Source organism: Azoarcus sp. Soil_N_20, assembly GCF_057656155.1.
This window is the reverse complement of record NZ_JBDGKX010000021.1, coordinates 1-57,671: the sequence shown is the minus strand read 5'-3', so window position 1 is coordinate 57,671 and position 57,671 is coordinate 1. Positions and strand designations below refer to the sequence as shown.

Below are 57,671 nucleotides of genomic sequence, written 5' to 3'. Positions count from 1 at the left end.
TTGCTGTTGGCCACGGCCAGCACCCAGCGCTTGCCCACCATCTTGTATCCGGGGTACCAGCATGGACGCGCGTTGAAGATCTCGAGGTCGTCCTGGAGCTGGTCGGAGGACCCGATCGGATCCATCCACGCACCCCCGGAGAGGCGGCGTACGCGGCGTACGGCGGGGATGTAGGCCCACACGTCGTTCACCTTGATCGAGTCGTGCATCACGGTGAAGGTGCCCAGCCCCTTCATGTCGGAGGGCGCCTTGAAGTACAGCAGCTGGCGCCCGCGCTCGTTGCCGTCGCCCTCGACCATCTCGCCCGAGAGCCGGCCCTTCATCGCGTAGCGGGTGAATTCGGCCACCGGCTCGGCATGGACGCCCTTGGTGCCGTCGATCAGCACCTGGGTGAAGAAGGGGACGTAGGCGACATCGCCGGTGAGCTGGCCCAGATGCCAGTTCCAGATCACCTTCTCGGCGGCCTGCGGATCCTTCATGTCGATGTCGGGGAAGGGCTGACCGGCACCCCAGCCGTCGATCTGACAGGTCTCCGCGTTGATCCGGGTCTTGCCCGCATTGGCCTGCGACGCCTTGACCCACTTCGGGTCGAGCGCGATCTCCTTCGATTTCGCCAGCGGAATCTTCCAGCCGTTGTTACGGATGCGCCATTCCATGCGCTCGCTCAGCAGGCTGGCGATCGTGTGGCCTTCGAAGGTGTCGTTCCTGAGCTTGTCGATGTTGTCGGCCGACAGCACCGTGCCCTCGGGAACTTCGGCGGCGCGGGTGCCGAAGCTCGTCACCAGCAGTGCAAGGGTCAGCGCACCGAGCAGGGGTTTATGCAGTTTGATCATGGGATATTCTCCGTTCGAAGGGTCAGAACAAGTAGGTCAGGCTGGTGTAGAGCTGATCGCGCTTGTGGAAGTAGCCGAACAGGCTGGCGCTGTCGCAGGTGTTTGCGTTCGGCGCCTGGCACTTGTTGGCGTCGCGCCACTCGTCGTTCCAGAACTTGTCGTACTCGACTTTCCAGCGCCAGTTCTTGGCCAGCTCCACGGTGACCGAGGGCACGGCAAAGCCGCCGCCATAGCTCAGATCGGTGCCGACCACCAGTTCGGGCCGGATGCGGCCGTTGTCGTAGCTCATGCTGAAGATGCCGGTGAGCAGGAAGGAGTGCTCCTTGGTCCTGGCGCCCCAGCCCACCGAATTGAGCAGGCGGTCGTCGCTGTCGTAGTTCTGGATCCACTTGTCGAACAGCTGGGCGGAGAAGAACATCGGCTTTTCGGTGCCGAGCAGCGACTGGGTGAGCGCGATGTTCTTGTCCATGCGCAGCATCCAGGTGATCACGTCCTTGCGCTCGAAACCGTCGAAGCCGGGGGCCACGACCTGCGACGCGAGCGAACCCGGGATCGCGGAGAAGTTGTACGGCGCATCCTTGACGTAGGCCACCTCGGTGCTGAATACCGCATCGGCCCACCCGGCATAGCCGCTGGCGGTCATGCCGAAGACGTCGACGATGGGGTAGATGATGTTGCCGAACAGGCCGGTGGTGTCGGCGCGGCCCTGGGTTTCGACCGAGCTGAAGCCGGGTATGCCGTTGAACTTGCTGGTGCCGTTCATGATCGGCGTGGGCCAGAAGGTCTTCAGGTAGGACAGCGAGTAGTTGATGTCGCCGGCCATGCCGCTCCAGCGCAGGCCGCCGGTCACGTCGCGGTGATCGCCTTCGTCGTTCTCGTAGTCGTAGGGGTCGATGTTGCGGAAATCGACACCCGCATAGGGCTGGCTCGACCAGCGCCCGCCGTAGACCTCGAGTTCGGTACCGATATCGCTCTTGCGGTCCCAGCCCGGGCGAATGAACATCTCCAGGCCGCCATCGTACTCGGGCACGTCGACGTTGAGCTTGACCATGATGTTGGTCTTGCGCAGCTCCTCGTTGGCGGGCTCGAGAAAGGAGCGCCAGGTGTAGTCGAAGCCGTGCACGAGGTCGTTGGCGGCGAAGAAGTCGGTTTCGCCCCAGGCGATCTGCTGCTTGCCGAAACGCACGCGGGTGCGCTCGCCGAGCGGGAAGTCGATGTACAACTCGCGGACCACGTCGCTGATATCGTTGCGGTTGTACAGATCCATGATGTCGCCGTCGCGATAGTTGTGCGCGCCCTGTTTCTCGAGCTGGCGCAGGAACGGCGTCTGCACTTCGCCCACGGCGCGCAACTTGGCCACCACCGACACGTTCTCGGTGGCCTGCCAGTCGAGGTTGAGGCGGGCGGTGGTGCGCGCCATCGACAGCTTGCCGCGGTCGTTGTCGTCCGGCGTGTCTTTCCAGTCCATCGTGTTCCACGACAGCTCCTGGCGCAGGTAGCCGTCGACCTTGAGGGCGTCGTCGGCCGCATGCAGCGGTGCGCCGATTGCCGCCAGTGCAACGGCCAGACTGAGCTTCTTCAAACAGGCGCGCGCGCCGGCGCCCTGCATCCCGTTCTTGTTCATGGGTTCTCCCTTGAGGTGGATCGAAGAGGTGCTGCGTGGTAAAGAAATCGGGGTCGGAGGGCGGCGAGCGTCATGCGCCCCGGGCCGCGGGGCGCAGCGCCGCGAGCACCGGCTGCTCGCGCTTGCCGAAGATGAACGCGGGACGGAACACGTAGATCACCGAGGGCATCACGAACAGTGCCGACATTGCCGACACGCCGAGCCAGATCGCCATCAGCAGGCCCATCTCGGCCTGGAAGCGCAGCGACGAGGCCCACCACAGCAGGGTGCTGAAGATCAGCACGCTGGCGGTCACCACCACGCCCATGCCGGCCGAGTGCAGCGCCTCGTGGATGGCGTGCTCGGGGGTGCTGCCGGCGGCGATCTCTTCCTTGATCCGGTCGGCGATGTAGAAGGCGTAGTCCACGCCGAGGCCGATCCCGAGCGCGGCCACCGGCACCGTGTTGATGTTCATGCCGATGCCCTTCCAGGCCATGAAGCTGAAGGTGAGGGTGTTGGAGATGATCACCGGCACCATGAACAGCATGCCGGCCACGGTGGAGCGATAGACCACGGTGCAGATCACCACCAGCACCAGCAGAGCGAGTGCCACCGCCTCGATCTGGCTCGACAGGATGACCTCGTTGACCGCGGCCATCACCCCGATCAGCCCTCCGGCGAGTTGCCACTGGCCCTGGGCGAGCGGGTTCTGCTCGATGAATTCCTTGATCCGGGCCACCGCGGTGCGGATCGTTTCACCCTGGCGATCGCGGAACATCATGGTGACCGCACCGTTGGCGTACTCGTGGTCGGCGAAGCGGTCGATGTCGCCCGGTTCCGAGACCGTGTCGAGGATCGCCATCAGGCTGCCATTGACGGTCTGGCTGTCGCCCAACTCGAGATAGCGCGGGTTGCCCTCGCGCAGCGTGCTGTTGACAACCGGCAACACGTCGGCGATCGACACCGACCCGCCCACTTCGGGCTGGGCCTCGATGAAGCGCTGGAAGCGGTTCATCGACTGCAGGATGTCGTTGGTCTTGACCAGGCCTTCCTTGCCGTCTTCGCCGAGGACGATGAACATCCGGTCCACGCCCTGGAAACGGGCATTGATCGCGGCCGAATCCTGGTTGTAGGTGGACTCCGGCCACAGGATCGGCGACCCCGGATTGGCGTCGCCGATTTTCAGGTTGAATGCATACAGGCCCGAGACCACCATCACCACCACGCTGCAGCCGATCACGGCGAAGCGGAAGCGTGAGGTCGCCATCCACACGCCGAGATCGAGCACCTTGCGCAGCAGCGGGGCGAGGTCGACGGGGTGCACCGTGCCGTGAGGGCGGCGGATGTACGACAGCAGCACCGGGGTCAGGATGACCGCGCTCACGGTCAGCGTCGACACCCACACCACCGACAGCACGGTGAGCTTCTGCAGCATCGGGATCGGGCTGAGGGCGACCACCGCCATGCAGGCCGCATCGGCGACCACGCCCAACATGCCCGGACGGAACAGATCGGCGAGCGCCACCTTGGCGGCATGGCGGGCGCATCCTGGCCCGGCGGCAGTGGTTTCGAGTTCGTCGTCGAAGCGGTTGACGATCTGCACCGAGTGCGACACCGCGCGCGAGGTGATCAGCATCGCCACCACGATCACCAGCGGCTCGAAGTGGATGCCGAGCAGGCGACAGATGCCGAGTGCCCAGATCGCGCTGACCACGCCCGCCAGCAGGGGCAGCAACACCCCGCGCCAGGTCCGCAGCAGCACGAACAGCATCACCAGGGTCACCCCGAGCGCGGCCGCGACCAGGTTGACCGTTTCCGGCACGTAGTGATTGACCCAGCCGTACAGGATCGGGTCGCCCACCACGCGGATGTTCACGGTGCCGTCGTCGACCGTGGCCACCAGGGCGCGGATCTCGGCGAACACCTTGGCGTAATCCACTTCGCGGTCGATGAAGTCGACGGTGATCAGCGTGGCCTGGAGGTCCTTGGACACGTACGGGCCATAGACCAGCGGATTGCGCAGCACCGATTCCTTGAGCGCGGCGCGCTCCTCGGCGTTGGTCGGCAGGTTCGGCCACATCAGCGGCCGGGTCTCGATGCCGTCGGTCGAGGCGAGCACTTCCTTGAGCTTCTTGGACGCGAGCGAGGTGATCTGGTACGGGTTGACCGCAGACACTTCGCGCAGCCCCAGGGTCACGGCCCGCACTTTCTCCAGCACCGCGGGTTCGAAGATCTCGCCCTCGCGGACCTCGAACATGATCGTGACCATGTTCGAGCCGCCGAAGGTGTCCTTGAACTTCTCGTGGGTCTTCACGTATTCGTGGCGCGAGGGCAGCATGTCCTCGAAAACCGTGCGCACTTCGATGTGCAGGGCGAACCAGCTAAGGACCAGGGTGAGCAGCGCAAGGCAGCCCACGACCCAGCCCCGCCGGCGTATGCAGAACTCGGCAATTCGTTCGATCATGGTGTTCTCTCTGGAGGAAGGGATGGGGTCTGACGCCCCGGTGTCAGTTGCCGACCGGCATCCAGCGGCTGCCGTCCCAGCGGCCGACATTGGCACCGGCGAACCAGGTCAGCTCCCCGGCCGGGACCACCCGGGTGTGCCACGACAGATCGCGTTCATCGAGCCGCCCGGTCTCCCATGCGTCCGCCGCGGCATTGGCGCGGACCCAGCGGCCCAGCGCGCCGGCACCGATCCAGCGCTGGCCGGCGGTGTCCCAGGCGATGTCGAAGAGGTGGTCATGGGCGCCGAGCTCGGCCGTGCGCCAGCTCGCGCCGCCGTCCTCGGTCACCAGCACCACGCCCTCCAGGCCGACCGCCACGCCATGCACCTCGTCGCGGAAAGCCACCGCCATCAGCGAACTCGGTACCGGGGCCTCGCTCTCGCGCCAGCTCGCGCCGCCGTCGTCGCTCGCGAGCACCCGGCCGAATTCGCCGACCACGCGGATGCGGTCGCCGCCCAGCAGGGCGACGTCGTTCCAGGCGACGTCTTCCTCGGGGCGCAGGCGGGTCCAGCTGCGGCCGTGGTCGCGGGTGAGCAGCAGCGCACCCATCTCGCCGGTTGCCACCGCCACGCCGCCGGGCGCAACGCGTACCCGGTTCAGCTTGTTGGCGACCTCCGAGCGCGGCACGTCGGCCGCCGCCATCCAGCTCCGACCGCCGTCCGCGGTATGCAGGATCGCGCCGTCGTTACCCACCGCGACCGCGTGGGTGGCGTCCCACACCGCGAGATCCTGCAGGGTGCGCTCGGAAGGGGTCGGCAGGCGCTCGACCTTGCCGTCAGCGTTCAGCGCGACGATCTTGCCGCTCGATCCGGCGAGCCAGACCTGGCCGTCGGGGCCGAGGGCCAGCCCGTAGTAGTGATCGCGGCGCTCCACCACCGGCGGCTGCACCGTGGCGCCGACCGGCTCGGGCTTGATGAACAGGCCGGCCCACAACAGCCCGCCGATGATCAGCCACGGCAGGATCATCACCGGCGCGCGGGCGAGCGAGAACGAGGTACTTTTGCCGCCGGTGCGTGGCGGTGCGGCAGGCGAAAGCCCGGGCAAAGGGCTGGCGATGCTGTCTGGAAATCGGTCCATGGGAGGCGGGCTCTGTGGTGTTGATCTGGGCATGTCGTATGCACGGCATTTCATGTCCGTAAAGCTAGAGCCTCACCCGGTCGCGGACTATCCATCCAATGCAGTCCCTATCCCGTGCGTGCAGTTCAATCCCGCTTCGTGACTTTCTCCACCGAAAGGCATAGCCGGGAGGCCACCTGAAACGGCCGTTTTCCGGTGAAAGGGGCCGCGATGCGTCGGCAGGTCCTTTCCCGCGCGCTGCGTGCGGACAAGAAAATGCCCGAGCGCAGCGCGGTCGGGCATCGAGGGGGTGGTGCGGTACGGGAGTGGACCGGAGGGTCGGGAGTGGGGAGGTGATCCCGGGGGGCGACGAGCATGGTTCGCGGGCGGCGAGCAGCGCCCGCGCGATCAGGTGCTCACCGGAGCCTAGCCGCGGGCATCGACATAGACCCAAGCGGACCGCCCGGAGGCGAGATCTGCTGCGACCCGCTTGTAGTCCGAAACTTCATACCGGTCGGCGTTCGCAAGTTCTTCGTCGCTCACTTCGAACGCGGTCCCGGCAACCCTGTCGTCCGGACTGCCGGTGAATTTCACGATCGGATGATGGGTCTTCCCGCTGGTCCTGAGCACTTCGGGGTCCTCGATCCTCACCATCGACTGATGAAAACCGACAAGCTGATCCGGTGTGCCGACCAGCTCGCGTCCGAAGGTGGCGAGTTGCACATCGCGCTGCTGCAGGGTGCCGTAGGAGAAGAGGAGTTGGGTCATGGCCGTGGGGTGGATGTCGAAGAGGTTTTGAGCTGCCGGGCGCGGCGGTGTGCTTGCGTCGCAGTTTGACAGCCCATCGGCTTGTTTCCAAACTGGGGCTCAAGCACTAGCTGCGATCGGACCAGGCGCGTGTCGAAGTAATTGCGCCGCCTCGCGGGCGAGCCAAATGGCGCAATGGGTGTCCCATGGCCGTTGGCTGGTCCGGCTGATGCAGGTTTGGGGAGATCGACGATGAGCGGATGGCGGTTCGGGGTGGTGTCGGCGCTGGTGTTGGCGGCAGGGTTTGCGACCTTGTGGCGACCGGGCTCGTTCGACGAACGCCTGGTGCAACTCCAGGTGGAGCGCGTGTGGCCGCAGCAGGCGGCGGCGCTGTCCGAGGCGCCGGTCGAGCTGCGCGCGCTGCTGGTCGACTACGCCGACGACGCGGTGCTGCTCGCCAAGGCCCAGGTGGCGCTGATGCGTTATCCGGAAATGGCGCGCGAGGTATTGCTCGTGTTCGGCGACGAACCCGATTTTCGCGCGGTGCTGCGCGAGTATGGCGAAGGCGTGATCGCCCCGGTGTATTACTTCATGCACAACGAGGTACGCACCGTGGCGGTGCTGAAGCAGGCCGGAATGGTCGCCGACCGCCTGCGCGTGCTGGGCGGAGGTGCGGCCGAACCGTCCGCGGTCGAACTCACGCCCGCGGTCGAGCGCGGCTGGTACGCGATCGGCTTCGTCCGTACCGAGGGGCACGACTTCATCGGGCAGTTCGTGGTGCGCGACGACGGCGAGGCGGGCTGGCTGCAATCGGAACGCGTTCTGGAGGGGATCAACACCTTCTTCGCCGGCGGCATCCGGGGACTCGAAACGAAGCTGCGGCTGGATCAGCCGATCGGCATCGGTGATGTCGGGCAGGCGGGCATCGATGTCGCGATCGGCGTCGGGGTTTTCAAGTTGGTCAAGGCGGCCCGCAGCGGAAGTGCTGCCACGCGCCAGGCCGGGCTCGCCAAGCGTTCGGTGGCGCTCGCCCCGGTGCTGGTCAGGCAGAGCGCGGTGGCCACGCGCCTGCTTCGCATCGGTACGCCACTGGCCGCGGCGTATCTGATGATCCGCCACCCGAGTCTGATCAACGCCGGATTCGGATGGATCGCGGAACGCCTGGGCTGGCCGGCAGGCCTGGTGCAGTTCGGCGGCTGGGTCTTGCTGCTGCTGCCGGTCCTGATGCTCGCCAGCGCCTTGCTGCGCCCTCTCGGCACGGCGCTCGCCCTGCTCGGCAGCGCGGCCCACGCAGCGGCCGGACTGATCCACGGCGGACGCAATCGTCCGCCTGGATTCAATGGAATCCGACCCGATTGATTCGCAGGGGCTCGGGTGATCGGACGGTCACAAGGATCGTTGATCGTCCGAGGCCGCGGGCTGAGTCTTGTGGCGAAAGTGGAAGAAGATACGAGGCGCAGCGGCGATCCACAGCACCACGACAACCCAGACGCGCCCTTCGAGGATGTCGTAGTTCGAGCGCAATTCAGACCATGAATGGCCACCGACAAAGTGGAAGAACAGAAACTCGAAGGCCACGGTAAGCGCCGCCCATCCCAGGCCGATTGCGACGGCATGACGCGCAGAAGCCGGCGGATGGAAGCGCGTGAAGGCCCAGATCAGCAAACCGAGTGACAGCACGCTTGTGACTGTCGATAGTTGATGCGCGGCAAGTTCGCTCATGTGCTTGCCATAGGTGAATTCGCGCACGATGCCGTTCGCGACCGAAACGAGCAGCATGCCGATCCAGGCCAGAAGGTATTTGCCAGCGCCGAAGATGTCCATGATGGATGCTGAATCCAGCAATTCCCAATCGTGCCCTCAACCGCCGCTCAACGCCTGCACGATCGCGACCTGGTCGCTGCCGCGCTTCTCAAAAGATCGAACCTCCCGCAAACCCGGGGAGCCTCGAGCCGTGGTCTGAAAATCATCTAGCCGGCCTCCCGCCGCCGCGGTCGGTTCTGGACGGCACGCGAGACTGACGAAAAAATGCCGCAATCGGGGCAGGCGCAGCGCGCCTGTCAATGTGCCCTCATTGCCCGCAGTGGCCACGGTGCCGTCTTCGCCCAGTGCACGAATTCGTTCATCGGTATCGGCGGGCTGAGGAGGTAGCCCTGCGCTTCGTCGCAGCCGAGTGCCGCCAGGCGTTCGCAGGTCGCGGCGTTCTCCACGCCTTCGGCGGTCACCGTGAGGCCGAGGTTGTGCCCGAGTTCCAGGGTGGAGCGCACGATGGTGGCTGCGTCGCGGTCGTCCATCATTGGCATCACGAAGGACTTGTCGATCTTGATCGCATCGACCGGCAGCTTCTGCAGGTAAGCGAGCGAGGAGTAGCCGGTTCCGAAGTCGTCGATGAAGAGCCGGAAGCCGAGCGCATGCAGGTGTTTCAGCGTGTCTAGCGCGATCTGTGGCTCGGCCATGATGGTGCTTTCGGTGATCTCCAGCCCGATCCAGCTCGCATCCGCGCCCCAGGTCACCAGCGCGCTCTGGAGGTGGTCGACCAGCTTGGGGTCGGCGAGGTTGCGCGTCGACAGATTCACTGCGACCGGCACACGCATGCCGGCCTTCTGCCAGCTGTGGCACTGAGTCACCGCCGCGTCGACGATCCAGCGGGTGAGCGGGCCGATCAGACCGGTGCTCTCGATGTAGGGCACGAACTGGTTCGGCGCGATCAGGCCATAGGACGGATGCTGCCAGCGCACCAGTGCTTCCATCGCGACGATCTCGCGCGTCTTCAGGTCCAGCTTGGGCTGGCAGTAGAGCACCAGCTGGTTTTCCTCGATCGCCGAGCGCAGTTCGCCCATCAGCTGCAGGCGGCGTGGTTTGTACGAATCCTGCTCGGCGGCATAGAGCGCGTAGCCGTCGGCGGACTGGTGTGCGTGGCGCAGGGCGATCTCGGCGCAGCGCATCAGTGCGGCGGTGTCTTCGCCGTGGCCGGGGAAGACGGCAATGCCGAGGTTGGCGCCGACCTCCAGCGTGAAGTCGACCACATCGAAGGGGCGCTCGATGGCCTTGAGGAGGCGCACGGCAGCCTCGCGTGCCGCCTGGGCCCCGGCGCCAGGCAGCAGGACCGCAAAATGGCGGCCACCGAAGTGGGCGAGCAGGTCCGCATCGTTCAGCACGGCGTGGAAGCGCGGCCCGATCTGCAACAGCAGCAGATCGCCATTGGCCTGGCCCAGCGTGTAGGTGATCTCCTTGAACCGTTCGAGCGCGAGGATGAGCACCGACACCGGCTGGCGGTCGTGTTGTGCGCTCGCGATCGCTTCGCCGAGGCGCTTCTCGAAGTGGACGCGGTTGGGCAGGTCGGTGAGGGCGTCGAAATAGGCGAGGTGCCGCACCCTGTCTTCGGCGCGCTTGCGTTCCGTGATGTCCTCGATGATGGCGACCAGCATGCGCGGCGCGTCCGACGTGCCGGGGATGAGGGACACGCTGGCGTTCGCCCAGATGGTGCTGCCGTCCCTGCGCTGGTAACGCCGCAGCGCGTGGTACTCGCTGATCTCTCCGGCCACGAGTTGCGCCACCTGTGCGCGGATGGCCTCACCGTCCTCGGCACTCAGTTCCGTTGGCGCGCGGCCGCGGAGTTCGTCCTCGCTGAAGCCGAGGATGCGCTGCAACGCCGGGTTGGCCGCGAGAATGCGGCCGTCGGTGTCGATCAGTGCGATGCCGGCCGCCGAGTTCTCGTAGACCGCCCGCCAGCGCTGCTCGGATTCCTGCAAAGCATCGTGGCTGTGTTGCAACGCCTGGCGGTTGTCGATGAGTTGCTGCGTCAGTTGCGCGAGGTCTTCGCTGCGGCTGGCGAGCGCCTTCTGCAGTGCGTCGCGGGCGCGCTTCGTGGTCACCAGGTTGCGCACCCGGGCGCGCAGCTCGTGCGGCGAGAACGGCTTGGTGACGTAGTCCTGGACTGCCTCGACGAGCAGCTTCAGCCGCAGCGCCTCGTCGCCTTTGGCCGAGAGCACCAGCACCGGCAGTTGTGCCAGCGGCGCGCGGGCGCGCAGTTCAGCCACCAGCCCTTCGCCGTCCAGGCGCGGCATCATCAGGTCGGTGACGACCAAGTCGGGTGGGGCGGCGATGGCGCTTGCCAGGGCTTCGGCGCCATCGGCGGCGGTCACCACGCGGTAGTCCTCGCCCAGTACGTCCGCGATGAAGCGCCGCATCTCGGCATTGTCCTCGGCGACGAGCACCACCGGCCGGCCGGCCGCCGTCACCCGTCCGCTTGGGCTCGGTATGCCGCGTTCCAGTTCTTCGACCGCGGCGTCGATGGCGCCGACGTCTTCGTCCTGGCCGGTGTCCGCGTCCGCCGGCCGCACATAGGCATCCGCCGGCGCATACCGTGGCAGCTCGACCTGGAACAGCGCGCCGCCGGCGGGCGCGTCGGTGACGGTGATCGTGCCGCCGTGCAAGCCGACGAAATCGCGGGCGATCGCCAAGCCGAGCCCGGTACCGCCGAAGTCGCGCGCCGTACCGCCTTCGGCCTGGCGGAAGCGGTCGAAGATCGCGCCGCGCAGTTCCGCCCGTACTCCGGGGCCGCTGTCCTGCACGGCGAGCAGCACCCGGGCGGTGTCGACCACGGAGAGGGTGCAACTGATGCGGCCGCCGGCCGGTGTGAACTTGAAAGCGTTGGACAACAGATTTACCAACACCCGGTCGAACTTCTCCGGGTCGACGTCCGCCTCCAGTGTGTCGGGGGTCGACACCACGTAGGCCAGCGAGCGCTGCGGCGCCAGCGCGTCGAAGTGAGCGGCGACCGCCCGTACGGCGCGCGCAAGGTCGATCCGCGCATGATGCAGCGTCAGCTTGCCGGCATCGACCTTCTCGAGGTCGAGCAGGTCGTTCACATGCTTCAACAGCGTTGCCGCATTGCGGTGGATGACGAAGAGGTCATGGCGCTGGCGTTCGCTCAGCGGTTCGGCGCCGGCAAGCATCGATTCGGCCGGCCCGAGGATCAATGCCAGCGGTGTTCGCAACTCATGGCTGACGTTGGCGAAAAATTCCCGCTTCATCGCGTCCAGGCGCCGCACGGTGTCGAGCAACTGCTGCAGTTCCTCGTTCTTGCGTGAAATCTCGGCCTCGGCCCGCTTCATCTCGGTGATGTCGCGGCCTTCGGCGAGCAGGAAAACGATGCTGCCATGTCGGTCGTGGACCGGTAGCAGCGAGAAGTCGACGACGATGGTTTCCTCGCCGGCGGCGCGGCCGTAGTTCTCGACGTGGCAGCGCACGAACTCGCCGGTGGCGGCGCGGCGGACGGCGTCCTGCGCCACCCGCCGTGTTTCCCGCGAGACGGCCCACCAGCGGGTTTCCCAGAAGGGCCGGCCCCGCACGTCCGCCAGCCGCAGGCCAGCCCCCGCAAGCGCTGCCCGGTTGATCTCCAGCGTCATGCCCCGCGCATCGAGCAGACCGACGAACTGGTACATCTCGTCGAGCACGATGCGCGCGAGTTTCTCCGTTTGGCTCTGCGCATCGTCGGTTGCGGCGAGCGTCACGTCGCCGACCCGCAGCGTCGCCGCGTGCCCGAACAAGCGGCGGTCGAGGACCGCGGTGCCATGCGTCCGGCGGCTGTCGGCCTTCTTCTTTCCTGTCTCGGACTTCATGACCGAACCCCTTGGTGTACTCGACACGGCCACCGGATCGAACAGCCGCGATGCTGCTATGAGGTTAGTTCCATGAGGTACAGGCTGCAAAGTGTGGATCTTGCTGCTGGTCACAGCGCAGTCACGGACAGGCGTGGCCTATTCTTCCGGCGCATGGATCGAACCCCGCCGACCGGGGAAAGGCAGCGGATTCCCGGTGCTGAGGGTTCCAAGGTGTGGGGGAGTCTGGCACGGGACCATGGAAAGGCGCCGCGCACTGGCGGCCTGGCCGGTGTTTGCACTAACGCGCCACCCAACCGCCGCAAACAGGAAATACCTGCCCGACAAATCAACTCGCCGGTTCGCTGCAAAGGTAGGCAGCAAATTCAGCGTCTTCCCTTGCGCCCACGAGGCGCCCCAGAGGAAGCTTACGCTTCAGTCGGTGCTGGTATGGCCAAGTTGGCAATGAGGATGTCGACGTGTGCTGCCGGAGCAACGATAGCGCCGGTCGCGTCTGCGCTCAAGAGCGGTTCGGTACCGGGAAAAGTGTGGCACCGTGATTGGCAAACATCTCGCACAGAACTGCGCAGGTAGGTCCCGCCCATTCTGCGAAATGCGTTTAACCGGTCGTGCGTGATCCAGTTCAGGGAAAGGGGTCTAGCCTTTCAGGTGGCGGGCAAATACTGCCAGTTCTCGGTAGCTAGCCCGGGCACGCGCATGAACTCGCGCAGGTTGCGGGTGACGAGGGTTAGTCCGCGAGCGCGGGCCTGACCGGCCATCTGCACGAAAAAAAATCCCGGTCGCTTGCACGACCGGGATCGAACCGGCGGGGAGGACTGGACGGGGTCCAGGAGAGGGTACTACCCCGCCCGGGGCAGAGAGGCGATGGGTCAGTGGCCGACCAGGGCGAGCACGCGCAGGGGGCTGCCGGAGCCGTTACGGATCTTGAGCGGGGCGGCGATGATGATGGCGCCCTGGGACGGCAGTTGGTCGAGGTTGGTGAGGCACTGCAGGCCGTAGCGGTTGTTGCCGTGCATCAGGTAGTGACAGGGGAAGGGCGTCTCCCAGGCGTAGGACTGGCCGGCGTCGGTGTTGATGGATTCGACGCCGAACCCGAAGGCGTCGCGCTCGTCGATCAGCCATTGCACCAGGCCTTGCGCCGGCCCGGGGGTGTGGGGGCCGTCCTCGCGGGCGTTCACATAGTCTTCCGGCATCTTGCGTTTGGACCAGTCGGTGCGCAGCAGCACCCAGGAGCGCGGCGGAATCTTGCCGTAAGTGGCTTCCCACTTTTCGACGAAATCGACGGTCAGCAGGAAGTCGGGGTTTTCGGCGGCTTCGCGGCTGCAGTCGATGACGCAGGCGTGGGCGATGAAGTTGTCGGCGGGGATGGTGTCCACCGCGTTGTTCGGATGGTCCTTGCCGCTGACCCAGTGGATGGGGGCGTCGAAGTGGGTGCCGGTGTGCTCGGACATGGAGAAGTTGTTCCAGTACCAGGCCGGGCCGCGCTCGTCGTAGCGCGAGATTTCTTCCATGCGGAAGGGCCAGCACTGGCCGAGCTCGGGCGGCAGCGTGAGCGACGGGAACTCGGGCGACAGGGTCTGGGTCAGGTCGATGACGCGGATCTTGCCGGCCAACAGGTCGAGGGCGAAGCGGGAAAGCGAAGAAGGCTCGGTCATGGAAGTCTCCCAAGGGTTGAGCGGTCATTGTCGGGGGCGGGGCGGGCGGGGGAAAGCCGGAATCCGCAGCCGCCTATCCGGATCACGCATCTGTGCGGCGTGCGTGCGCCGCACCGTCATGGATGGCCAGCCAGCGGGTGGCCGCGGCGCAGCTTGTTGCCGAGCGCATAGCCCTGGACCTGGGCGGCGCGGGTGATCAGCACGCCCTTGAAGTACCAGCCGGCACCGAGTGCGGCGAGCGCGGCGGCGCTGCCGGCGGCCACTGCCAGCGCGGGCTGGGCCAGCGCGGCCAGCAGCAGGCCGCCGGCCAGCAGGGCGCCCACCGGCACCAGCACGCGGTCGCAGGCCTGCAGCGCGCGGCGGGTCGATTGCGGTGCGTCGGAGGCGAACATGCGGCGCTTGTAGTGCAGCCAGGTGGCCAGGCGCAGCACGCACAGCGCGAGCAGCACGGCGAGCGCGAGCACGTCGGGGGTGCCGAACAGCGTGCCGGCCAGCACCAGCAGGGCGCAGCCTTCGGTGAGGCCGGTGGCGACGATCAGCCACACGATGGCGGGCTCGCGCCAGGCCGGAATGCCGCGCGCGGCGCGAAGGATGCGGCCCTGGCAGTACAGGAACAGCAGGCCGCCCGCACCCGCGGCCCAGGCCAGCGGCGCCAGGCCGAACAGCAAGCTGGCGATGCTGAGCGCGCCGATCACGCCGGCGACAAAGGCCTCGCGCGTCATCCACGAGGTTTGCGGATGGAACAGCACGTTGAACGCGCGCCACGGGCGGCCGATCTCGGCCCATACGCTGAGCAGGCCGACGCCGATCAGGGCCAGCGCCAGCGCCACCAGCGGCAGCGGCGGGGCGGCGGGAAAGTGACGGGCCACGGCGAGCGCGAGCAGGGCGCTGCCGCTGCCGCCGCCGATGAAGTTGACCGCGGCGCGCCAGTCCCAGCTGGTCTGGTGCTGGGTGCCGAAACGACCGGTTTTGGATTGGATCATTTTTCGTTCCAGAGATAGAAGAAGCCGGGGTCGGTGCCCAATTCCTCGTGCATGCGGAACCAGGTGTTCTCGGTCAGCAGTTTGGAGACATTGCTCTCCGGGTCCTCGAGGTCGCCGAAGGTCAGCGCGTTGGCGATGCAGGCGTTGGCGCAGGCCGGGGTGGCATCGGGATCGATGCCGGGCTTGAGCCCCTGGGCGAGTCCGGCATCCACCCGATCGGCGCAGAAGGTGCACTTCTGCGCGACCCCGATCCGGCCCGCGTCGAAGCGGATGGCTTCGTTTTCGGTCGGCTCGGCGCCATAGGCAAAGCGCGCTTCCTCGACCTTGTAGCGGGCCTGGTAGGGACAGGCCACCGCGCAGTAGGAGCAGCCGATGCAGATGTCGTAGTCGATGGTGACGATGCCGTCCTTGCGCTGCCCGGTGGCGGTACTGGGGCACACCTCCATGCACGGGGGATCGGAACAGTGCTGGCAGCCGACGGGCATGAACAGGCGTTCGACACTGGGATATTCGCCCATCTCGATGTCGAGCACCTTGCGCCACTGCACCCCCGGCGGGGTCGCGTTGGTGTGCTTGCAGGCGGCGGTACAGGTCTGACAGCCGACGCAGCGGTTGAGGTCGGCGACCATGACATAGCGGGTCATTTCTTGCTCCCGATCTTCTTGATCTTGACCAGAACGGCGTCGACCGCCGAGCCGGTGCCGTCGACCAGGTCCATGTTCATCGGCACCAGGTTGTTCAGGCTGGGCATGTCGAGATCCTTGGCGTAGGGCGTTTTCCAGTGGCCGAACTGGCCGACCATGACGATGGTGTCGGGGCGCACGCCCTGGCGCAGCAGCGCGCGGCCGCTGGTGATGCCGACCGGCGAGGTGACCTCGATGCGGTCGCCCTGTTCGATGCCCATCGATTCGGCGACCTTGCTGTTGATCATGATGCCGTCGTGGCCGGCGACGTTGGCCGCGACCTCGCGGATCATCTGCAGGCTGACGTTGCCGCCCCAGGCATACTGCATGCTGCGCGCGGTGAGCAGCCAGAACGGATAGTCGCTGGCCTTGATGCCGTAGCTGCGCTCGTAGGCGTCGGCCCACAGTTTGTTCAGATCCTTCCAGGTTGGCAGCGGCTCGTATTCGTGCAGCTGTCTGTCCCACCAGGTCACCCCCTGTTCGTGCAGGCGGGCGGAGAGTTCCTGGCCGATGCGCAGGACTCTTTCCTGATAGGGCAGCTCGAAGCGCAGCCCCATGTCTTCCATCTTCGGATACAGGTACCAGTTGATCTTGGGGAAGGGCTTGACCCGGAATCCCTTGTCCTTGAACCAGGCCAGGCCGTCGCTTGCGGCGCCATCGGTGACATCGGCACTCGCCGCGCGGCACACCGCGTCCCAGGTTTCATCCACCGAGTGCGGGCGGCTCACGTCGAGCGAGAAGTCGTATCTGTCGGTCTTCAGCGGCAGGCCGGCCGCGCCCATGTTGATCATGGTGTTGTAGGCCTCGAGCAGGCCGGTGCGCTTGGCCAGCTCGGTGGAGATCCAGGTGAAGTCCTTCGCATCGCCGCGCGGCTCGACCACCGGCTGGCGCAACACCCAGCCCTGGCTGTCCCAGAACTGCTCGAAGTAGTGCGTGCCACCGAGGCGTATCAGCTGGGTGCTCTCGAGATCGATCGCCTCCGGCAGCACCAGGTCCGCATAGTGGTTGGTCTCGTCCTGGGTGTAGGAGAAGGCGACCGTGAACGGGAAGGTCGCCATCGTGTCGCCCATCCGGTCGGTTTCGGAGAAGGAGATGTTGGGGTTGCAGCGATAGACGAACCACAGGTCGGGTGGCTTGGGCTGGCCCCAGGTGTCGGCCGCGCGGCCCTGCAGACGCATCCAGGTGAGCACGGTCGAACCCATCAGCTGGCTGGTGAGACCGCCGCCGATGATCGGGATCAGCGTGGTGTGGCCGTGACGGAACAGCGGCTGGGCGGCCCAGTTTTCCTTGTCGGTCGGGTTGAAGGGGTAATCGAGGAAGCCGTCCGGATGGGGGGCAACCGAGCCCATGCGGTCGAAGTCCATGCCGGAGATGTGAACCGTGCTGCCGAGCAGCCCGCCCGGCACTTCGAGTCCGCCCACCAGGATCATCAGCATGGTGCGCGCCCACACGCATTCGTAAGCACCCCAGCCATTGTTGACGCCCTTGCCGAGCATCACCGCGACCGGGCGGAAGGGCAGGGTACGGCCTTCGAACTCGACCGTTTCGCCGACGCGGGCGTGGTCGATGAACTCGTTGGCGATGCGCCGTATCGTGTCGGTGGCGACGTCGCAGATCGGTGCCGCCCACTCGGGCGAGTGCGTCGCCACCAGTTGCCGGGTGACCTCGAACGCGGTCGTCGCCGGGATCGTGTCGTGGGCCCACTCCTTGCCGTCGGCGCCCACTTCCACTCCGCTGACGGTGAAGCTGCCGAGCAGGGCGGGGTCGATGCCGGGGGTGTCGAAGGGGCGTGCCTGCGCGCTGACGGTGTCCCACATCAGGGGTTTGCGCGAGACCGGGTCGCGCAGGAAGAAGCCGTTGGGGCCGATCAGATAGGGCGAGCCGGTGCGCGCCTTGAGGAAGGGCACGTCGAGATCGGCGAGCGGACGCTCGTGCAGCAGCACGTGCAGCATGGCGTAGAGGAAGGCGGGATCGGTCTTGGGCCGGATCGGCACCCATTCGCTGGCCGATGCGCCGGTGATCGACAGGTGGGGCTCGATCTGCACCCGCTTGATGCCGCGCGCGCGGGCGTCGGCATGGCGGCGCACGCTGGTGACCCCGCCCGAGGCGTCGATGTTGTTGCCGAAGGAGACGATGTATTCGCAGCGCGGGGTGTCCGGGCACACGGTGAAGGCGCGGTGCCACAGCTCGCCATAGACGTGTTCGGTGTGATAGCACTTGACCGTGCCGCCCGCGCCCAGGCTCTGGTCCACTGGCCCCCAGGCGGCGAGGAAGGAGGCGAAGGTGCCCATGTAGAAGTAGGGGGTGGCCGCGCCGCCGGTGGTGAAGGCGACGCGCGGATAGCCCTCTTCGTCCACCAGGCTGGTGGCACGGATCGCATTCAGGCGGCCTGCGATAGTGTCGAGCGCTTCTTCCCACTCGATCTCGACCCAGCGCGGATCCTCATTGCGGCCCTTGTTCGGGTTGGTGCGCTTGAGCGGCTTCAGCAGCCGGTTGGGGTTGTAGATCTTCTGCACCAGGCCGTAGGGTTTGACGCAGACCTTGCCGTCTGCGGGGTGGTAGCCCTTGGCATCGAAGTTGGGCGCAACGGTCGTTGCCACGCCATCGGTCACCTCGACGGTGAGCATGTCGGGGCCGTTGACGCACTGATAACAGTAGGTGGAGACCTTGTGCGTGCTGCTCATGATTCTTGCGTGCTCCTTGCAGGTTCACTCGGGTGCCGCGGGGTTTGCTGCGCGCCGCCCGGAGGCGTTGCGGGCAAGGCGATAGATGCAGATTAGGGCGGCCGTGGTGGGGCGACTATCCGATAGATGCAGCACTTGTCCCGCTAATGCATGTTCCGCCTGCACGGCGATCGGGCCTGCAGGGCGGACGTAGCAGCGCGAGATAGCGGCAGATGAAATCGGCGATGGGGCCGTAGGCATCGAGGGCGAACGCGGGCAGATGCGTGTTCTCCGGGCGGTCGCTCGCCAGCGCGACGATCCAAGGATCGCCAGGATGCAGTGCCGCGGACGGGCGTGCCGCGCGGCGTACCTCCATCTTCGGAATCGGGGTGCGCTTGTAGCCTTCCACCAGCACCAGATCGCAGGGGGCGAGCATCTGCACCAGTTCTTCGAGCGCGGGCTCGGGAGCGTCGCCCAGCTCACGCATCAGGGCGACCCGTTTGTGCGAAGCCACCACCACTTCGGCGCATCCGGCCTTTCGATGTCGCCATGAGTCCTTGCCCGGGTGGTCGATATCGAAGTCGTGATGCGCATGCTTGATCAACGCCACGCGCAGGCCGCGACTCACCAGCCCGCGGGTGACGCCCTCGATCAGGGTGGTCTTTCCCGAACCGCTGAACCCCGCAAATCCGAATACTTTCATCAAAACCCCCGGCCTGTTGTCCCCACCATTCGGGGACGAGTTCGAGTACAGACTAGAGTCGGCAGCGCCGGCTGCCTATCCGAAGTCTGCACACGCTATCCGCAGACTGCAGGGGAATGCCCGGGGTCCCGCCGCCGTACGGACAAGTACTGAAAAATAGATAGACGCGAGATACTTAGGTCTGTTTTAATTTAGACATAAATAAAATTCTGCGCAGGCAGGAGACACTGGAGGAGGGCTCCATGGAGACAAGGCACCATTTCGGACGGGATGCTTCGGGCCCGACCCTGGCAAACTTCCCCTTCTTCCGCACTTCGGATCTGGAGGAGGCACGCAATCATGTCTCCCGCGTGTTCTGCGACCACCGTTTGCGGGTCATGGGCAGCGGTGGGAAACTCGGCGCCGAAATGTACTATCGGCCCATCCGTGGAATCGGCGTCGGGCGCATGCGCTACGGCGCGAGCGTGGCGATCGATCCGGGATGTCTGCAGAGCTTTGCCCTGATCCAGATGCCGATCTGCGGGGGGGAAGTCATCGAGCATGGCCGGCACACGGTCAATTCCACGCCGGACGTCGCTTCGGTGCTGAGCCCCACCCTGTCATTGAGCATGTGCCACGGAGCCGACACCGACAAGCTCTTCATCCGGATCGATCGCGAGGTGCTCGAGCGCCATTGCCGTCAGCACCTGGGCGGGGAGCTGAAGCAGCCGGTCGAATTTCTGCCGCACATGTCGCTGCTCGAGCCGCGCTGCCTGTCGTGGGTGCGCCTGATGAACTGGCTCTACGAGGAGGTCGGCCAGGAGCGCGGGGAGGGCGCGGCCATTCTCGATTCACCGCTGTTCTCCGCCCAGATCGAGCAGATGGTGATCACCACCTTGCTGCTCAGCCAGCCTCACAACTACTCCGAACGTCTGGGCGACGACGGTCCGACCGTTGCGCCGCATTTCGTCAAGCGGGTGGAAAGGTTCATCGAAGAAAACGCGCAGGAGCCGCTGACCATCGGCGAACTTGCCGAGTATGCGGGCGTGAGCACGCGGTCGCTGTTTGCCGGGTTCCGCAAGTACCGCAACACCACGCCGATGCAATGGCTCAAGGACGTCCGCATGAAGCGGGTGCGCGAGGATCTGCTCAGGGCATCGCCGGATACCACCACGGTGACCTGCATCGCCGTACGCTGGGGCTTCACCCATCTGGGACACTTTACCGTCGATTACAAGCGCAGCTTCGGTGAAAGTCCGTCGCTTACCCTACAGCGCTGACACCATGGCGCTTGTCCAACGGGGTGTGCCGGGCGTGCGGCGCGCGACCCTTCAGCCGAGCTTGTGCTGAAGCACGTAGCGGGTGATTTCGGCGTTGGAATGCATCGCCATTTTTTCCAGGATGCGGGCGCGGTAGGTGCTGATCGTCTTCACGCTCAGGTGCAGCTGCTCACCGATCTTGGTGAGCGAAACGCCTTTGCTCAGTAGCAGCAGGACGGCCATCTCCCGGTCGGAGAGGGTTTCGTGGGGCTGGCGGATGCCGGTCGATACCGTGCCGGCGAGCAGGCGCTCGGCGAGCGCCGGACTCACATATCGGGTACCGCCGACGACGGTCCGGATGGCGATCAGGATTTGCGCCGGCGGGCTGTCCTTGTTCAGGAAGCCGGAGGCGCCGGCATTGAGCGCGGGCAGCGCGAATTCGTCTTCCGAGAACATGCTGAAGATCAGCACCGGCAATCCGTGTCGGGTCTGCTTGATGCGCTTGAGGACCTCGAGCCCGTTCAGGTCGGGCAGGGTGATGTCGAGCAGCACGACGTCGGGCTGGACCGACTCCAGCAGTGCGAGCACTTCGCCACCGGTGGCGGCCTCGGCAGCAATCTCGAAGTCTTCGGTGGCGGCAAGGAACTGGCGCAGACCGCTGCGCACCACGGCGTGGTCATCTGCAATCAGGATCTTGATCATGCTTGGCTATCTCGTTGCGGATTGGGTGTTGTGCCGCCATTGAGCGGGATACGCAATGTCAATTGGGTTCCGATCAGTCGCGTTCCGGTCAGCGACAGTTGGCCGCCGAGATTCTGAGCACGTTCGCGCATGCCGATCACACCGAATGAATCATATCTGCGGGTGCTGTCGTCGGGCAGTCCGATGCCGTTGTCGGCAATGCGGACGATCAGATGTCCCTTGTGCTTGAGCAGGGTGATCTTCACCTTGGTCGCACCCGAGTGCTTGGCCACATTGGTCAGGCCTTCCTGGACGATGCGGTACACGCCCATATTGCCGCTTGCCGACAGGCGCACATAGTCGGGCATGTGCAGGTCGACGGCAATCCCGGTCAGGCGCGAAAACTGTTCGGCATGCCATTTGATCGTGGGGATCAGCCCGAGCGCGTCGAGCATTGCGGGACGCAGATTGGACGCGATGCGCTTGACCGTCTGCAGGGCGGAATCGACCTGCTCGAGCATGCCCTGTACGCGCGCAATCATGGGCGCCGATTCGCTCAGGTCGTCCTTGGCGGTGGCCAGGCTGAGCTTGAGCATGGTCAGGGTGCCGCCCAGTTCGTCGTGGATTTCGCGTGCGATGGTGGCACATTGTTCCTCGCGCACCGATTCTAGGTGGGCGGCGAGGCGCTTCAGCCGCGCCGCGGTTTCGCGTTGCTCGGCCGCCAGCAGTTTGCTCTCGGTAATGTCGTCGTGTACCACGACCAGGCGCACCGGCCCTTCGCCGGCGAAGCGCGATATCGTCATTTCGAACCAGCGCTGCCTGGACTGCGAGCTGCACTCGTACTCCAGTACGAGCTCCCGCCGCCGGCCGGCCAGAATTTTACGGATGGCGTTCGCAACTTCGCGCGCGGTCTCCTCCGACTGGCTCACCGCAACATCGCACACGGCGAGATAGTCGGCGCCTTCGCTGACCTGATCGGGGTTGCCGCCGTTGGCTGCGGCGAACTGGCGCCAGGCCTTGTTGACCGCAACGATGCGGCCGCGCTCGTCGAGCACGCACAGGATGGACGGGAGGGCGTCGATCGTCGCGCGGAAGAAACGCTCGGATTCGAACAGCGCCCGGGCCCGCTCCTCGGCTTCCGCGGTGCGCTCGGCGACCTGTTCCTCGAGGATGTCGTTGACGCGCAGCAGGCTCTCCTCCGTGCGCTTGCGGGCAGTGATTTCGCGCGCGAAACCCACGGTGCCGAGCAGACCGCCACGATCGTCGAATACCGGCGCCTTGTAGGTTTCGAACCACTTGGCCGAGGACGGGTTTTCTCCGGGGATCTTCTCCTCGAGCGTCACCTGCTGGCGTGAGGCAAGCACCTGCTGGTCGGTGGCCTGGTAGCCCTTGGCCACGTGGGCCGGGACGACATCGAAATCGGTCTTGCCGACCAGACTGTCGGCACTGTCGGCGCCGAACATGCGCGCAAAGTGGTCGTTGACGGCCAGAAAATGGCTTTCGGTGTCCTTCAGCCACACCAGGAATGGAAAGTTGTCGAGCAGGGCGCGCTGGTAACGCTCCTTCTGCGCCAGGGCTTCTCGCGCGACCTTGCGCTCGGTGATGTCCTGCACCGTTCCAAAGCCGCTGACCAGCCTGCCTTCGGCGGAGAATTCGAGCTCGCCCCGCTCCCGTACCCATCTCACGTCGTCGCCGACGATGATGCGATGTTCGATGTCGTACGGTTCGCCGCGCAGCGCGGCTCGCCACGAATTGTCGACAAAGACACGATCCTGCGGGTGAACGGTGTCGAGGAAACGCTCGTAGCTCAGCTTCGTTCCCGGGGCGATACCGAAGATCAGATAGCTTTCGGTGGACCAGGTCAGATTGCCGCTGCCGACTGCGAAGCGCCAGCTTCCCACCTGCGCCACCGCCTGCGCACGCTGCAGATCGGCGGTGGTGTCGCGCAGCGCCTGCTCCAGTTGTTTGCGTTCGGAGATGTCTTCGAGGCCGAGTCGCACCACCGCGCGGCCGCCCGGCTCGGCGAAACGACAACCGGCCAGTCGTGCCCAAAAGGCGTTGCCGCCGCGGCGGAGCTGCAGGTCGCAATACCGCCGCCCCTCCTGGCCGATTTCATGGTCCACATAGCGGCGCCAGCGGCTGACCGCCTCGGGCAGCAGAAAATCGGTGAATCGGCGCTTGAGCAACTGGCTGCGGTCCTCGCCGAGCAGTGCAGCGCCCGGAAGGTTGATCTCGGAAATCGTGCCCGCTTCGTCGAGCATCAGATAGGGAACCGGGGCGTTGTCGAAGAGACTGGCGTAGCGATCCCGGGATTCCTGCAGCGCCTGCTGGATCTCCAGCAAGGCTTCGTTCTGCGCGCCGAGTTCGAGCCGATGGATGTCCAGTTGCTGCACCAGCGCCTCGGCCGATTCGGCCACCGACGCAGGGCCGCAATCCGCAGGGTTTGCACCGGGTTCGGTGGTGTGCAAGGGCGAAACAGGGTCCAGGCGGGCGTGCTTCGTGGTCATGACCAAACTCCATCGGACGCTGTGGTATGCAGCGATGCCGCATGCAATTCGACGACCGACGGTGGAACTGCAACGACACGGTTTTAGGGTACTGCAATGTTCGATGCAAGAGAATCCGTCGTGGAAAGTCGGAGATGGCTGTAGGAAAATTCTGATGTCTGCTTACGCTGATTCTGATGCAGATTCAGCGTTGACCCGACAGACTCCGATGCCCTGAGGAACCAGAATTCATACGCGGGCAAAAAGACAGCGATCTGCACAACGGCAGTACCGAAGCTGACCCCCGCAACAGGGCCGAGCGACGCCGAACAAGGGGTGTCGAAGGCGGCCGGATCAGATACGAGACAGAGTGCCCACAGAGGCGCCAGGTGGAGGAGACACATCTTGCAAGGCTTACAGAACAGGTTCGTCGCGGTCGCGCACCAGGATCGTCCGGTTCATGAGCAGAGCGGCCCGGATTCGCCGCTTCCCGGCTACTACCTTGTGGTCCCCGGGGTGACCAGAAGATCCAGCCAGAAAAGAGTTCGCGGACGGAGCAACCCGCAGCCCGTGTTGCTCGGCCCGTTTCGCAGTGAGGTGGAGGCGCGTTTCATTCGGACCAGCGCACTGGCGCTGGGCTTGTTGGTGGAGCGTGCCGAACCGCCGCCGGTGCGGTCAGTTGGATGGATACGTTCGGCACAGGCATTCGTGCCGCATTTTTCTCACCAGTCCGTCTTCTCAATGACGGCGGCGTAGGAAGAGTTCGGTGCATGGTGCACCAAGGACACTGCGCGACGGGAGTTGTAGGGCGTTGATGCTTGGCTGAAGACCTGCTGTCTGGCAGGTCGTCAAAACCGGGGGTCTCGGCAGGACCGGATGTTGTCCGGAAATGACGGGCTCCCTTCACTTTTCCAGATGAGGAAATCGCATGTTCAAATCAGTTACTCCCTTGCAAGAAAAGTTCTCTGAAGTGGCCAACGCCAACGGAGAAGCGCTCAAGTCGATGGTCAATGTCGCCCTGAATGCATCCGAGCAACTGCTTGCGCTCAACCTGAACGTGCTTCGCTCGTACACGGCGAACATCGCCAAGCCGACGAGCGGCAGCACGGTCGAGCAGATGACGGCGCAGTTCAAGTCGCCGGCCAAGACGCTGGAACTGACCAGCGACTACCTCCGGAACGTGAGCGGAATCTGCCTGAAGACCCAGTCCGAGTTCGCCCAGCTCAACGTCGAGCGGATCAGCGAGCTCAACCAGTCGGTGAGCGCGATGCTCGACGACATGGCGAAGTCGGGGCCGAAGGGTACGGCCGAGGTCGTCGAACAGGTCAAGAGCGCGCTCGGCACCATGACCGAAGCCTACGAGAACATGATCCGGACGACCAGCGAGATTGCCGAAAGCAATCTGGCCGCAGCGAGCAGTGCCCTGGAGCCGATGGTCGCGGTTGCCAGGTCGGAATCCAAAGTGTCGAAGAAGGCCGCTTAAGCGAGCGGTTTGATCGGCCTGTGCTTTGAGCCCCTGATCGACAGGGGCTTTTTTTTCTGCTCTTTTTGGGACTCTGTGCCGCATTGCGGACTAAGAGGGAGCGGAGGGGGCGACGTGAAACCGGATAGCGCATCCAATACCACCGCGCAGCATTACGGCGCGAGACGAAGTGTTGCCGACCGGAGCGTCCCGCCGGGTCTCGATCGTGAGCGATGCGCCAGCCCGATCGATCTGGACAGACAGGACAAGAAAGTGCGCAAGGCCAGAGGGCAGAGAAACGAACGGATGTCGCCCGCGCCCGGACTTCGGGAGTTCGCGCCCGCGGGGCACTTCACGCTGAAACGGAATGGCGCCGTCACGCGAGCGAATCCGGGTGGCGCCCGCCTGTTGAACGTGGAGCCGGCGCGCTTGACCGGACGATGCTTCGGGACATTCGTGGTCCAGGCCGACCTGAAGATCTTCAATGCGTTTCTGGAAGCCGTTTTTGCTGCCCGGGCCGATCGTCCATGCGAAGTGCGGCTGGCGGCAAAGGGTGCACCGGGACGGACCGTGCGCATCGAGGGCGAGCTGTCAGCCGACGGCCAGTCCTGCTATGCAGTCGTGGTCGACATCAGCGCACGGATTCAGGCCGAAATGCAGACCCGGCATCACAACCGCGTGCTCGAGATGCTGATCGCCAAGAAGCCGCTGGTGATGGTGCTGGACACCATCGCCGGTCAGGTGGAGGAGGCGAATCCGGGAATGGTCTGCACTATCTTCCTGCTCGACGCGGAAGACACCCACCTGGAGCACAGCGTCGCGCGCAGTGCGCCGGCCCGCGACGGCGTGATTGTCGACGGCCTGTTCATGATCCCGGGCGTCTGGTCCTGCGGCACGCCGGCCGGCAAGCGCGTCGTTATCGTGGACAGCGAAACCGACCACTATTGGGCACCGCTTCCCGATCACGCCCGGAAGGCAGGGTTCGGGGCGAGCTGGTCACAGCCCATCCTGTCGGGCGACGGCACCGTACTCGGCACCCTTGCCGTTTACTTCAGCCACGCCACCCAGCCGTCGGACGCCGAATTGAAGCAGGTCGAGGACCAGGTCCGGCTCGCCGCGCTCGCGATCGAAAGAACCACGGCAGAAGATCATCTGCAACTCGCCGCCCGTGCATTTTCCCACGCCAGCGAAGCGATCATGGTGACCGACGCCGAGGGCACCATCATCGAGGTCAACGAGGCCTTCACGCGGATCACCGGCTATCGCCGCGACGAGGCGCTGGGTCAGAACCCGCGCATGCTCAATTCCGGACGGCAGGGGCCGGAGTTCTACGCCGAGATGCGATTGGCGCTGGCGCGAGAGGGCCAATGGTGTGGCGACATATGGAATCGGCGCAAGAACGGTGAGTTGTACGCCGAGATGATGACCATCCGCGCGGTGCATGATACCAACGGCCAGGTGCATAGCTATGTCGCCCTGTTCTCGGATGTGACCAGCATCAAGGAGCAACAGCAGCAACTCGAGCGTATCGCGCACTACGATTCATTGACGAGGCTCCCCAATCGCCTGCTGCTGGTCGACCGCCTGCGCCACGCCATGGTGCAGAGTCAGCGCCATGGGGACTCCGTTGCCGTGGTCTATCTCGATCTGGACGGATTCAAGGCGGTGAATGATGAATACGGACACCATGTCGGCGACGAGATGTTGATCGCCCTGACCCAGCGGATGAAGGCGGCGCTGCGCGAAGGCGATACGCTGGCGCGCGTCGGCGGTGACGAATTCGTCGCGGTGCTGGTGGATCTGAAGCAGTTCGCAGACTGCACGCCCGTGCTCGACCGACTGCTTCAGGCGGCTGCCGACCCGGTGGACGCGGGCGGGACGGCGTTGCAGGTTTCCGCCAGCATTGGCATCACCCTGTATCCGCAGGATGGTGTTGAGATCGACGAGTTGATGCGCCACGCCGACGAGGCCATGTATCGGGCCAAACAGTCGGGACGAAATCATTACCAGGTGTTCAATGGAGGCAGCGACCGATCCTGAGGGGCGCAGGGACCGAAACGACTGCGCCGGTCTGTGTTCCGGCAGGACGGGTTTCGACCCGCCTCAGGTGGTAATTCGCGCAGCCAGGTCCTGGCTCCTGCGGCCGAGCGGGCAGCCCTGCAAGCTGCCAGGCGACGCGGAGTCTTGCCCCCACGGTTGCAAGCATCCGATGCGATCGGTGTGCGGGCAGCGGCCTTGCGCAGAAGGCAGCTCGGTCGCCGGTTGCGCCGCTGGTAGATATGTTCCCGGGTCAGCGTCTGGCCAGCGCGTTGGCGACATGGAAGCCCGATGCGCCCGACAGGCCCGGCCCCGGATGAGTCGAGGCGCCGATGTGGTACAAGCCCTTGACCGGCGTCGTGTGGTCCTTGACCCCGCGGATCGGGCGCCAGAACAGGTACTGGTCCACCGAACACTCGCCGGAATAGGGGTCGCCGCCGACCAGGTTGATGTTCATCCGCTCGAGGTCGGCGGGCGAGATCACCTTGCGCCCGACGATGCAGGCCCGGAGGTTCGGCACATGGGCGGCGATGCGGTCGATCGCACGGTCGGCGTAGCGGTCGGCGATCTCGGCGGTCCACCGGCCCTCGGCCGGCGTGACGATCTCGCCGGCGGCGTCGCCACGGATCGTGCGTGGGCACTCGGGCAGCTGGATCCACATCACCCAGCCGCCTTGCGGCGCACGTGTAGGGTCGACCGCACAGGGCTGGCACACGCACACCGTGCCCTCGGCCGGCAGCAGGCCGCGCTCGGCTTCGTTGACCGCGCGCGACACCCCGTCCAGCCCGGGCGTCAGGTGCAGGTAGATGACATCACCCAGCGCCGGGTCGGCCCACTGCGGGCGCTCGGACAGCGCGAGGTGGATCTGCATGTTGCCCTTGCCGTAGCGGTACTCCTTCGCCTGGCGGCGCAGCGGCGGCGAGGCGTCGCCGTTGGTGAGCAGGCGGCCGTAGAGCTGGGTCGGAGTGACATTGCAGATTACCTGCTTCGACTCGAACACGCGCCCGTCGCCAGTGCGCACGCCGCGCGCCTTGCCGCCTTCGACCAGGATTTCGGCGACATCGGCATCGGTCTCGAAGCGGCCGCCGGCCTGCTCGACCAGCGTACGGAAGGCATCCACGGTGCGCGCGTTGCCGCCCTTGACCAGCGGCAGGCCGACGCCCTCCAGGGTGAAGGCGATGACGCGGGCCATCAGCGCCGACATCGGGCTCTCCGGCCCGAGCCCGGTGTGCAGCACCCACGGCGCGAGCAGGGCGCGGACGAGCTCGGACTGGAACTGCGTCTCCAGCCAGGCGCGGCAGCTCTGCATCGCCGGGCCGAAGAAGGCCAGCGTCTCGTGCGCGCCCTGTTTCCACACCTTGCCGAGCATCATCTTGCCCACGCTGGAGCTCCACAGCTCGTTGCCGAGCAGCGAGAAGATCAGCTCGGCGTTGTGCTCGACGAAGGCCATGCCTTCGCCCCAGGCGTCGCCGTCGCCGGCGACGAGCGCGTTCATCGCCGCGATGTTGGCCGCGCGCTCGCGCCCCATCACCAGCGAGCGGCCGTCGGGCAGCAGCACCCCGGTGGGGGTGGCGTTGTTGGCGTAGGCCAAGCCGTTGGCGTGCAGCGCGTCCTTGAGCTCGGCATAGCCGGGCGAGGTGACGAACAGCGAGTGGGCGGTGGACAAGGTGTCGTGCAGGTAGCCGGGCGCGGTCAGGGCCTCGCTGCGGATACAGCCGCCGAGCACCGCTTCGCGTTCGAGGACGAGGACCTTCTTGCCGCGTTTGGACATCACGCCGGCGCAGACGAGGGAGTTGATCCCGCTGCCGACGATGATTGCATCGTATTTGCTCATCGCTCAGATCTCATTGGGTGGCACTGCGATCAGAGTGCCGCCGCGGGCGCGAGGAAAATATCCGTTACCCGCCGATCTGTATCCGCTTTTCGCACATTCCCGGGTGCAGGTCGCTACCGCGTGTGGCGTGTCGGGTGTTCAGTGCCGCAGCGGGCCGGTTTGCCGCGGCAACTCGCCGTAGCGTTCGCGGTAGTAGGCGGAAAAACGGCCGAGGTGGCCGAAGCCATACTCCAGCGCCACCTCGGTGACGCTGACGCCCGGGCTGGATTGCAGCTTGTGGCGGGCGGCTTCGAGGCGCAGATTGCGCAGCAGGATCATCGGGGCCACGCCGTGGTGGCGGTGACAGAGCACGTTCAGCGTACGCGGGCTCACGCCTGCGGCGCGGGCGAGATCGGCCAGCGAGATCGGTGCGAACAGGCGGCTGCGGATGTAGTTCTCCAACTGGTCCAGGCGCGCCTTCGCCGCGCCGGATGAGACTGGCAGTTCGCTCAGCTCCCCGGTCGCGCGGGTGTCGCGTTCGAGCACGGAAGGCTGGTGGGCTTGCAGGAACAGGGCCGCGGTTTGCTCGAACTGATTGAGCCAGGCCGGATGGAGGTCTTCGGGCGCTCCGGACGGCAGCAGCGACACAAGTTGTTGCAGCAAGGCGTGCCACTGGGGGGCGATGCCGGCCCCAATCTTGAACACGGGGTCGATCCATGGGTCACAGCCCGCCTTGGCTGGGGGACAGTGACTGAGCGCGCAGGTGTGACAGGACACCTGGCGCAAAAGCGCGGTCGGAAGCTTCAGGATCAGTTGTTCACAGCCCGGCTGCCACAACAGGCGGATGCTGTGTTTCGGGGCCACCACGGCGGCTTCACCGCTGTTCAGGCAGATGCTGATCCCGTCGGATTCGATCTCGGCCATGCCGCGCAGCGGCATCTGGACCAGTACGAAGTCCTTGAACGCATCCGGCTGGACTTCGACCTCGGCTCCGTAGCTCAGAATCATCAGGCTGATGCGGCTGAGTTCGCGCCGGTAGAGCGAGGTGGAGACGTCGCCGCGACCCCAGCGCAACTCGTGTGCGGTGATCGCCTTGCTCAACTCTTCACGCGACTCGATTGCCGAATGCGAGCGAAACACAGGATGGCCATAGATTTTCGACAGGTCCAGGCTCGGCGAAACATTCATTATCGGTCTGCCTCCAGTGTCAATGTTGCCGACGTTCCGCGTGAATTCGGCGGGTGCGTAAAAAGATAATACGTTATTAATTTAGATGTAAATAAAATCTGCATACCTTTTGGTCCGACGAAGTTAAAAAGCAAGAAAAGAGCCCGTTGCACCGCCCGGCTGTGGGCGGTGCAACGGGCTCGCTAACATCCGGGCCTCGCTCGGGTGCGTGTGATCACCTCATCGGGCACTCGGCGGCAAAGGGGTCGGCGTGATCCTCGAGCACCGTGCCCACCGTGCGGTTGCTCACCTTTCCGCTCGCGTCCTTGTACACCTCGCGCATGTACAGATTCTGGATGGGGTACTGGTTGGTGTTGAAGCGGAATTTGCCGCGGATGGACGAGAATTCGGCGGCCTTGAGCGCGCTGCGGAAGGCTGCGGCATCCTCGATGCGCCCGCCGACCTTGGCCACCGCACTGTCGATCAGCAGGGCCGCGTCGTAGGCCTGGGCGGCGTACATGGTCGGGATGCGGCCATAGGTCTCTACGAAGTCGGCGACGAAGCGCTTGTTTGGTGCATTGTCGAGATCTGCGGCCCATTGTGATGCGTTGTAGAGCCCGACGATCGATTCGCCCACGGCCTTGATGGTGTCCTCGTCGGCCGAGAAGCCCGGGGCCAGCAGCGCCATCTGTCTGCCCAGGCCGGCACCGTCGAACTGCTTGATGAAATTCACCCCCATGCCGCCGGGGAGAAAGAAGAACACCGCGTCGGGTTTGGCGACGCGGATGGTGGCGAGTTCGGCCGCGTAGTCCAGCTGCCCGAGCTTGGTGAAGATCTCCTCCACGATCTCGCCCTTGTACAGGCGCTTGAAGCCATCGAGCGACTCGCGCCCGCCGGGGTAGTTGGGCGCGATCATGGCCACCCGCTTGTACCCCTTCTCGGTGGCGAACTTGCCCATTGCCGCGGGGATGTCCTCGTTCTGCCAGGCGAGGGCGAAGAAGTTCGGATCGCACTTTTCGCCGGCGTAGTCGCGCGGACCGGTGTTGGTGGACAGGTAGACGGTCCCGTTCTTCAGGATCTCCGGCAATACCGGCAGCAGCACGTTCGAGAATACGACGCCGGTGATCAGATCGACCTTGTCACGCTTCAGGAAACGCTCGACATTCTGGCGACCGGTCTGCGGGTTCTGTTGATCGTCCATGACACTGAGGGCGACCGGAAGACCGCCGAACTTGTCCCCCGTATGGGTCAGGGCGAGCTTGAATCCGTCGCGCACGTCGGTGCCGAGGGCGCCGCCCGGCCCCGAGAGCGTCGTGAGAAAGCCTATCCGGATCTCGTCTGCGGCCAGTGCGGGTGCGCCGAGCAATCCAAGCGCAGCAAAGGTGGCGGCAAGACGGGCGAGCTGTGTTTTCATGATGTGGCTCCTGGGGTTGGGGATGAACGGGCAGATGTTTGAGTTTCGGCGTTCGACGTCGCGGCCTGCGGGTGAGCGATTCAGATGCCCATATAGCGATGCCAGAGATCACGGTTGGCATCGAGTTCGGCGGAACTGCCGCTCCACACCACGCGACCGCGTTCGAGGATCAGGTGGCGGTCGGCGAGGCCGACCAGCCGTTCGACGTACTTGTCCACGATCAGGATGGTCTGACCGCGGGCCTTGAGCGCAGCGATGCAGCGCCAGATCTCTTCGCGGATCAGCGGCGCGAGCCCCTCCGTCGCCTCGTCGAGGATCAGCAGGCGGGGGTTGGTGGAGAGTGCCCGGCCGATGGCAAGCATCTGCTGTTCACCGCCCGAAAGCTGGTCGCCCATGTTCTGCGCCCGCTCGGCAAGGCGCGGAAAAAGCGCGTAGATGCGCTCCAGCGTCCACGGTTCGGCGAGGCCGCTGCGGTTCTCGGCGAAGGCGGTCAGATGCTCGCGCACCGAGAGGTTGGGAAAGCACTGGCGACCTTCGGGCACGGTTGCCACGCCCAGGCGGGCGATCGCATCCATCTTCATGCCGCCGATCTGCCTGCCGTCGAAGCGGATCTCGCCCTGGGACGGCGCGAGGGCGCCGATGAGGGTCTTGATCGTGGTGCTCTTGCCCATGCCGTTGCGTCCGAGCAGGCCGATCACCTCGCCGGGCCGGATCGCGAGGCTGAGGTCGAAAAGAACCTTGCTGCCGTGGTAGCCGGCCTGGATGTTGCAACAGGTGAGCAGGGCTTCACTGTTCATGCGTGTTCTCCGGTGCCGAGATAGACGGCCTGCACATCGGGATCAGCGCGGATCGCATCCACGCTGCCGCTGGCCAGCACCCGGCCGTAGACCAGCACCGAGATACGGTCGGCAAGCCGGAACACCGCGTCCATGTCGTGCTCGATCAGCAGGATGGCCATGCCCTTGCGCAGCTCGCCGATCAGCTCCACGACTCGCGCCGATTCGTCGGGCCCCATGCCCGCCATGGGCTCGTCGAGCAGCAGCAGCTTGGGGCGCGCGGCCAGGGCGAGGGCGATGTCGAGCTGGCGCTGGGCCCCGTGCGGGAGGCTGGCCGCGCTGCGATCGAGCGCGTGTTCCAGCCCGACCTGACGGGACAGGGCCTCGGCTTCGGCATTGATCCCGGATTCGGCATCGCGCTGGCCGAAGACGGAGAAGCTGCTGCCGCGATGCGCCTGCACGGCCAGCCGCAGGTTGTCGCGAACGCTCGCCTTGTTGAACAGGTTGGTCACCTGGAAGCAGCGCGACAGCCCGGCGCGCACGCGCTGGTGCGGAGCGAGGCGGGTGAGCTCGATGCCGTCGAGCACGATTCTGCCGGCGTCGGCGGGTAACATGCCCGAGATCAGGTTGACCAGGGTGCTCTTGCCCGCGCCGTTGGGGCCGATCAGGGCGTGTACTTCCCCATGGGCGACCTCGATGCTGACGTGGTCGGTTGCGCATAAGCCGCGGAATTGCTTCACCAGACCGGTGGCGGAGAAGAGGCTCATGCCGATCTCCAGCGCAGGAGGAGGCGGCGTCTTGGCTGCCCCGAGCGGCGTCCTGTCAGCGCCGACAGGCCGTCGGGGGCAAACAGGATGATGGCGATCAGCAGCGCACCCAGCGGCCAGTGCGAGTATTCGGTGAGCTGGCGCAGCAGCTCCTCGAGGCTGACCCAGACGGCGGCACCGACCACTCCGCCCCAGCGGTGGCCCAAGCCCCCCAGGACGACGATCACGATCAACACGGCCGACTGCGACCAGTGCAGGCTGGACGGGCTGATGAAGCCGTTCTGCGTCACCATCATGGCCCCGCCCAGCCCCGCGATGGCGGCGGTGAGGACGAAGGCCTGAAGTTTGAGCAGGTAGGTCGGGTAGCCGAGTGCGCGCATCCGGCCTTCGTTGTCGCGAATGCCGATCATGGCCTGGCCGAAGCGGCTGCCCACAAGCCGGTAGAGGAAGGCGAACAGCAGCGTACAGGTGATCAGGACGGCGAGGTACAGCACGCGGTCGTCGGCGACGTCGAGCCCGGGACCGAGCGAGGGGCGCACGGCAAGGTTGTAGCCGTCGTCGCCGCCGTAGCGGCGAAGCGACACCGCGACGTAGTAGAGCATCTGGGCAAAGGCGAGGGTGATCATGATGAAATACACGCCCCGCGTCCGCAGCGAAATGGCGCCGACCGCGAGGGCGACCACCGCGGCCGCGGCCATTGCGCCAGCCCACAGCAGCCAGGCCGACGAGATGCCGGCTTCCATCAGGGCAACCACGGCGTAGGCGCCGACGCCGACGAAGCCCGCATGACCGAGGGCGATCAGGCCGCCATAACCCATCAGAAAGTTCAGGCTGGTCGCGATCAGCATCACGATCAGCATGCGCATCGCAAAGCCGATGTAGTAGTCCAGCCCCAGCGCCGGGGCGAGCAGCGGCACCGCGGCGAAAAGAGCCAGCAGCGCGGCCAGGGGCAGCATGGCCGCGCCCGGACGACCGGGGAGCGGCGGGGAGGTCGGGTTTGCTTGCATGTTCATCCTCTTGCGGGAAACAGACCGGAAGGTTTGAAGCTCAGCACCAGGGCCATCAGCACGTACATGGCCACGCTCGACAGCGCTGGACCCACGTCGGCCGCGAGTGCCGGCGAGGCGATTTCGCGCAGCAGGGGCGGAATGAAGGCCCGCCCGGCGGTGTCGACGATGCCGACCACCAGCGCGGCGATGAGCGAGCCGCGCACCGAGCCGATGCCGCCGATCACGATCACCACCAGCGCCGGAATCAGAATGGACTCGCCCATGCCGACCTGCACCGAGGTCAGCGGCCCCATCAAGGCGCCGGCTGCTCCGGCCAGCGCCGCACCGATGACGAAGATCAGGGTGAACACCGAGCTCACCCGCACCCCCATCATTTCGGCCATGTGCCGGTTGGAGGCCCCGGCACGGACCAGCATGCCCACCCGGGTGTGGTTCACCACCAGGTAAAGCAGCACCGCGGCGAGCAAACCGGCGCCGAGAATGAGGATGCGGTAGGCCGGGTAGAGCAGGTCGCCGCCGAGTTCGAGCGGTCCGGCCAGTCCGGGCGGGGTCGAGGCCATCACCGGCGCCGGGCCCCATGCCCATTTGACGAAGTCGTCGGCGAGCAGGATGACGCCGAAGGTGGCCACCACCTGGTTCAGATGGTTGCGTGCATACAGGCGGCGCATCAGCAGGAACTCGAGGAGCGCACCCACGGCCATCGTCAGCAGCACGCCAAGCACCACTGCGAGGACGAAGGAGTCGCTGAGCCCATGTACGGTCGCCGCGAAGTAGGCGCCGAGCATGAACAGGGTGCCGTGGGCCAGGTTCATCGTGTCCATGACGCCGAACACCAGGGTGAGCCCGGCGGCGAGCATGAACAGCATGAGGCCGTAGCCTACCCCGTTCAGCAATTGCTCGATGACGAAAGTCGTTTCCATTCGAGAATCCTGCCTCCACGTTCCGTTTCGCCGCGAATCCTCGCAGCCCGGAACCGATTCTTCGGCAATTCGGGTGCGGGAACTATCCGGAATAGGCATGCAGGGGCTGGCGGCTGTCCGAATCAGGCAATTCGGCGCGCAAATGCAAAATACGGACAGGTCGTGCCAGCACTGGCTATTGCCGACGTCCGCGAGTGAATAGATTGGTCCTCGCCGGCACTTTCTCGTGCCCGGCTGACATCACGGAGTCTTGCAATGTCCACACTGGAACTGCGTGTCGAGCGGATCGATCAGCTCGCACCGCGCATCCGTCGGCTGCAGTTGGTCGCGGCGGACGGGGGGGCGTTGCCCGGTTACGATCCGGGCGCCCACATCGAGCTTCACGTGCCCGGCGCCACGGACGGGATCGTCCTGCACCGCGCCTATTCCCTGGTCGCGCCGGCCGCGGGCGACCGCTGCTACGAGATTGCGGTCCAGCTCGAGGAGCAGGGCAGTGGCGGCTCGCGCTGGGTGCATGCGCTACGGCCGGGCGATCGGCTGCTGGCGTCGACGCCGCGCAATCATTTTCCGCTGGCGCAGGACGCCGCCAGCCACGTGCTGCTGGCAGCCGGTATCGGCATCACCCCCATTCTGTGCATGGCGCGCGCGCTGGCGCAACAGGGGGCCGTGTCGGCGCTGCACTATGCCGCCCGCTCCGCGGCGCAAGCCGCCTATTGCGCCGAGGTCGAGGCGCTGCCGAACGCGCGCTGCTGGTTCGACGGCGGCGATCCCGAGCGCGGCATGCCGCTTGCCGAGGTGATCGGCGCGCCGGTCGAAGGCCGTCATCTATATGTCTGCGGCCCCAAGGGATTCATCGGCGCGGTGCTGGATGCCGCGCGCGCCGCCGGCTGGGACGAAGCCTGTCTGCATTGCGAACTCTTCGCCGGCACGCTCGATGCGGCTGGCGACCGGCCGTTCAGCGTCGAACTCAGACGCAGCGGCGTCACCCTGGAAGTACCGGTCGGCAAGACGGTGATGGACGTCATCGAGGCAGCCGGCCTGGACACCATGTTCGACTGTCGCCGTGGCGAATGCGGCATCTGCGTGGCGCAGGTGCTCGAGGGCGACGCCGATCATCGCGATATCTGCCTGTCCGCGCGCGAACGCGACGCCGGCGGCTTCTGTACCTGTGTTTCACGGGCCCGGTCGGCGCGACTGGTGCTCGAACTTTAACGACCCGAGGAGAGCAGCATGACTCTATCCAACGATGCGCTCGCAGGACTGGTGCGCGCCGACAGCGTGCACAAGCGCGTCTATACCGATCCCGCGATCTTCGATCTGGAGATGGAACGGATCTACGGCCAGGCGTGGGTCTACGTCGGCCATGAAAGCCAGGTCGCGAACACGGGCGATTACCACACCACGCGAATCGGCGACCAGGACGTGATCATGGTGCGCGCGGCCGATCGCAAGGTGCACGTGGTCTACAACCGCTGCCCGCACAAGGGGGCAAAACTGGTGGCCGACGGCGACGGCTGTGCGGGCAAGTTCTTCCGCTGCCCGTACCACGCGTGGACCTTCAGACTCGACGGCTCGCACCTGGCCCTGCCGCTCAAGAACGGACTGGAAGGCACTTGTTACGACCCGGCCAACCCCGACTTCTCGATGAAGGCGGTGGCCCGTGTCGACAGCTACCGCGGCTTCGTGTTTGCCAGCCAGGCGGCCGAGGGGCCCGATCTGAAGCACTTCCTCGGCGGCGCGGCGTCCTCCATCGACAACCTGTGCGACCGTTCGCCCGAGGGCGAGGTGGAGGTGGCCGGCGGCGTGTTCCGGGTAATGCAGAAGTCGAACTGGAAGGTCTTCTACGAGAATCTGCACGACACCATGCATGCCCGCATCACGCATGAGTCGTCCTTCGTCGCGGCGCGCGAGGAAGCGAAGGAAATCGGCGAGATGCCGTTCGAGCTGTTGATCATGGACGGTAACGGCGAACCCTACGCGTTCTGGGAAAAGCTCGAGCTGAGGGCCTATCACAACGGCCACGGCTACATGGAGGGCATCTTCGATCCCGCTGCCGCCACCCGTGACCCGGTGTCGCGCGCGCATTTCGCGGTGCTCAGCCAAGCCTGGGGCGAGGCGCGGGCGACCGAGATTCTGGGCATGAACCGCCACAACACCATCATCTACGGCAGCGGTTCGCCGCATAACGTGTTCCAGCAGTTCCGCGTGATCCGCCCGGTCAGCGTGGACCGCACCTTGATCGAGATCCAGACTTTCCGCCTAAAGGGCGCGCCAGCGGAAGTGTTCGACCGCGCGCTGACCTACGCCAACCTGATCAACTCGCCGTCGTCGAACGTGATGCCCGACGACGTCGAAGTGTACAAGCGTTGCCAGGAGGGCAACCGGACCCGCGGTGGCGACTGGGTCAGCCTGCACCGCTACCTCGGGACCGACCGCGCGACCGAGGACGGCATGGTGTCGACCAATGGCACCAGCGAACTGCCGATGCGCAACCAGTTCGCGGCCTGGAAGCAGTACATGACCAACCCGCCCGGGCAACCGTCCGGCATCAAGGCGACGAACAAGGAGGCCGGCCATGCAGCTGCTTGATCGCGGTTTCGATGTTTCCACCCGCCCGGTCGCCGGTGCCAGCCTGTCGGCCGAGGCCGTTCGCGGGGTCGAACAGTTTCTGTTTCACGAGGCGCGGCTGCTCGACGAACGCCGCTTCGCCGACTGGCTGGCGCTATGGACCGAGGACGGCCGCTACTGGGTGCCGCGCTTTCACGACCAGGCCAACCCCTTCGAGCAGGTGTCGCTGTTCTGGGAGGACAGAATGCTGCGCGAAGTGCGGGTGCGCCGGGTCGAGAACGCGCGCAACTGGTCGCAGCAGCCACTCACCCGCAGCGCGCACCTGATCGGCAACATCGCGATCGAGGGCGTGGACGGCGGCGGGCGGCTGATCGTGCGTTCCACGCTGCAGCTCACCGAATGGCGGATCGAGCAGCGCCAGCTCGCCGGGGCGGTCTATCACAAGCTCGAAGCGACCGAAGATGGAGGCTGGAAGATCGCGCTCAAGCGGGTCAACCTGGTTAACTGCGACGATGTCTTCGCCAATCTCGAGGTCTTCATCTGATGTCGGCGCCGGTTGTCCTCGCGCTCCATTATCAGAACGACGTGCTCCATCCCGAGGGGCACATCCGCGTCGGCCTCGGTGACGGCGACCCGGCGCGTGCGGCGCTGATCGCTGCTGCCGGACGGCTGCTCGCCGGCGCGCGGGCGCGTTCGTGGCCCATCGTCCATGTGCGCATCGCGTTCCGCGCCGACTACGCCGATCTGGCGCGCAACACGCCCATCTTCAGGAAGACGGCGGAGATCGGCGCGGTGCGCGAGGGCGAATGGGGCGCCGCCTTCTTCGACGCCCTGGCGCCGCTGCCCGATACGCGCGAGTTCGTGGTCAAGCACACCCGCATCAGCGCCTTCTACGGTACCGAGCTGGAGCCCTTGCTGCGCCTGCTCGACGCCCGCCGGCTCGTCATTGCCGGCGTGGCGACCCACTCCGTGGTGGAAAGCACCGTACGCGACGCGGCGGACCGCGGCTTCGAGGTGAGCGTGGCCGCCGATGCCTGCGCAGCCGCCGATCGAGCCGTGCATGAAGCCTCGCTCGCGAGCATGCGGCTGATCGCCGAGGTCAGCGAGGTGGATCTGACATTCGCGCACTTCGACCAGGAGGCAGGCACATGAACCCGGCTTCGATCCATCCCCGGCTTGCCGGCAAGGTGGCCGTGATCACCGGCGCCACCCAGGGCTTGGGTGCCGACATCGCCCGTTCGCTGGCTGCGGCCGGCGCCCGGGTCTTTCTCGTCGGCCGCGGCTGCGAGGCGGGGGAGGCCGTGGCGGCCTCGATCGGTGCCGCGGCCACCTTCGTCGAGACCGACATCACCGACGATGCGGCGATTGATCGCTGCATCGACAAAGTGTTCGACGCCTGCGGCCGTCTCGACCTGCTGGTGAACAACGCCTGCAGCTACGACGACCAGGGCCTGGCCTCCAGTCGTGCCCAGTGGCTCGCCACGCTCAACGTCAACCTGGTGTCGGCGGCGATCTTCACCCAGAAGGCGGCCGAGCGGATGAAGAGCGGCAGCGTGGTGGTGAACCTGGGCAGTACCGGTGGCAAGTTCGGCGCCGACGGGCGGGCGGTCTATCCGGCATCGAAAGCGGCCATCATCCAGGTGACCCGGAATTTCGCCGTCAGTCTTGCCCCGCGCGGCATTCGGGTGCTGTCGGTGTCGCCCGCATGGACCTGGTCGCCGGCGGTCGAGCGCATGAGCGGAGGCTCCACTGAGGTGGCCGACGCGGTCGGGGCCCACTTCCACCCGCTCGGACGGGTCGGGCGCGGTGACGAGGTGGGGCGAGTCATCGCCTTTGTCGCCAGCGAGGATGCCTCGTGGATGACCGGTGTGGATCTGGCGGTTGACGGCGGCTTTTCCATTCTGGGCCCGGACCAGGGGATCTCGCCGCGTACCTGGTTCGAGCGGCTCGCGGTGCGCGACGGCTCGCCGTAGCGCGACGGGCGGGGGAGGTGATCCTGCGCCGGCCTCCTGTCCGCGCGCCCTCGGGGATGCTCAAGCAGCGATCGGCGATCGGCTTGGCGTACCCTGGCGCAATGCGCCTGACGGTTCGGCCTCGGGCGTCGCGTCGCGACCGTGATGAAAGAGCAGCGATTCGAAGCCGCGCCTGCGACCCGATCTCACATGGTGCCGGGTGGGGCGTTCAGGCGGCGAGCGATTCCACGTCGCGCGGCATGACTTGCTCTGCGTCGGCAGCGTTGAACGTGGGAGTGAGCGGCCTGCGCGGCTCTTGGCGCAGGTCCGCTCGACTGCCACCTTCGCCGTCTTAGCGCTCACTTGAGAAATTTCTCGTAGTCGGCCTTTACGCCGCTTGGAACACTCGCTGGATCGATGAGTGCCAAGTTCTGTTTGAATCGTTGGCGGCAAGATGGAAAGCTGTTGAGACGCTGCCCTAATGTGGTTGCTGGTGACGACGCGATGCGAATCATCGTAGCGATTTCGCGGGGCGAGAACGACTTTATGATCTGGTCGTAGCTCGTAGCAGCGGCAAACGAAACACCGTATCTGTTGCCGACATTGCAACAAACGACAACCTGAACAAATGTCTCTTGCACTGTTTCTGGAACTGCGCCTTGTCGTGAGAGTTCGAGCAAGCGCTCAGCAAATGGAGGTTCGTTGTAGAAGTTGTTCGTCCCGTTGTGAACGTTCCAAAGACGTTCGACCGCACGATGGAAGACCGCATGTTGCTCGGATTCATTCAGTAATGTAAGAAGCCCGAGCTTCTCGAAGAACTGTAGCGACGCTGTATGTCGCGGCTCGTCACCTTTGGCGGCATACTCGCTGTGCTTGTTGATGAGATCCGAACGCAACGCGGCGGTGAATCCCGCTTTTAGCGAATTGCAGATATCAAACGCATTTAGTCGAGAAGGCTCGGAAGTATTTGGATCGCAGTAGATGCCATGAATCATCCCAACGAGCATTTGGCGTTGTGCGTCATGGGTTTCACCCAGTCGATGAACCCAGACACCGGACTGGTTTGCGTTGAAGCGTGCACCCTTAACCGCCGAAATAAAGGCGCCGATGTCGACGCCCTTCGGCGACGACGCATCAGCGAGCGCATAGCGAACACAACGATTTAAAAAGGTGGTGAACTCGCGGTCGTTTACCGTTCCGAGGGTGGGATGTGCGGCCGAAAAATTGTTTCGGACGTCGCGGCATTGATCCAGAAAAAAGAAACCGTCCTCATTGACGAGATTTAGTTTTAAGCACAGTTCTAGCAGTCGACTGTCTTGAAGTTCCAGCAGATGCTTTTCTTCGAAGTCTGACTGAGTAATCTGGGCAACGATTGGCAGGCCGAAATTTATTACCTTCGTTCGGAGTTGAAGGATCGCTGCATTCCAGATGTAATTCATTGCTCCATCAAAGAGCCCTGTACTTACAGCAACGCACATTCTGGCTACGAGTTCACCTCTCAGCGCTATAGGCACATCTCTAAGCTCACGTGGCAAATCGCGCCAAGCGTATTGAATTTCCTCATCACTCGCGAGAACGGTTCGCGGAATCCCCAGAGATGTAGTGAGCGCAGTGATCGCCGGCAGAATAGTTGTTGGTAGTGCCGGAAGCATAGGTTCAAGTGGATGTGGGACTATTGCGGACACAGGATCATCTCCAATGGTTGTAAGACGGCGAACGTTCAAGGTCAGGGCGCGGCGCGGAGCGGCTTCATCGCGCGGCGTCCAGTGACCGAAGGAGGCGGGGTCGAGCGGCAGTTAGGGCGCGATAGCTGGGATTCACGTTCACAAGACTCTATGCTTCTTGATTGCGCCAAGCCTTGAGTACAGCCGCGAAGTCAATGTCAACGGGATCGGTGATCCAGTGCTTGTAGAACGAAGCATCATCGCTGGCTGGCTTTGGGTCTGGGGTGTCGATGCGTATACGAGTAGGCATGAGGACCGAGTCCCCCAACAGCACGCATTCGCCTCTCCGAAGTGTTGAGAACAGGCTCGCTATTCCTCGCACCGAGTCTGGAAGGAGGCTCTTGACGTATGACTGGTCTTCGGGATTCGAAATGCGGAGGCATAGAAAGCTGTTGCACTGCGAGAGTATGGTTGACGAGACCTCTCGGGGACGTTGACTGATGACGGTAAGGCTTACACCGTATTTGCGCCCTTCCTTTGCTATTCGCTCAGCAGAGTGGCGGGCAGCTTCTGAGTCGGCATCGCGTTCGTTGAGATAGATGTGGGCTTCGTCAGCGAAGACCGCAATTGGATGCCGAGCCTTGTTGACCCGTCTGTACCAGTAGGCGAAGTCAAATATGCATCGGAGAATCAGAGAAATGACCGAGCCGCGAACGTCAAATGGAACAGGGCTAAGATCAATGACGACTATCTTCTTTCTGTCGCCTTGTCGTTCACCTAGTAGGCGACGGAAAAGGTCTTCCATCGAAGCGCTGGTTAAATAGGTCTTTGGCTTGAAAATAAGATCATATCGACGGTCGTTAAGCCGTGAGTCGATTCTCATGAGCAACCGAGTAAATTGACCGAAGAGTGGCCCTTGTTTCTCCTTTCCGGCAGCGCCGGGCACCATCTGAGTGTCTAGCTCTCTAAACTGCTTGAGTATTGCGTTGAAGTCGAAGAAGACAGGGGTGTCAATGGTGATCTTGGTTATCCCAAGCTTTCTATTCTCGTCTGGAGTTTCCTTGGCGGACTGAAGCACTTCCTTGAATTTAGCAATCTGATTAGGTGCAGCTGATTCGCTGCGATCTACCATGAGGCCAAGAATTTCTTCCGAATTCATTAACCAGTAGGGGAGCTCAAGGTCAGCAGCTGAAATGATGTCAGCGTCTTTCGCGAAGGCATCTGAATATTCGCCATGAAGATCAAATAGTACGACAGTTGCTTGTTTGAAGCTTGAGACTTTCTGGAGCAACGAGGCGACTGTCCATGACTTTCCGCCTCCCGTTTGGCCTAGTATTGCTGCATGTCGGGACAGAAAGGAATCGAGGTTGATTTTCGCCAATTGATCAGGTTGCAGTGACAATGTGCCAAGAGCGAAGTCGCCCTCAGCGTAACTGGCGAACACGGAACTGACTAGTTGCGGTGACGCAGCAAAGACTGGAGCGTTTACGGTGGGCAATACATCCGTTCCTCGTTCAAAGGTGCCTTTGCTTCCAATAGTACCAACAGGCACGGTCACCAGCGCTCGTGAAGTTGGATCGAGAAGAAGGGCGCCCGTCAGTGCTGCTTCCTTTGATTCTCCCGCGGAGTACCGCCCCTCCTTCATCGTGATCCCTACTACCATGCAGAGCAGGCTGGCGGCAGGTAGTGCAACCACTACAAACGTTCCTGGTTGGCCAATCACTACCGGTACAGGACCCAAGTCGCTCGGGAGATGAACCGTCATGTTCTCGGGTACGCCTGCTTCGCCTGTTTCGTCAGTCTTGTGGTCTACAACATTGACGAGAATCTCATCGCCGGATACACCGCAGACTTTACCGATCTGGTAGTTCATTTCTTCCTCCCTCAGTTAGAAAGCTTGAGCGAATTGATCGAATTGCCAAAGCGTCGTGGTATCAGTGGTTTGCGCTGCACCAGACCACGCGTGAGTTGGGAATGCCCCAGAGAATGTTGGCAACGCCTTGAATTCAGCCAACCCCGGTGGGTCGAATCCGCAAAGTGCCGTCAGCCGGCATCTGCCGGCGCGGAGTGCAGGCAATAAGATATTTTGGTTTATGTGCTCATCGCCATAGCTAAAACCGCAACTGATGAGGTATCTGCACTCACTACCGATAGTTCGACTTGTCAGTGCGAACAACTGGTCGTACGGTGGGCTCAGGGTATCCATTACCTTTCGTCGCCGTGGTAGCACCATCGTGCGCGGCGAAGTCGGAGCGAGTGAGGTGGGGTGTTGTTCCAGCACTTGGCCCCCGTCGACATACCACGATAAAGAGCCATGCAGTTTTACGAGCTTTACGACTAGACCTGCGTAAGGAACGAATCGCTGCGCATCACTGGCTCCGTGCAGCTGTCCGAAGCGGCCAATATCCAGGAAACCGGTTGTTGTTCCAGAGAAGCCATTCTCCAAGCGAACGCCAGCCATCGCTGCGGCAGTCTCAAGCAAAACGTCATAGTTGGTTGTGAATATCCAGACAGTGCTTGGTAGGCCAAACGTCCTGCGTTTTAGCCCCTGGAAGAATCTGACGTGATGATCAAAGTTTGGCGAGGACACTGACAGTAGCGCCTGGACAATTAGGTCCCTGAGGCGCCGTTCGAGGTTTGTGTATCTTGCATCTCCGGAGTTGAGCGCGTGCGCGATTGTCAGATCGGCAATCTCTTCTATGTTCGGCGTCGCTGTTGCGTCGTCGTACGTTTTACCGGTGGCATTCAGTGCGGCTGTGAGATCGGTCCTCTCGGTAGCTGTGAGTCCAGCGACGACCTGACGCGTCAATGTGGTCATCAGCGGGTAGCCCGCCTGAAATGAAGCGCCTGCTCCAAACAGGAAGCCAACTCCGTTTATCGACTGATTCATGCTGGGTAGCAGTTGCTCAAGAGTCAATGTCAATTTCGGATCCCCCTACATTCTTATCTGACTCTGATGTGCGCCCAGCTGTGCAAACAGCAGCTCGTGAGTGAGTGTAGACATCTTGAGCGGCGCAATTGAGCGGCGGAAGTCCGTAGCGGATGAATTCGCGCCCTAACGCGGAGGTCATCGGCGCAGCGCGGCTTTATCACGCAGCGTCCGGTGGACTGCAGGGTTATGCATTTTTCGCATACGCAGCAGATGTTTCATGGTCTATGACCGTCACCGTGTCTCCCTTGGTGAAAATGAAGTCCGGATGCACTGACTGGTTTGAGAAGTAGTTGTGCACACCCCGGAAACCACGGTGTGCGGTAACGAGTTCAATATCTTCATCGATAATGTACCCGTAGCAATCAAGGCCTTTCCCATAGAGGCCATCGCCACCGAGAGGGTAGTTCTCGTATTTTTCTTCGTTGTATTTGCTATCCAGGATTTTCACGAAAGCTTTTTCGGCGTCGGCAACCAACCATTCCTTTGGAGTTGCCGTCGGTAGATCAATTTCATCTCCATCCCCGAAATGTGAAATACCCAAGTCTTCTACATCAAAGAAAAATATGAATATTTCATCCGTTAGCCTGGCAGTTGGGGCTATCTGTGTTTCGTTACTCAGAATTCGCGCCCTATTTTTGTGCCCATTGTTAAATAGGCGAGAAAAGCTGTCTTGTTTCTTGGAGATGCCCACGTAGTACAACTGGTACTTCGTAAAATCTCTCACATCGAGGGTGCCAGAGACAGAAAAACGCTTGCGCCATAGATCGTAAAGAAATTTGTCCGTAGTGGCCCAGTAAAGGGGTTCTTTCATTTCCTCCCCATTCTCGAAGGCCCATATACGGAAAATCTGAGGCCCAATCTCGAACTCAACTTCTTTGTCTGAGCACATGGCGAGATCGTCTAGACGAACGGACAGACCTGTTCTTGTGATATCACCACACGACAAGGAAAACTCGAACCGATAGCTTTCTTCGTCAATGCGATAGTCACGAAAGAGTACTTCCTGGCGTTGGGCAAGCATATACAGCTTGCTACGACTTACGAATTCTCTTACGACGGGGTTCTTCCATAGCCATTCGGCGCATTGGTTTGATACAGGTGGATATACAAGCTTCAGGAAGTTGATGGACGATTTCATAGGATCAAAATGCATAACGTGTTTTGGGTACTGCCCCTTGCGCATTAGCCATGGTGCTTTCGTCTGTGGCAGTTTGGGCAAAGGGCCTCGGCATTCGCAACGGTGTCTTCACCGTCATTCGCCAGGAAGACTTTGTGATGCACTTCAAGGTAAGGGCTGTTATCCGAAGCCTTCAAAAACGGGGCCGGCTTACCGCAGCTTTCACATAACCCCTTGGCGCGGCTCAATACTTCCGCAACTACATCTGGATTTCTTAAAAAGGACAAACTCGTAACGTACTTTACCCGTGGTTTTGCTGGTGCATTTCTAAGCCTTCTTCTCCTGCCCGAAGGATCCCGAAGGGATTTGCGAACCCGCTCCTCAAAATCTTTGTTCGCATCGCGTTCGGCCTTCAAACTATGGAAAGTGAGGCCCAAATGCCTCATCGCCCTCTTCATCTGGTCCGTCGTGTATTGAATTGGCGGCACGTCGACGGTCAGAGCGTAGGTGTACTTCAATGGGTAAGGTTCGTTCTCGAAGGCAATAAACCAGTCAACTCTGTTCAGAGTCTGTCGCCAGGGTCGTTCGCCCGCGTTGTAGCGACGGACACCTCTGCGAATATCCGAGATATCAACTTTCGGAGCAGGCATAGATCCTTGCCCAACGTAGAGCTAACCGGCGCTGCGCGGCTTTATCGCGCAGCGTCCAGCAACCGGAGGGAGCGAGGTTGAGCGCCATGTTATGCCTTGCCATAGACCTCAGTAAGCTCCAAGACCCGCCTGAGAAAAGGCTCTGGCTCAAAGAAAGGCTCGTTGCCTCGAATGAGAATTGGCTCCGACGCAGCAGCTTCAAACACGCATTCGCCAACCATGTGCGAGCCATCGGGAGCTTGGGGTAAGACTCCATGAGGCAAAGCAATTTCTGCAATAAGCGCCGACATGGCCGTAAGACGGTAATCGGCTGCCATCGCACGGTAATGTTGCCTCGGAAACCGCTTGGCCAGAAGGAACATTCTGCCTTCCCAGCCTCGGTTTTCTTCTGGAATGTCGTGAACCGCATCTGAAATCTCAAGCAGATCATCAGCGGAGAATCGATCAGAGTTGAGGCGAGCAATCATATCCAGTTCGGTTTGTGTGATCGGCTTCTGTTTAGACATCAGGGTGGATTCCAAAAAGCATAACGAGTTGCAGACCGCAAATCTGCAAACTTCCCTGTTTCCACGCTGCATATCCGGTCAAACCCTGCAGCGCTATATGTCTGTAAATTATCGGTTTTCATGGCATTCGAGTTTTATTGACCTTCATAAACAAACCACCAAACCCGGCAGACCGCTCGCATGTCCACCGACCGCCTATTGCCCTTGACCTTCATCCGGGTTCGAGTATCCAGTGCGCGTTCATTTCACCTGACCAGCAGCTGGTTACACACACCTCAGTGCATGCTCCGTCAACGTCGAATCTCCCCCGTCTGATACGTTCGGGCACGCCGTACCGCTGATTGCAGTGGACAGTGCCTTGCTCAGCTTCGCGTGCAGGGTGCTGTACGGCGGGGCGCCTAGCTTGGGGATTCAGTATGCACGAGCTGTAACGTTTATTTACAACAATTATGCAGAGGGCGCTGCCGTACTGACAAGCGCATAACACGTTGGCAATGTGATTTTTATCACCACTTGGCGCTGCACGTTCGTAATGGTGCCGATCAGCCAAGAGCGATGGCGCTTCCACGTCAGGCCTGTGGCAGCCCGCAACGGTAGGACGATCGGGATGTTGGGGGGCATTGCGTGATGCCGGTAGCAACTGTGCCGTGGGCGGGGGAGGGCGGAACCGCCTGTGCTGTGGGCTTTGGGGTTTCGCAGAGCGTCGCCCTGCGCCGCCGGAGAGGTGTCGTGCGGCGGAGAATCTGGGCCGGGGTGGGGGCAGCGCCACGCCTCTACGAAACCCATCCCCACCCCAGCCCTCCCCTTGAAGGGGAGGGAGTCGCCGTGCCGTGATCCGCTCGGTATCGCCTAATTGATTACGGGGTTAATGGAAGGACACCCATTCCGCCGCGAGGTGGTCCTGCCGCCGAGCCTGCTTCGAGAAGTCTCTCAGGCCGCCACCGGACTCACCGCGCGCATCAGACCGGAGAACGACATCGTCTCCGGCTCCGGTGCGGCGTAGCGGCCGCGGTAGAAGAGCAGGGGGGCGCGGTCGTGTACGTCGAAGCGCTGCACGCGGCCGACCAGGATCAGGTGGTCGCCGCCGTCGTAGCGGTGCTCGGTCGAGCATTCGAACACGGTGGCGCAGCCGTCGAGCAGGGGCGCATCGCCGATTCCGGAGCCGAGCTCGAGGCCGGAGAATTTATCGCTGGCGGCGCGCGCGAAGCGGTCGGACAGGCCCTGTTGCGAGCTGGCGAGCACGTGCACGGCAAAGTGGTCTGCGGCGCTGAACGCGGCAAGGCTGTATGAATTCTTCGCCAGGCTCCACAGGATCAGCGGCGGATCGAGCGAGACCGAGGCGAAGCTGTTGACGGTGACGCCGACCGGCTCACCTTCGGTGCCGCGGGTGGTGACGATGGTGACGCCGGTGGCGAAGTGGCCGAGCGCGCCGCGGAAGTGTCGGGGGTCGAACATGTTGGGTCTCCTCTGGGGGGAAGGCCGCCGCCCGGGGCGTGCCCGGGGCGGGGCGCGGGCTTATGCGGCGACCGCTTCCATCTCGCGCTGCATCAGGCGTTCGGCGGCGGCGGGGTCGAACCAGTATTCGGCGTAGTCGCGCGGGTCGTTGAAGCCGTTGGCGATGCGCGAGGCGAGCGCGGGGGCGTGCTGCGCGGTGGCGAGCAGCTTGACGATGTAGTCCGGCGGCGGGAACAGCAGGCTGTTGGTCCAGCGCACCACCTTCTCGGCATAGCCGTTGTACAGCGCATCGAAAGTCTGGCGCATCCAGGCCTCGTCGAAGGCGGCGCCGCCGCGGGCGAGGATGGCGTCGTAGTAATGTTTGGCGCCCTTGGTCGCGTTGTTCGAGCCCTGGCCGGTGATCGGGTCGTTCACCAGCACCGCGTCGCCCATGCCGAACACCTTGCGCCCGGAGGGCAGGGTGAGCACCGCGTTGCGCACCGTCGGCGTGATCCGGCCGGCGAGGATGCCGTTGGCGTCGGTGAGCTGGCAGTCGCGGCTGCGCTCGTATTCCCACGGGGTGAAGGTCTTGAGGATCTCGAGGCTCTTCTCGAGGTGCTGCTCGGGGGTCTTCACCTCGCTCCAGCAGTCCATCGGCCCGCCCGGCACGCCCTCGAACACCATGATGTCGCAGGCCTGGGTGCCGCTGGCGCCGTGGGTGGTCAGCGCCGGAAACACGAAGTACTCCCCCACACCCGGGATCAGGTTGAAGTTTACGCACTCGTAGTAGTCGTGGCGCTTCATGCCGGTGACGTAGGTGAGGGCGAGCTGGCGCATCGGCTGGCGCACCGGCGAGCGGCTGTCGTCGCGGCCGAGCAGGTTCACGATCTCGCCCTTGCCGCCGGCGAGCAGCACCAGCTCGTGGGCGGCGGTGAGTGCCTCGAGCTGCGGCACGCCGACATCCTCGAAGCGCAGTTCGCCGCCGCGGCGCACGAACTCCTTCATCCAGCCCGGCATCTTCACCCGCTGGTCCACCGACTGCCCCGGCGCATGCAGGCGGGCGTGCCAGTGGATCGCCTTGTTGCCGCTGCCGTCGGGGGTCGGGATCGAGAAGCCGATGCCGTCGGTGTTCGGACAGTCCTGCTCCCACTGGTTCATGCCGAAGTCGCGCTCGATCTGCAGCGCGGGGTCGAAGATGAACTGGGAGGACATCACCTTGCCGTTCCAGATGTCTTCGGCGCTGCGGTTGGTGACGATGGTCACCGCATAGCCCTTGTCGAGCAGGGCGCAGCCGAGCAGCAGGCCGGCCTGGCCGGCGCCGACGATGGCAACGGAACGGGGGGTGATCGAATCGTGGTCGAGTTGCATGTGTGTCTCCTCTGGTGTTGGGGGCGGGGCGGCAGGTTGAGGGCGGGCGCTCAGTCCATCAGCCGGGTGATCGCGGCCGCCCGGCCTTCGGGGCCGAGCGCGGTGTAGCCGCCGTCGCAGGCGTAGTCGCTGCCGGTGACGAAGCTGGCGTGGTCGGAGAGCAGGAAGCTCACCACCTGGGCCACCTCCTCGGGCAGGCCGAGGCGACCGAGCATGTGGTAGTCGGCGGCGACGCGGTCGGCCTTGGCCCTGTCGCCTGCGGCGAGGGTTTCGATGATCGAGGACCAGGTCCAGCCGGGCGAGACCGAATTGACCCGGATGCGGTCGGCGGCCAGGTCGTTGGCGGCTGCGCGGGTGAGCTGCTGCATCGCGGCCTTGCTCACCGGGTAGAGCCAGCGCCCGGCCTGGGCCGCGGTGGCCGAAATCGAGGCGAAATTCACCACCGCACCGCCGCCGCGCTTGACCATCTCCGGGCGGCAGGCCTGCAGCATCATCGCCGCGCCGACCAGGTTGACGTCGAGCGCCTGGGCCCACTCCGCGCGGGTCGACGCGGCGCCGTTATCGACATAGGTGCAGGCGCAATTGACCAGGTAGTCGATACCGCCGAACGCGGTCACGGTGTCGGCCACGCATTGCGCGATGCGGCCGTCGTCGGCGACGTCGGTGTGGTGGAAGCGGGCGGCCGGCCCGAGGCGGTCGGCTGCCGCCGCGCCCTTGTGTGCGTCGATGTCGGCCAGTACGACGCGTGCGCCATGGGCGATCAGGTCGCGTGCAACGGCTTCGCCGATCATGGTGGCGCCACCGGTCACGATGGCGACCTTGCCTTGGATCCCTTTCATCTGCTGTGTCCTCCGGTCGGTGACGCCACCGCGGGCGTCCTTGGGACACAGTGTTCATTTCAGGGGTGTGACCGGGTATCCGCTTTGCGCGATTGTCTTGTCCGGATCGCGCAGAGTTGGGGGGTGGGGTTCAGTTGCACCGCTGACGGCTGGCGGTCTGCGACGGGGTTTCGCCGAAGCGCGCCTTGTAATAGGCGGAGAAGCGGCCAAGATGGGCGAAGCCGTAGCGGTGTGCGAGCACGGCGACCTTGTCCGAGCCGGGCGCGGCGCCGGCCAGCGCCTTGCGCACGCGGTCGAGCCGGACTTCGCGCAAATACACCAGCGGGGAGCTGTCGCAATGCCTGCGGAAACCTTCCTCGAGCGCGCGGATACTGACGCAGGCGGCGCGGGCGATGTCCCCGACATTGATCGCATCCTCGAGATGGCTCTCGATATAGTCGATCGCGCGCTGCACGTGGCGTGGCAGCGCGGCATCCTGCGGCTGGTTGAGGCGCTCGCTGTAGTTGTGGCGGTGCAGTTGCAGCAGGCCGCGGATCAGGCAGTCCTCCAGCCCGGCGACGGTGGGGCGAAAGCGCAGCCAGTCGGCGCCGCACTGGTCGATATTTTCCGCGAGGTCGATCAGCATCCGGCACCAGCTTCGGGTCATGCCTTCGCGTTGCGACAGCGCGACATCGAAGCTGAGCGGCGCCTTCAGCGGTTCGCCGAGGTGTTCTTCGAGCCGCCGTTCGAGCGAATGACGCGGTATCCACAGCATCAGCTGGCGGTTGTCGTGCTGCCAGCGCATCCGGGTGGGTTCGTGCGGGTTGAGAATGCTCGCCGTCGCCGGGGAGGAATGGACCTCCTGCGTGCCGCAGCGGATCCGGGCGGTGCCATGGAGCGGGATCTGCACCAGGTAGAAACTCTCGAGGCAGCCCGGAAGAATGTCGACCTCGGTACCATAGGTCAGGTAATTGAGCGCGGTCTCGCCGAGCTTCACCATGTTGTGGCGCGAGGCGAAGGGGGTATGGGTGCTGACCGGGCGCAGTTCGTGCGGACAGAACACGCGCGCGACCTTGAGCCGCGCCTCGTCCGCGTCGCGCGAGCTGAAGAAGGGAAAGGCCGCGAGCGGCTCCGCGAGGCGGAAGGTCTCGGGCGCGTTCATGCCGCCTCCCGGGCGGGAAGCGGAACAGGCGATGGCTGTTTCGGGAGGCGTTCGGTCATCACTGGCTCCGACAAGCTGCGTGCTGGGCGATTAACGTATAGTTATAAACAATTTATAAGCAAACTTGCGTGATTCGCAAGCTGGTTTTTTTTATGGCGTGCGTGCCTGCTGGTCGAAACGAGACCCGGAGTGTTCTATGAAGGGGCATGGGAGTGGTGAAACGATGACGGACGACTCGCCCGTGCAGGCGGTACCGGCCGAGGGCCGGGACGGACGCTTTGTCGACAGCTATCTGGCCTTCCTGCTCGCTCAGGCGAGCAGCCGGATCTCGCGCGAGTTTCATCGCGAGGTCGAGGCGGTGGGCCTGTCGGTGACCGAGTGGCGGGTGCTGGCGAGTCTGGAGGGTAGCGAGGGCGAGAGCATCGGCGTGCTCAGCCAGCTGACCCTGACCAAGCAGCCGACCTTGAGCAAGGTGGTTCAGCGCATGGAGGCGGAGGGCATCGTCGCCCGTACCCGGGTGCGCACCGACCGACGCCAGACCGTGGTGCGGATCACGCCCAAGGGACACCGGCTGACCGACGCCCTGCGCGAGCGCGCCATCGAGCATCAGAAGCTGGTGCTCGAGCCCTTCGGTCAGGACAACGCGCGGATGTTGATTTCCATGCTGAAGGCGCTGCTCGCACTTCATCCGCCAGTCGTGCCTGTCGACGACTAAGCTACAGCAAGATCGAGCAAGGACTGGTCAGTACGTTTCTTTCGAAGTGCTTGTTGACTTGATAGTTTAGATATGAAATATTGCGCACTAAACAAGAACGCTTGATCTCGCCGGTTCCGGCCCTTTCCCCTAGGGTGTCCGGGCGGCTCAACACTGAAGGAGCAACAGCATGCGCATCGTGTGTATTGGTGGCGGCCCGGCGGGTCTGTATTTCGCGATCCTGATGAAGAAGCTGAACCCGGCACATCAGATCACCGTGGTCGAACGCAACAAGGCTTACGACACCTTCGGCTGGGGTGTGGTCTTTTCCGATGCGACCATGGACAACATGCGTGAGTGGGATCCGGTGACGGCGGACGCGATCCAGGTCGCGTTCAATCACTGGGACGACATCGAACTGCATTTCAAGGGGCGGTCGATCCGCAGCGGCGGCCACGGCTTCGTCGGTATCGGGCGCAAGAAGATGCTCAACATCCTGCAGGAGCGTTGCGAGCAGATGGGCGTCGAGCTGGTGTTCGAGACCGACGTCGATTCCGATCTCGAGTACCCGGATGCGGACCTGATCATCGCCTCCGACGGCATCAACTCGAAGATCCGCAATCGATATGAAGAGGTCTTCAAGCCCGACATCGTTGGCCGTCCGAACCGCTACATCTGGCTCGGCACCAACAAGCTCTACGACGCCTTCAACTTCATTTTCGAGAAGACCGAGCACGGCTGGTTCCAGGCCCACATCTACAAGTTCGACGACACCACGACCACCTTCATCGTCGAGTGCCCGGAGCATGTGTGGCTGGCGCACGGCCTGGACAAGGCCGATCAGGCCGAATCGATCGCCTTCTGCGAGAAGCTGTTCGAGAAGCATCTCGACGGCCATGCCCTGATGACCAACGCCCGCCACCTGCGCGGCTCGGCCTGGCTGAATTTCCAGCGCGTGAAGTGCGACCAGTGGCATCACTACAACGGCAAGAGCCACGTGGTGCTGATGGGCGACGCGGTGCACACCGCGCACTTCGCGATCGGCTCGGGGACCAAGCTGGCGCTCGAGGATGCGATCGAGCTCACGCGGCTGTTCAAGGAAGAGGGCGACACCCGCGAACACATCCCCGAGGTGCTGGCGAAGTACCAGGAAGTGCGCAACGTCGATGTGCTGCGTCTGCAGAATGCGGCGTGGAACGCGATGGAGTGGTTCGAGGTGTGCGACGCGCGCTACTGCGACACGCTGGAGCCGGAGCAGTTCATGTACTCGATGCTGACTCGTTCGCAGCGCATCTCGCATGAGAACCTGCGCCTGCGCGACGCCGGCTGGCTGGAAGGTTACGAGCGCTGGTTCGCACAGAAGGCCGGGGTGCCGGTGGCCGCCGACCAGCCCGCACCGCCGCCGATGTTCACCCCGTTCAAGCTGCGGGGCCTGACCCTGCCGAACCGGGTGATCATGTCGCCGATGGCGATGTACTCGGCCGAGGATGGCACGGCCAACGATTTTCACCTGGTCCATTTCGGCTCCCGTGCGCTGGGCGGCACCGGCCTGTTGTACACCGAGATGACCTGCGTGTCGCCCGACGCCCGCATCACCCCGGGTTGTGCCGGCATGTACAAGCCGGAGCATGTCAATGCGTGGCGGCGCATCGTCGATTTCGTCCATGCCAATTCGAACGCCAAGATGGGCATCCAGCTCGGCCATGCCGGACGCAAGGGTTCGACCAAATTGGCGTGGGAGGGCATCGACCAGCCGCTCGAGGCGGGCAACTGGGATCTGATCTCGGCGTCGCCGCTGCCCTACCTGTCGCATTCGCAGGTGCCGCGCGAGATGGATCGCGACGACATGGACCGGGTCAAGACCGATTTCGTGCGCGCCACCAAAATGGCGGTCGAGGCCGGCTTTGACATCCTCGAGTTCCACTGCGCGCACGGTTATCTGTTGTCGAGCTTCCTGTCGCCGCTAACCAACCGGCGCAAGGACGAGTACGGCGGCAGCATCGAGAATCGCGCCCGCTATCCGCTCGAGGTGTTCCGTGCGATGCGTGCGGTGTGGCCGGCGGACAAGCCGATGTCGGTGCGCCTGTCGTGTCACGACTGGTTCCCCGGCGGCAACACCGCCGACGACGCGGTGGCGATCGCGCGGCTGTTCAAGGAGGCGGGCGCCGACATCATCGACTGCTCGTCGGGTCAGGTGTGGAAGGGCGAAAAGCCGGTGTTCGGGCGCATGTTCCAGACCCCGTTCGCCGACCGCATCCGCAACGAGGTCGGGATTCCGACCATCGCGGTGGGCGCGATCTTCGAGGCCGACCATGTGAACAGCATCATCGGCGCGGGCCGCGCCGACCTGTGCGCGATCGCCCGTCCGCACCTGGCCGACCCGTCCTGGGTGCTGCACGAGGCGGCGAAGATCGAGTACAAGGCCCAGGCGTGGCCGAAGCAGTACATGTCGGCGCGCGGGCAGTATGAGAGCAATCTCAAGCGCAGTTACGTTGCGCCTGGGAAGTGATTGGCTTGATCGGGGCATGGGGGGTGAGAGCTTCGTTGTTCTCGACCTGCGTGCCTTGGGGAGCGGGGCGGGGTGTTTTCTCCGCGGGCTGCGGAACTCGCCCTTCGGGCTCAGACAGTCCTCACCCGCTGCGCAAACACCTCACCCCACTCTTCGAAGTGGGGTGCAGGCGCGGCGTATGAGGCGAAGTCAAAACCAAATACTTGGGAAGGTGGGGTGCAATGAACGCAAGCCCTGAAAGTAACAGTGAGATGGCTCTGCCGCTCGCGGGTCGCCACGCCGTGGTGACCGGTGCTGGTAGCGGTATCGGTGAGGCGATTGCGGTCGAGCTTGCAGGTCTCGGCGCCAGGTTGACGCTTGTCGGGCGCCGCGCCGAGCCGCTGGAAGCCACCCGCGCGAAGTTGGCAGGGCAGGGGCATGGCGTTGCCGTGGCGGACATCACCGACCACGCCGGCATCGTCGCGGCGCTGGCCGGGGCCGCAGAGGAGCGTGGGCCGATCGCGATCCTGATCAATAACGCCGGTGCGGCCAAGAGCGCGCCCGCGGGCAAGACCACGCCAGAACTGTGGAACGAGATGCTGACGGTGAATCTCACCGGCACCTTCAACTGCACGCACGCGGTACTGCCCGGCATGCAGTCCGCACGCTGGGGGCGCATCGTCAATATCGCCAGCACCGCCGGACTGGTGGGGTATGCCTATGTGTCGGCCTACTGCGCCGCCAAGCACGGCGTGATCGGCTTCACCCGCGCGGTGGCGCTGGAGGTGGCGAAGCAGGGGATCACCGTGAATGCGGTGTGCCCCGGCTATACCGACACCCCGCTGCTTGGTGGTGCCGTAGACAACATCGTGGCCAAGACTGGCCGCAGCAGCGACGAGGCCAAGACCACGCTGGCCGCGAGCAACCCGCAGGGCCGCCTGGTGCAGCCCGAGGATGTCGCAAGAACGGTGGGCTGGCTGTGCCTGCCCGGGTCGGAGGCGATTCACGGGCAGTCGATTCCGGTTGCCGGCGGCGAAGTCATGGCCGGATAGATCTACGAATGAACATGCACGCCCATGAACAGGCACCAAACAAGGTGAGTGTGCCGGGTGTTTGCGCAGCGGCGAGGACTGTCTGAGCCCGAAGGGCGAGTTCCGCAGCCGCGGAGAAAATACCCGGCGCGCTCACCGAAAGCGCAGGCACATCAGCCCGGCGCTGTAGCAACGAGAGGACCACGGACCCACCACCCCGCGGCGACCCGCAAGACAGAGAAACACGAAGGAGCGAGACCATGGCAGAACTTTCGATGAACGATCACAAGCGCCAATTCAAGGACTATCCCGCACGCCACTTCAAGTGGGAATGCTCCGACGATGGCCGGGTGGCCACCATCACCCTGAACCGCCCGGACAAGAAGAACCCGCTCACCTTCGACTCCTACGCCGAACTGCGCAACCTGTTCCGCGACCTCACCTACGCCAGCGACGTGCGCGCCGTGGTCATCCAGGGCGCCGGCGGCAACTTCTGCTCCGGCGGTGACGTGTTCGAAATCATCGAACCGCTCACCAAGATGAGCATGCACGAACTGCTCGAATTCACCCGCATGACCGGCGACCTCGTCAAAGCCATGCGCCGCGCCCCGCAACCCATCATCTCCGCCATCGACGGCATCTGCGCCGGCGCCGGCGCGATGGTCGCGCTCGCCTCCGACTTCCGCATTGGCACCCCCGAGACCAAGACCGCCTACCTCTTTACCCGCGTCGGCCTCGCCGGCGCCGACATGGGCGCCTGCGGTCTCCTGCCGCGCATGATCGGCCAGGGTCGCGCCACCGAACTGCTGATGACCGGCCGCGCCATGAGCGCCGACGAAGGTCTCGCCTGGGGCTTCTTCAGCGCGTTGCATCCCTCCGCCGACGTGCTCGCCGAAGCGCAGAAACTCGCCCGCAACCTCGCCGACGGCCCGTGGTTCGCCCACACCGTCACCAAGACCATGATCAACCAGGAATGGGCCATGGGCATCGAGGAAATGATCGAATCCGAAGCCCAGGCCCAGGCCATCTGCATGATGACCGGCGACTTCAAGCGCGCCTTCGAAGCCTTTGCATCGAAGCAGAAACCGAAATTCGAAGGCAATTGATCGCTTGACGCCCAGGGTAAAAGGAAAAGGCCCTCTGATGGACAGAACAATACTCGACCTGCCGTTCTACGGCCCCGAACACCGCCAGCTGTCCGACGCGATCTTCGACTGGGCATCGTCCGCAATGCCGGCGATCGATCACCACGACACCGACAACGCCTGCCGCCAGCTCGTCGCCGCGCTCGGCAAGGCCGGCTTTCTGCGCTACGCGGTGCCGGCGGCCTACGGTGGCGCGCTGACCGAACTCGATTCGCGCTCGCTGTGCATCGCCCGCGAAACGCTGGCCTACCACGACGGCCTTGCCGACTTTGCCTTCGCCATGCAGGGCCTGGGCACCGGTGCGATCACGCTGTCTGGCAGCGAAGCGCTCAAGCACCATGTGCTGCCCAAGGTGGCAGCCGGCGAGTGGATCGCCGCCTTCGCCTTGACCGAGCCGGAAGCCGGGTCGGATGTCGGTGCGATGGCCTGCGAGGCGCGGCTGGAAGGTGACCACTATGTGCTCAACGGCGAAAAAACCTGGATCTCCAACGGCGGCATCGCCGATGTGTACTGCGTCTTCGCCCGCACCGGCGAGGCGCCGGGCACCCGCGGCATCTCCGCCTTCGTCGTCTATCCCGAGATGCCCGGCTTCGAAATCGCCGAGCGGCTCGAGGTGATCGCCCCCCACCCGCTCGCACGCCTGCGCTTCACCGACATGAAAGTGCCGGTCGCCAACCGCCTCGGCGCAGCGGGCGACGGCTTCAAGGTCGCGATGCGCACGCTCGACATCTTCCGTTCCTCGGTCGCCGCGGCTGCACTCGGTTTCGCCCGCCGCGCGCTCGACGAAGCACTGACCCACGCCCGCAGCCGGCCGATGTTCGGTCATACCCTGGCCGACTTCCAGCTCACCCAGGCCAAACTGGGCGACATGGCCACCGACATCGAGGCCGCCGCGCTGCTCACCGCGCGTGCCGCATGGCGGCGTGACGTGCAGAAGCTGCCGACCACCCGCGAAGCGGCGATGGCCAAGATGACCGCCACCGAGAACGCCCAGCGCGTGATCGACGCCGCGGTGCAGATGCACGGCGGGCAGGGCGTGCGCGTCGGGGTCAAGGTCGAGTCTTTGTACCGCGAGATCCGCGCGCTGCGCATCTACGAAGGCGCGACCGAGGTGCAGAAGCTGATCGTCGCCCGCGAATTGCTGAAGTAATCCAGCCCGCCACCCATCCCCCAACGGAGCCAACAGAACATGAGCAAGATCCACTTTGACTGGGCCGACCCCTTCCATCTCGACGGCCAACTGACCGAGACCGAGCGCCTGGTGCGCGACGCGGCCCGTGCCTACAGTCAGGACCGGTTGCTGCCGCGGGTGCAGGA

45 protein-coding genes and 1 pseudogene (1 of these 46 running past the window's edge) are annotated in these 57,671 nt (G+C 64.2%); 15 read left to right on the top strand and 31 right to left on the bottom strand.

The features are described from left to right. The 5 genes from AC3A35_RS25425 to AC3A35_RS25405 form a co-directional block, all read right to left on the bottom strand. Positions 1–833, bottom strand: partial view of a DUF1329 domain-containing protein gene (locus AC3A35_RS25425; protein WP_487439336.1) — the 5' portion only. Its footprint begins 433 nt before the window's first position; 833 of the gene's 1,266 nt are visible here — the first part of the coding sequence; it begins with the start codon at positions 831–833; its stop codon lies off the left edge, out of view. Between the two features lie 22 nt (positions 834–855). Then, a complete protein-coding gene (locus tag AC3A35_RS25420; protein WP_487439335.1) occupies positions 856–2,457 on the bottom strand; it encodes a DUF1302 family protein in 1,602 nt (533 codons plus the stop codon). 70 nt (positions 2,458–2,527) lie between these two features. Next, the gene (locus AC3A35_RS25415) at positions 2,528–4,900 is read right to left on the bottom strand and encodes an efflux RND transporter permease subunit (protein ID WP_487439334.1); all 2,373 of its coding nucleotides are present in this window, start codon (positions 4,898–4,900) and stop codon (positions 2,528–2,530) included. Positions 4,901–4,943: 43 nt separating this feature from the next. Further along, positions 4,944–6,017: a WD40/YVTN/BNR-like repeat-containing protein gene (locus AC3A35_RS25410; RefSeq protein ID WP_487439333.1), complete on the bottom strand. Its 1,074-nt coding sequence runs from the start codon at positions 6,015–6,017 to the stop codon at positions 4,944–4,946. Positions 6,018–6,422: 405 nt separating this feature from the next. Continuing rightward, positions 6,423–6,764 carry a gamma-glutamylcyclotransferase family protein gene (locus tag AC3A35_RS25405; protein WP_487439332.1) on the bottom strand — a complete coding sequence of 114 codons (342 nt, stop codon included), beginning with the start codon at positions 6,762–6,764 and terminating at the stop codon, positions 6,423–6,425. A 231-nt stretch (positions 6,765–6,995) separates the two neighbouring features. Here AC3A35_RS25405 and AC3A35_RS25400 point away from each other — a divergent pair, with 231 nt between their 5' ends. Then, positions 6,996–8,102 carry a hypothetical protein gene (locus tag AC3A35_RS25400; protein WP_487439331.1) on the top strand — a complete coding sequence of 369 codons (1,107 nt, stop codon included), beginning with the start codon at positions 6,996–6,998 and terminating at the stop codon, positions 8,100–8,102. A 27-nt stretch (positions 8,103–8,129) separates the two neighbouring features. Here the strand turns inward: AC3A35_RS25400 and AC3A35_RS25395 are convergent, their stop codons facing one another. From AC3A35_RS25395 to mobB, 7 genes are all read right to left on the bottom strand, one after another. Continuing rightward, positions 8,130–8,567, bottom strand: coding sequence for a hypothetical protein (locus AC3A35_RS25395; protein ID WP_487439330.1), 438 nt, complete (start codon positions 8,565–8,567; stop codon positions 8,130–8,132). Between the two features lie 236 nt (positions 8,568–8,803). Beyond that, complete coding sequence (locus AC3A35_RS25390) at positions 8,804–12,367, bottom strand: EAL domain-containing protein (RefSeq protein WP_487439329.1); 3,564 nt, start codon at positions 12,365–12,367, stop codon at positions 8,804–8,806. An 869-nt stretch (positions 12,368–13,236) separates the two neighbouring features. Further along, positions 13,237–14,022: a cyclase family protein gene (locus AC3A35_RS25385; protein ID WP_487439328.1), complete on the bottom strand. Its 786-nt coding sequence runs from the start codon at positions 14,020–14,022 to the stop codon at positions 13,237–13,239. Between the two features lie 116 nt (positions 14,023–14,138). Continuing rightward, the gene (locus AC3A35_RS25380; protein ID WP_487439327.1) at positions 14,139–15,005 is read right to left on the bottom strand and encodes a DmsC/YnfH family molybdoenzyme membrane anchor subunit; all 867 of its coding nucleotides are present in this window, start codon (positions 15,003–15,005) and stop codon (positions 14,139–14,141) included. Beyond that, positions 15,002–15,649, bottom strand: coding sequence for a 4Fe-4S dicluster domain-containing protein (locus AC3A35_RS25375; RefSeq protein WP_487439326.1), 648 nt, complete (start codon positions 15,647–15,649; stop codon positions 15,002–15,004). Before AC3A35_RS25375 ends, AC3A35_RS25380 begins: the two co-directional genes overlap by 4 nt. Then, on the bottom strand, positions 15,646–18,372 hold the full coding sequence (locus tag AC3A35_RS25370) for a molybdopterin-dependent oxidoreductase (protein ID WP_487439325.1): 2,727 nt from the start codon (positions 18,370–18,372) through the stop codon (positions 15,646–15,648). The genes AC3A35_RS25375 and AC3A35_RS25370 overlap by 4 nt, the downstream gene beginning before the upstream one ends. 115 nt (positions 18,373–18,487) lie before the next feature. Further along, complete coding sequence (gene mobB, locus AC3A35_RS25365) at positions 18,488–19,054, bottom strand: molybdopterin-guanine dinucleotide biosynthesis protein B (RefSeq protein WP_487439324.1); 567 nt, start codon at positions 19,052–19,054, stop codon at positions 18,488–18,490. A gap of 242 nt (positions 19,055–19,296) precedes the next feature. Between mobB and AC3A35_RS25360 the strand changes: the two genes are divergently transcribed. Continuing rightward, positions 19,297–20,313: an AraC family transcriptional regulator gene (locus tag AC3A35_RS25360; RefSeq protein WP_487439323.1), complete on the top strand. Its 1,017-nt coding sequence runs from the start codon at positions 19,297–19,299 to the stop codon at positions 20,311–20,313. Between the two features lie 51 nt (positions 20,314–20,364). Here the strand turns inward: AC3A35_RS25360 and AC3A35_RS25355 are convergent, their stop codons facing one another. Both AC3A35_RS25355 and AC3A35_RS25350 read right to left on the bottom strand, forming a co-directional pair. Continuing rightward, a complete protein-coding gene (locus AC3A35_RS25355) occupies positions 20,365–20,994 on the bottom strand; it encodes a response regulator (protein ID WP_487439322.1) in 630 nt (209 codons plus the stop codon). Further along, the gene (locus tag AC3A35_RS25350; protein WP_487439321.1) at positions 20,991–23,480 is read right to left on the bottom strand and encodes a PAS domain-containing sensor histidine kinase; all 2,490 of its coding nucleotides are present in this window, start codon (positions 23,478–23,480) and stop codon (positions 20,991–20,993) included. The genes AC3A35_RS25355 and AC3A35_RS25350 overlap by 4 nt, the downstream gene beginning before the upstream one ends. A gap of 907 nt (positions 23,481–24,387) precedes the next feature. Here AC3A35_RS25350 and AC3A35_RS25345 point away from each other — a divergent pair. Beyond that, positions 24,388–24,942, top strand: coding sequence for a phasin family protein (locus AC3A35_RS25345; RefSeq protein ID WP_487439320.1), 555 nt, complete (start codon positions 24,388–24,390; stop codon positions 24,940–24,942). Between the two features lie 9 nt (positions 24,943–24,951). Beyond that, complete coding sequence (locus AC3A35_RS25340) at positions 24,952–26,961, top strand: diguanylate cyclase domain-containing protein (protein ID WP_487439319.1); 2,010 nt, start codon at positions 24,952–24,954, stop codon at positions 26,959–26,961. A gap of 250 nt (positions 26,962–27,211) precedes the next feature. On the opposite strand, the gene AC3A35_RS25335 is transcribed toward AC3A35_RS25340, so the two are convergent. From AC3A35_RS25335 to AC3A35_RS25305, 7 genes are all read right to left on the bottom strand, one after another. After that, the gene (locus AC3A35_RS25335; RefSeq protein ID WP_487439318.1) at positions 27,212–28,792 is read right to left on the bottom strand and encodes a phytoene desaturase family protein; all 1,581 of its coding nucleotides are present in this window, start codon (positions 28,790–28,792) and stop codon (positions 27,212–27,214) included. A gap of 138 nt (positions 28,793–28,930) precedes the next feature. Further along, positions 28,931–29,959, bottom strand: a complete 1,029-nt coding sequence (locus AC3A35_RS25330) for an AraC family transcriptional regulator (RefSeq protein WP_487439317.1) — start codon at positions 29,957–29,959, stop codon at positions 28,931–28,933. A gap of 214 nt (positions 29,960–30,173) precedes the next feature. Continuing rightward, a complete protein-coding gene (locus AC3A35_RS25325) occupies positions 30,174–31,352 on the bottom strand; it encodes an ABC transporter substrate-binding protein (protein ID WP_487439316.1) in 1,179 nt (392 codons plus the stop codon). Positions 31,353–31,432: 80 nt separating this feature from the next. Then, positions 31,433–32,149 (bottom strand): ABC transporter ATP-binding protein, encoded by a 717-nt coding sequence (locus AC3A35_RS25320; RefSeq protein ID WP_487439315.1) that lies wholly within the window; start codon positions 32,147–32,149, stop codon positions 31,433–31,435. Beyond that, the gene (locus AC3A35_RS25315; protein WP_487439314.1) at positions 32,146–32,895 is read right to left on the bottom strand and encodes an ABC transporter ATP-binding protein; all 750 of its coding nucleotides are present in this window, start codon (positions 32,893–32,895) and stop codon (positions 32,146–32,148) included. The genes AC3A35_RS25320 and AC3A35_RS25315 overlap by 4 nt, the downstream gene beginning before the upstream one ends. Further along, positions 32,892–33,902, bottom strand: coding sequence for a branched-chain amino acid ABC transporter permease (locus AC3A35_RS25310; protein ID WP_487439313.1), 1,011 nt, complete (start codon positions 33,900–33,902; stop codon positions 32,892–32,894). The genes AC3A35_RS25315 and AC3A35_RS25310 overlap by 4 nt, the downstream gene beginning before the upstream one ends. Positions 33,903–33,904: 2 nt before the next feature. Further along, positions 33,905–34,825: a branched-chain amino acid ABC transporter permease gene (locus tag AC3A35_RS25305; RefSeq protein WP_487439312.1), complete on the bottom strand. Its 921-nt coding sequence runs from the start codon at positions 34,823–34,825 to the stop codon at positions 33,905–33,907. 255 nt (positions 34,826–35,080) lie between these two features. On the opposite strand from AC3A35_RS25305, the gene AC3A35_RS25300 reads away from it, so the two are divergent. Genes AC3A35_RS25300 through AC3A35_RS25280 form a run of 5 tightly spaced genes read left to right on the top strand, consistent with a single transcriptional unit; the run spans position 35,081 to position 39,366 of the window. Continuing rightward, on the top strand, positions 35,081–36,037 hold the full coding sequence (locus AC3A35_RS25300) for a PDR/VanB family oxidoreductase (protein WP_487439311.1): 957 nt from the start codon (positions 35,081–35,083) through the stop codon (positions 36,035–36,037). Positions 36,038–36,055: 18 nt separating this feature from the next. Further along, positions 36,056–37,414: an aromatic ring-hydroxylating dioxygenase subunit alpha gene (locus AC3A35_RS25295; protein WP_487439310.1), complete on the top strand. Its 1,359-nt coding sequence runs from the start codon at positions 36,056–36,058 to the stop codon at positions 37,412–37,414. Next, on the top strand, positions 37,401–37,937 hold the full coding sequence (locus AC3A35_RS25290) for an aromatic-ring-hydroxylating dioxygenase subunit beta (RefSeq protein WP_487439309.1): 537 nt from the start codon (positions 37,401–37,403) through the stop codon (positions 37,935–37,937). The genes AC3A35_RS25295 and AC3A35_RS25290 overlap by 14 nt, the downstream gene beginning before the upstream one ends. Beyond that, entirely contained in the window at positions 37,937–38,545 is a 609-nt protein-coding gene (locus AC3A35_RS25285; protein WP_487439308.1) for a cysteine hydrolase family protein, read from the top strand. Before AC3A35_RS25290 ends, AC3A35_RS25285 begins: the two co-directional genes overlap by 1 nt. Next, the gene (locus tag AC3A35_RS25280) at positions 38,542–39,366 is read left to right on the top strand and encodes an SDR family oxidoreductase (protein ID WP_487439307.1); all 825 of its coding nucleotides are present in this window, start codon (positions 38,542–38,544) and stop codon (positions 39,364–39,366) included. Before AC3A35_RS25285 ends, AC3A35_RS25280 begins: the two co-directional genes overlap by 4 nt. A 338-nt stretch (positions 39,367–39,704) precedes the next feature. On the opposite strand, the gene AC3A35_RS25275 is transcribed toward AC3A35_RS25280, so the two are convergent. The 10 genes from AC3A35_RS25275 to AC3A35_RS25230 all read right to left on the bottom strand — a co-directional run bounded on the left by AC3A35_RS25275 (position 39,705) and on the right by AC3A35_RS25230 (position 50,996). After that, positions 39,705–40,784 carry a hypothetical protein gene (locus AC3A35_RS25275; RefSeq protein WP_487439306.1) on the bottom strand — a complete coding sequence of 360 codons (1,080 nt, stop codon included), beginning with the start codon at positions 40,782–40,784 and terminating at the stop codon, positions 39,705–39,707. A gap of 394 nt (positions 40,785–41,178) precedes the next feature. Beyond that, a complete protein-coding gene (locus tag AC3A35_RS25270) occupies positions 41,179–42,882 on the bottom strand; it encodes an ATP-binding protein (protein WP_487439305.1) in 1,704 nt (567 codons plus the stop codon). Between the two features lie 15 nt (positions 42,883–42,897). Continuing rightward, the gene (locus tag AC3A35_RS25265; RefSeq protein ID WP_487439304.1) at positions 42,898–43,899 is read right to left on the bottom strand and encodes an SIR2 family protein; all 1,002 of its coding nucleotides are present in this window, start codon (positions 43,897–43,899) and stop codon (positions 42,898–42,900) included. A gap of 226 nt (positions 43,900–44,125) precedes the next feature. After that, positions 44,126–45,079 (bottom strand): hypothetical protein, encoded by a 954-nt coding sequence (locus tag AC3A35_RS25260; protein WP_487439303.1) that lies wholly within the window; start codon positions 45,077–45,079, stop codon positions 44,126–44,128. Positions 45,080–45,123: 44 nt separating this feature from the next. Further along, positions 45,124–45,576, bottom strand: coding sequence for an HNH endonuclease (locus AC3A35_RS25255; RefSeq protein WP_487439302.1), 453 nt, complete (start codon positions 45,574–45,576; stop codon positions 45,124–45,126). Positions 45,577–45,797: 221 nt separating this feature from the next. After that, positions 45,798–46,214, bottom strand: a complete 417-nt coding sequence (locus AC3A35_RS25250; RefSeq protein WP_487439301.1) for a hypothetical protein — start codon at positions 46,212–46,214, stop codon at positions 45,798–45,800. Positions 46,215–47,144: 930 nt separating this feature from the next. After that, entirely contained in the window at positions 47,145–47,669 is a 525-nt protein-coding gene (locus tag AC3A35_RS25245) for a flavin reductase family protein (protein WP_487439300.1), read from the bottom strand. Between the two features lie 60 nt (positions 47,670–47,729). Beyond that, positions 47,730–49,016, bottom strand: coding sequence for a styrene monooxygenase/indole monooxygenase family protein (locus AC3A35_RS25240; RefSeq protein WP_487439299.1), 1,287 nt, complete (start codon positions 49,014–49,016; stop codon positions 47,730–47,732). A 50-nt stretch (positions 49,017–49,066) separates the two neighbouring features. Further along, positions 49,067–49,855 (bottom strand): SDR family oxidoreductase, encoded by a 789-nt coding sequence (locus AC3A35_RS25235; protein WP_487439298.1) that lies wholly within the window; start codon positions 49,853–49,855, stop codon positions 49,067–49,069. Between the two features lie 130 nt (positions 49,856–49,985). Continuing rightward, positions 49,986–50,996, bottom strand: a complete 1,011-nt coding sequence (locus AC3A35_RS25230) for an AraC family transcriptional regulator (protein WP_487439297.1) — start codon at positions 50,994–50,996, stop codon at positions 49,986–49,988. Positions 50,997–51,219: 223 nt separating this feature from the next. On the opposite strand from AC3A35_RS25230, the gene AC3A35_RS25225 reads away from it, so the two are divergent. From AC3A35_RS25225 to AC3A35_RS25200, 6 genes and pseudogenes are all read left to right on the top strand, one after another. Beyond that, entirely contained in the window at positions 51,220–51,711 is a 492-nt protein-coding gene (locus tag AC3A35_RS25225; RefSeq protein ID WP_487439296.1) for a MarR family winged helix-turn-helix transcriptional regulator, read from the top strand. Between the two features lie 169 nt (positions 51,712–51,880). Further along, positions 51,881–54,199 carry a bifunctional salicylyl-CoA 5-hydroxylase/oxidoreductase gene (locus AC3A35_RS25220; RefSeq protein WP_487439295.1) on the top strand — a complete coding sequence of 773 codons (2,319 nt, stop codon included), beginning with the start codon at positions 51,881–51,883 and terminating at the stop codon, positions 54,197–54,199. Between the two features lie 221 nt (positions 54,200–54,420). After that, positions 54,421–55,230, top strand: a complete 810-nt coding sequence (locus tag AC3A35_RS25215) for an SDR family NAD(P)-dependent oxidoreductase (RefSeq protein WP_487439294.1) — start codon at positions 54,421–54,423, stop codon at positions 55,228–55,230. A gap of 239 nt (positions 55,231–55,469) precedes the next feature. Beyond that, a complete protein-coding gene (locus AC3A35_RS25210) occupies positions 55,470–56,315 on the top strand; it encodes an enoyl-CoA hydratase family protein (RefSeq protein WP_487439293.1) in 846 nt (281 codons plus the stop codon). Positions 56,316–56,352: 37 nt separating this feature from the next. Beyond that, the gene (locus AC3A35_RS25205; RefSeq protein ID WP_487439292.1) at positions 56,353–57,504 is read left to right on the top strand and encodes an acyl-CoA dehydrogenase family protein; all 1,152 of its coding nucleotides are present in this window, start codon (positions 56,353–56,355) and stop codon (positions 57,502–57,504) included. A 39-nt stretch (positions 57,505–57,543) separates the two neighbouring features. Next, a pseudogene (locus AC3A35_RS25200) lies at positions 57,544–57,671 on the top strand (acyl-CoA dehydrogenase); the annotation flags it as partial.

Bases quoted from the DNA above. Each gene is read 5' to 3' on its own strand.
- AC3A35_RS25385 (WP_487439328.1), bottom strand. From the start codon at position 14,022: ATGACCGAGCCTTCTTCGCTTTCCCGCTTCGCCCTCGACCTGTTGGCC.
- AC3A35_RS25380 (WP_487439327.1), bottom strand. From the start codon at position 15,005: ATGATCCAATCCAAAACCGGTCGTTTCGGCACCCAGCACCAGACCAGC.
- AC3A35_RS25305 (WP_487439312.1), bottom strand. From the start codon at position 34,825: ATGGAAACGACTTTCGTCATCGAGCAATTGCTGAACGGGGTAGGCTAC.
- AC3A35_RS25225 (WP_487439296.1), top strand. From the start codon at position 51,220: ATGACGGACGACTCGCCCGTGCAGGCGGTACCGGCCGAGGGCCGGGAC.
- AC3A35_RS25215 (WP_487439294.1), top strand. From the start codon at position 54,421: ATGAACGCAAGCCCTGAAAGTAACAGTGAGATGGCTCTGCCGCTCGCG.
- AC3A35_RS25245 (WP_487439300.1), bottom strand. From the start codon at position 47,669: ATGTTCGACCCCCGACACTTCCGCGGCGCGCTCGGCCACTTCGCCACC.
- AC3A35_RS25310 (WP_487439313.1), bottom strand. From the start codon at position 33,902: ATGCAAGCAAACCCGACCTCCCCGCCGCTCCCCGGTCGTCCGGGCGCG.
- AC3A35_RS25360 (WP_487439323.1), top strand. From the start codon at position 19,297: ATGGAGACAAGGCACCATTTCGGACGGGATGCTTCGGGCCCGACCCTG.
- AC3A35_RS25265 (WP_487439304.1), bottom strand. From the start codon at position 43,899: ATGAATCAGTCGATAAACGGAGTTGGCTTCCTGTTTGGAGCAGGCGCT.
- AC3A35_RS25290 (WP_487439309.1), top strand. From the start codon at position 37,401: ATGCAGCTGCTTGATCGCGGTTTCGATGTTTCCACCCGCCCGGTCGCC.
- AC3A35_RS25390 (WP_487439329.1), bottom strand. From the start codon at position 12,367: ATGAAGTCCGAGACAGGAAAGAAGAAGGCCGACAGCCGCCGGACGCAT.
- AC3A35_RS25295 (WP_487439310.1), top strand. From the start codon at position 36,056: ATGACTCTATCCAACGATGCGCTCGCAGGACTGGTGCGCGCCGACAGC.
- AC3A35_RS25240 (WP_487439299.1), bottom strand. From the start codon at position 49,016: ATGCAACTCGACCACGATTCGATCACCCCCCGTTCCGTTGCCATCGTC.
- AC3A35_RS25220 (WP_487439295.1), top strand. From the start codon at position 51,881: ATGCGCATCGTGTGTATTGGTGGCGGCCCGGCGGGTCTGTATTTCGCG.
- AC3A35_RS25345 (WP_487439320.1), top strand. From the start codon at position 24,388: ATGTTCAAATCAGTTACTCCCTTGCAAGAAAAGTTCTCTGAAGTGGCC.
- AC3A35_RS25275 (WP_487439306.1), bottom strand. From the start codon at position 40,784: ATGAATTACATCTGGAATGCAGCGATCCTTCAACTCCGAACGAAGGTA.
- AC3A35_RS25250 (WP_487439301.1), bottom strand. From the start codon at position 46,214: ATGTCTAAACAGAAGCCGATCACACAAACCGAACTGGATATGATTGCT.
- AC3A35_RS25335 (WP_487439318.1), bottom strand. From the start codon at position 28,792: ATGAGCAAATACGATGCAATCATCGTCGGCAGCGGGATCAACTCCCTC.
- AC3A35_RS25420 (WP_487439335.1), bottom strand. From the start codon at position 2,457: ATGAACAAGAACGGGATGCAGGGCGCCGGCGCGCGCGCCTGTTTGAAG.
- AC3A35_RS25370 (WP_487439325.1), bottom strand. From the start codon at position 18,372: ATGAGCAGCACGCACAAGGTCTCCACCTACTGTTATCAGTGCGTCAAC.
- AC3A35_RS25270 (WP_487439305.1), bottom strand. From the start codon at position 42,882: ATGAACTACCAGATCGGTAAAGTCTGCGGTGTATCCGGCGATGAGATT.
- AC3A35_RS25230 (WP_487439297.1), bottom strand. From the start codon at position 50,996: ATGAACGCGCCCGAGACCTTCCGCCTCGCGGAGCCGCTCGCGGCCTTT.
- AC3A35_RS25355 (WP_487439322.1), bottom strand. From the start codon at position 20,994: ATGATCAAGATCCTGATTGCAGATGACCACGCCGTGGTGCGCAGCGGT.
- mobB (WP_487439324.1), bottom strand. From the start codon at position 19,054: ATGAAAGTATTCGGATTTGCGGGGTTCAGCGGTTCGGGAAAGACCACC.
- AC3A35_RS25205 (WP_487439292.1), top strand. From the start codon at position 56,353: ATGGACAGAACAATACTCGACCTGCCGTTCTACGGCCCCGAACACCGC.
- AC3A35_RS25320 (WP_487439315.1), bottom strand. From the start codon at position 32,149: ATGAACAGTGAAGCCCTGCTCACCTGTTGCAACATCCAGGCCGGCTAC.
- AC3A35_RS25375 (WP_487439326.1), bottom strand. From the start codon at position 15,649: ATGACCCGCTATGTCATGGTCGCCGACCTCAACCGCTGCGTCGGCTGT.
- AC3A35_RS25260 (WP_487439303.1), bottom strand. From the start codon at position 45,079: ATGAAATCGTCCATCAACTTCCTGAAGCTTGTATATCCACCTGTATCA.
- AC3A35_RS25325 (WP_487439316.1), bottom strand. From the start codon at position 31,352: ATGAAAACACAGCTCGCCCGTCTTGCCGCCACCTTTGCTGCGCTTGGA.
- AC3A35_RS25405 (WP_487439332.1), bottom strand. From the start codon at position 6,764: ATGACCCAACTCCTCTTCTCCTACGGCACCCTGCAGCAGCGCGATGTG.
- AC3A35_RS25330 (WP_487439317.1), bottom strand. From the start codon at position 29,959: ATGAATGTTTCGCCGAGCCTGGACCTGTCGAAAATCTATGGCCATCCT.
- AC3A35_RS25285 (WP_487439308.1), top strand. From the start codon at position 37,937: ATGTCGGCGCCGGTTGTCCTCGCGCTCCATTATCAGAACGACGTGCTC.
- AC3A35_RS25235 (WP_487439298.1), bottom strand. From the start codon at position 49,855: ATGAAAGGGATCCAAGGCAAGGTCGCCATCGTGACCGGTGGCGCCACC.
- AC3A35_RS25350 (WP_487439321.1), bottom strand. From the start codon at position 23,480: ATGACCACGAAGCACGCCCGCCTGGACCCTGTTTCGCCCTTGCACACC.
- AC3A35_RS25315 (WP_487439314.1), bottom strand. From the start codon at position 32,895: ATGAGCCTCTTCTCCGCCACCGGTCTGGTGAAGCAATTCCGCGGCTTA.
- AC3A35_RS25395 (WP_487439330.1), bottom strand. From the start codon at position 8,567: ATGGACATCTTCGGCGCTGGCAAATACCTTCTGGCCTGGATCGGCATG.
- AC3A35_RS25210 (WP_487439293.1), top strand. From the start codon at position 55,470: ATGGCAGAACTTTCGATGAACGATCACAAGCGCCAATTCAAGGACTAT.
- AC3A35_RS25280 (WP_487439307.1), top strand. From the start codon at position 38,542: ATGAACCCGGCTTCGATCCATCCCCGGCTTGCCGGCAAGGTGGCCGTG.
- AC3A35_RS25400 (WP_487439331.1), top strand. From the start codon at position 6,996: ATGAGCGGATGGCGGTTCGGGGTGGTGTCGGCGCTGGTGTTGGCGGCA.
- AC3A35_RS25410 (WP_487439333.1), bottom strand. From the start codon at position 6,017: ATGGACCGATTTCCAGACAGCATCGCCAGCCCTTTGCCCGGGCTTTCG.
- AC3A35_RS25300 (WP_487439311.1), top strand. From the start codon at position 35,081: ATGTCCACACTGGAACTGCGTGTCGAGCGGATCGATCAGCTCGCACCG.
- AC3A35_RS25415 (WP_487439334.1), bottom strand. From the start codon at position 4,900: ATGATCGAACGAATTGCCGAGTTCTGCATACGCCGGCGGGGCTGGGTC.